Annotated in this window: 60 protein-coding genes, 3 pseudogenes and 2 riboswitches (1 of these 65 only partly in view); of the genes and pseudogenes, 40 read left to right on the plus strand and 23 right to left on the minus strand. The window is 36.5% G+C overall.

Translation table 11 applies throughout. From position 1 onward, the window contains the following. Positions 1–459 precede the first annotated feature (459 nt). From sigX to ACFCYJ_RS01565, 8 genes and pseudogenes are all read left to right on the plus strand, one after another. On the plus strand, positions 460–993 hold the full coding sequence (gene sigX / locus ACFCYJ_RS01530) for an RNA polymerase sigma factor SigX (protein WP_376069741.1): 534 nt from the start codon (positions 460–462) through the stop codon (positions 991–993). Continuing rightward, entirely contained in the window at positions 990–2,276 is a 1,287-nt protein-coding gene (locus ACFCYJ_RS01535) for an RNA polymerase subunit sigma (protein ID WP_376069744.1), read from the plus strand. Before sigX ends, ACFCYJ_RS01535 begins: the two co-directional genes overlap by 4 nt. A 313-nt stretch (positions 2,277–2,589) precedes the next feature. Beyond that, positions 2,590–2,780, plus strand: a riboswitch (FMN riboswitch). A 222-nt stretch (positions 2,781–3,002) separates the two neighbouring features. Further along, a complete protein-coding gene (locus ACFCYJ_RS01540; RefSeq protein ID WP_376069747.1) occupies positions 3,003–3,587 on the plus strand; it encodes an ECF transporter S component in 585 nt (194 codons plus the stop codon). 73 nt (positions 3,588–3,660) lie between these two features. Next, positions 3,661–4,584 carry a tyrosine-type recombinase/integrase gene (locus ACFCYJ_RS01545; RefSeq protein ID WP_376069750.1) on the plus strand — a complete coding sequence of 308 codons (924 nt, stop codon included), beginning with the start codon at positions 3,661–3,663 and terminating at the stop codon, positions 4,582–4,584. A 14-nt stretch (positions 4,585–4,598) separates the two neighbouring features. Further along, a complete protein-coding gene (locus ACFCYJ_RS01550) occupies positions 4,599–4,793 on the plus strand; it encodes a hypothetical protein (RefSeq protein ID WP_376069753.1) in 195 nt (64 codons plus the stop codon). A gap of 975 nt (positions 4,794–5,768) precedes the next feature. Then, a complete protein-coding gene (locus ACFCYJ_RS01555; RefSeq protein WP_376069756.1) occupies positions 5,769–6,680 on the plus strand; it encodes a glycine betaine ABC transporter substrate-binding protein in 912 nt (303 codons plus the stop codon). A gap of 262 nt (positions 6,681–6,942) precedes the next feature. Further along, a pseudogene (locus tag ACFCYJ_RS01560) lies at positions 6,943–7,200 on the plus strand (cytidine deaminase); the annotation flags it as partial. Between the two features lie 516 nt (positions 7,201–7,716). Then, entirely contained in the window at positions 7,717–9,063 is a 1,347-nt protein-coding gene (locus ACFCYJ_RS01565; protein WP_376069759.1) for a sodium-dependent transporter, read from the plus strand. 181 nt (positions 9,064–9,244) lie between these two features. On the opposite strand, the gene ACFCYJ_RS01570 is transcribed toward ACFCYJ_RS01565, so the two are convergent. From ACFCYJ_RS01570 to ACFCYJ_RS01585, 4 genes are read right to left on the minus strand one after another with little or no spacing between them, the layout of a single operon-like run. Then, positions 9,245–9,631, minus strand: coding sequence for an STAS domain-containing protein (locus tag ACFCYJ_RS01570; protein ID WP_376069762.1), 387 nt, complete (start codon positions 9,629–9,631; stop codon positions 9,245–9,247). Positions 9,632–9,685: 54 nt separating this feature from the next. Continuing rightward, positions 9,686–11,380, minus strand: a complete 1,695-nt coding sequence (locus ACFCYJ_RS01575; protein WP_376069764.1) for a methyl-accepting chemotaxis protein — start codon at positions 11,378–11,380, stop codon at positions 9,686–9,688. A gap of 27 nt (positions 11,381–11,407) precedes the next feature. After that, positions 11,408–11,830, minus strand: coding sequence for an ATP-binding protein (locus ACFCYJ_RS01580; RefSeq protein WP_376069766.1), 423 nt, complete (start codon positions 11,828–11,830; stop codon positions 11,408–11,410). 3 nt (positions 11,831–11,833) lie between these two features. Continuing rightward, entirely contained in the window at positions 11,834–12,964 is a 1,131-nt protein-coding gene (locus ACFCYJ_RS01585) for a SpoIIE family protein phosphatase (RefSeq protein ID WP_376069769.1), read from the minus strand. A gap of 456 nt (positions 12,965–13,420) precedes the next feature. On the opposite strand from ACFCYJ_RS01585, the gene glnA reads away from it, so the two are divergent. Further along, complete coding sequence (gene glnA / locus ACFCYJ_RS01590) at positions 13,421–14,755, plus strand: type I glutamate--ammonia ligase (RefSeq protein ID WP_376069772.1); 1,335 nt, start codon at positions 13,421–13,423, stop codon at positions 14,753–14,755. Between the two features lie 109 nt (positions 14,756–14,864). Here glnA and ACFCYJ_RS01595 read toward each other — a convergent pair whose 3' ends face one another. From ACFCYJ_RS01595 to ACFCYJ_RS01605, 3 genes and pseudogenes are all read right to left on the minus strand, one after another. Next, complete coding sequence (locus ACFCYJ_RS01595) at positions 14,865–15,968, minus strand: hypothetical protein (protein WP_376069775.1); 1,104 nt, start codon at positions 15,966–15,968, stop codon at positions 14,865–14,867. Positions 15,969–16,096: 128 nt separating this feature from the next. Then, on the minus strand, positions 16,097–16,576 hold the full coding sequence (locus ACFCYJ_RS01600) for a hypothetical protein (RefSeq protein ID WP_376069777.1): 480 nt from the start codon (positions 16,574–16,576) through the stop codon (positions 16,097–16,099). Positions 16,577–16,605: 29 nt separating this feature from the next. Beyond that, a pseudogene (locus ACFCYJ_RS01605) lies at positions 16,606–16,781 on the minus strand (IS1595 family transposase); the annotation flags it as partial. A gap of 218 nt (positions 16,782–16,999) precedes the next feature. On the opposite strand from ACFCYJ_RS01605, the gene ACFCYJ_RS01610 reads away from it, so the two are divergent. Both ACFCYJ_RS01610 and ACFCYJ_RS01615 read left to right on the plus strand, forming a co-directional pair. Then, positions 17,000–17,176 carry a sporulation protein Cse60 gene (locus ACFCYJ_RS01610; RefSeq protein ID WP_156304561.1) on the plus strand — a complete coding sequence of 59 codons (177 nt, stop codon included), beginning with the start codon at positions 17,000–17,002 and terminating at the stop codon, positions 17,174–17,176. Between the two features lie 22 nt (positions 17,177–17,198). Next, entirely contained in the window at positions 17,199–17,408 is a 210-nt protein-coding gene (locus ACFCYJ_RS01615) for a hypothetical protein (protein ID WP_376069781.1), read from the plus strand. A 31-nt stretch (positions 17,409–17,439) separates the two neighbouring features. On the opposite strand, the gene ACFCYJ_RS01620 is transcribed toward ACFCYJ_RS01615, so the two are convergent. Both ACFCYJ_RS01620 and ACFCYJ_RS01625 read right to left on the minus strand, forming a co-directional pair. Continuing rightward, positions 17,440–17,769, minus strand: a complete 330-nt coding sequence (locus tag ACFCYJ_RS01620) for an NUDIX hydrolase (RefSeq protein WP_376070018.1) — start codon at positions 17,767–17,769, stop codon at positions 17,440–17,442. 134 nt (positions 17,770–17,903) lie between these two features. Next, positions 17,904–18,065: a hypothetical protein gene (locus tag ACFCYJ_RS01625; protein ID WP_376069784.1), complete on the minus strand. Its 162-nt coding sequence runs from the start codon at positions 18,063–18,065 to the stop codon at positions 17,904–17,906. Positions 18,066–18,285: 220 nt separating this feature from the next. Here ACFCYJ_RS01625 and ACFCYJ_RS01630 point away from each other — a divergent pair, with 220 nt between their 5' ends. The 17 genes from ACFCYJ_RS01630 to ACFCYJ_RS01710 all read left to right on the plus strand — a co-directional run bounded on the left by ACFCYJ_RS01630 (position 18,286) and on the right by ACFCYJ_RS01710 (position 33,767). Continuing rightward, positions 18,286–19,146, plus strand: coding sequence for an AraC family transcriptional regulator (locus tag ACFCYJ_RS01630; protein ID WP_376069786.1), 861 nt, complete (start codon positions 18,286–18,288; stop codon positions 19,144–19,146). 660 nt (positions 19,147–19,806) lie between these two features. After that, positions 19,807–20,547 carry a GntR family transcriptional regulator gene (locus ACFCYJ_RS01635; RefSeq protein WP_376069789.1) on the plus strand — a complete coding sequence of 247 codons (741 nt, stop codon included), beginning with the start codon at positions 19,807–19,809 and terminating at the stop codon, positions 20,545–20,547. A gap of 18 nt (positions 20,548–20,565) precedes the next feature. Beyond that, a complete protein-coding gene (gene xylB, locus ACFCYJ_RS01640) occupies positions 20,566–22,092 on the plus strand; it encodes a xylulokinase (RefSeq protein ID WP_376069792.1) in 1,527 nt (508 codons plus the stop codon). Positions 22,093–22,158: 66 nt separating this feature from the next. After that, a complete protein-coding gene (locus tag ACFCYJ_RS01645) occupies positions 22,159–23,013 on the plus strand; it encodes a glucose 1-dehydrogenase (protein WP_376069795.1) in 855 nt (284 codons plus the stop codon). Positions 23,014–23,169: 156 nt separating this feature from the next. After that, a complete protein-coding gene (locus tag ACFCYJ_RS01650; protein WP_376069797.1) occupies positions 23,170–24,219 on the plus strand; it encodes a substrate-binding domain-containing protein in 1,050 nt (349 codons plus the stop codon). Positions 24,220–24,332: 113 nt separating this feature from the next. Then, a complete protein-coding gene (locus ACFCYJ_RS01655; RefSeq protein WP_376069800.1) occupies positions 24,333–25,814 on the plus strand; it encodes a sugar ABC transporter ATP-binding protein in 1,482 nt (493 codons plus the stop codon). 3 nt (positions 25,815–25,817) lie between these two features. Next, a complete protein-coding gene (locus ACFCYJ_RS01660) occupies positions 25,818–26,777 on the plus strand; it encodes an ABC transporter permease (RefSeq protein ID WP_376069803.1) in 960 nt (319 codons plus the stop codon). Positions 26,778–26,797: 20 nt separating this feature from the next. Then, entirely contained in the window at positions 26,798–26,944 is a 147-nt protein-coding gene (locus tag ACFCYJ_RS01665; protein WP_376069806.1) for a hypothetical protein, read from the plus strand. Further along, positions 26,898–27,836, plus strand: coding sequence for a zinc-binding dehydrogenase (locus ACFCYJ_RS01670; RefSeq protein WP_376069808.1), 939 nt, complete (start codon positions 26,898–26,900; stop codon positions 27,834–27,836). Before ACFCYJ_RS01665 ends, ACFCYJ_RS01670 begins: the two co-directional genes overlap by 47 nt. A 13-nt stretch (positions 27,837–27,849) precedes the next feature. Continuing rightward, a complete protein-coding gene (locus ACFCYJ_RS01675) occupies positions 27,850–28,035 on the plus strand; it encodes a hypothetical protein (RefSeq protein ID WP_376069810.1) in 186 nt (61 codons plus the stop codon). Continuing rightward, positions 27,989–28,876, plus strand: a complete 888-nt coding sequence (locus tag ACFCYJ_RS01680; protein WP_376069812.1) for a zinc-dependent alcohol dehydrogenase — start codon at positions 27,989–27,991, stop codon at positions 28,874–28,876. The genes ACFCYJ_RS01675 and ACFCYJ_RS01680 overlap by 47 nt, the downstream gene beginning before the upstream one ends. A 35-nt stretch (positions 28,877–28,911) precedes the next feature. Then, positions 28,912–29,856 carry a phosphoglycerate dehydrogenase gene (locus ACFCYJ_RS01685; protein ID WP_376069814.1) on the plus strand — a complete coding sequence of 315 codons (945 nt, stop codon included), beginning with the start codon at positions 28,912–28,914 and terminating at the stop codon, positions 29,854–29,856. After that, positions 29,853–30,821, plus strand: a complete 969-nt coding sequence (locus ACFCYJ_RS01690) for a phosphotriesterase family protein (RefSeq protein WP_376069816.1) — start codon at positions 29,853–29,855, stop codon at positions 30,819–30,821. The genes ACFCYJ_RS01685 and ACFCYJ_RS01690 overlap by 4 nt, the downstream gene beginning before the upstream one ends. 19 nt (positions 30,822–30,840) lie before the next feature. Beyond that, a complete protein-coding gene (locus tag ACFCYJ_RS01695) occupies positions 30,841–31,794 on the plus strand; it encodes a shikimate dehydrogenase family protein (protein WP_376069819.1) in 954 nt (317 codons plus the stop codon). Between the two features lies 1 nt (position 31,795). Then, positions 31,796–32,371 carry a glucose-6-phosphate isomerase gene (locus ACFCYJ_RS01700; protein WP_376069822.1) on the plus strand — a complete coding sequence of 192 codons (576 nt, stop codon included), beginning with the start codon at positions 31,796–31,798 and terminating at the stop codon, positions 32,369–32,371. 11 nt (positions 32,372–32,382) lie between these two features. Beyond that, a complete protein-coding gene (locus ACFCYJ_RS01705) occupies positions 32,383–33,027 on the plus strand; it encodes a bifunctional 2-keto-4-hydroxyglutarate aldolase/2-keto-3-deoxy-6-phosphogluconate aldolase (protein ID WP_376069825.1) in 645 nt (214 codons plus the stop codon). A 116-nt stretch (positions 33,028–33,143) separates the two neighbouring features. Then, positions 33,144–33,767, plus strand: coding sequence for an HAD family hydrolase (locus tag ACFCYJ_RS01710; protein WP_376069828.1), 624 nt, complete (start codon positions 33,144–33,146; stop codon positions 33,765–33,767). A gap of 252 nt (positions 33,768–34,019) precedes the next feature. Here ACFCYJ_RS01710 and ACFCYJ_RS01715 read toward each other — a convergent pair whose 3' ends face one another. Continuing rightward, on the minus strand, positions 34,020–34,544 hold the full coding sequence (locus tag ACFCYJ_RS01715) for a GNAT family N-acetyltransferase (RefSeq protein ID WP_376069830.1): 525 nt from the start codon (positions 34,542–34,544) through the stop codon (positions 34,020–34,022). A gap of 163 nt (positions 34,545–34,707) precedes the next feature. Here ACFCYJ_RS01715 and ACFCYJ_RS01720 point away from each other — a divergent pair, with 163 nt between their 5' ends. Further along, the gene (locus ACFCYJ_RS01720; protein ID WP_376069833.1) at positions 34,708–35,487 is read left to right on the plus strand and encodes a GNAT family N-acetyltransferase; all 780 of its coding nucleotides are present in this window, start codon (positions 34,708–34,710) and stop codon (positions 35,485–35,487) included. Positions 35,488–35,846: 359 nt separating this feature from the next. Further along, a complete protein-coding gene (locus ACFCYJ_RS01725; protein ID WP_376069836.1) occupies positions 35,847–38,204 on the plus strand; it encodes a M13-type metalloendopeptidase in 2,358 nt (785 codons plus the stop codon). Positions 38,205–38,458: 254 nt separating this feature from the next. On the opposite strand, the gene ACFCYJ_RS01730 is transcribed toward ACFCYJ_RS01725, so the two are convergent. Both ACFCYJ_RS01730 and ACFCYJ_RS01735 read right to left on the minus strand, forming a co-directional pair. Then, positions 38,459–38,752 carry a 3-isopropylmalate dehydrogenase gene (locus tag ACFCYJ_RS01730; protein ID WP_376069838.1) on the minus strand — a complete coding sequence of 98 codons (294 nt, stop codon included), beginning with the start codon at positions 38,750–38,752 and terminating at the stop codon, positions 38,459–38,461. 536 nt (positions 38,753–39,288) lie between these two features. After that, positions 39,289–39,552, minus strand: coding sequence for a Parvovirus coat protein VP1-like protein (locus tag ACFCYJ_RS01735; protein ID WP_376069841.1), 264 nt, complete (start codon positions 39,550–39,552; stop codon positions 39,289–39,291). A 221-nt stretch (positions 39,553–39,773) separates the two neighbouring features. Here ACFCYJ_RS01735 and ACFCYJ_RS01740 point away from each other — a divergent pair, with 221 nt between their 5' ends. The 3 genes from ACFCYJ_RS01740 (at position 39,774) to ACFCYJ_RS01750 (ending at position 42,934) form a co-directional block, all read left to right on the plus strand. Beyond that, the gene (locus tag ACFCYJ_RS01740) at positions 39,774–40,820 is read left to right on the plus strand and encodes a DUF418 domain-containing protein (RefSeq protein WP_376069844.1); all 1,047 of its coding nucleotides are present in this window, start codon (positions 39,774–39,776) and stop codon (positions 40,818–40,820) included. A gap of 150 nt (positions 40,821–40,970) precedes the next feature. Continuing rightward, positions 40,971–41,660 (plus strand): hypothetical protein, encoded by a 690-nt coding sequence (locus ACFCYJ_RS01745; RefSeq protein ID WP_376069846.1) that lies wholly within the window; start codon positions 40,971–40,973, stop codon positions 41,658–41,660. A 14-nt stretch (positions 41,661–41,674) separates the two neighbouring features. Beyond that, the gene (locus ACFCYJ_RS01750; RefSeq protein WP_376069849.1) at positions 41,675–42,934 is read left to right on the plus strand and encodes a glutathionylspermidine synthase family protein; all 1,260 of its coding nucleotides are present in this window, start codon (positions 41,675–41,677) and stop codon (positions 42,932–42,934) included. Positions 42,935–43,097: 163 nt separating this feature from the next. On the opposite strand, the gene ACFCYJ_RS01755 is transcribed toward ACFCYJ_RS01750, so the two are convergent. Both ACFCYJ_RS01755 and ACFCYJ_RS01760 read right to left on the minus strand, forming a co-directional pair. Then, a complete protein-coding gene (locus ACFCYJ_RS01755; protein ID WP_376069852.1) occupies positions 43,098–43,292 on the minus strand; it encodes a hypothetical protein in 195 nt (64 codons plus the stop codon). A 239-nt stretch (positions 43,293–43,531) separates the two neighbouring features. Next, positions 43,532–44,005 carry a YbaK/EbsC family protein gene (locus tag ACFCYJ_RS01760; protein ID WP_376069855.1) on the minus strand — a complete coding sequence of 158 codons (474 nt, stop codon included), beginning with the start codon at positions 44,003–44,005 and terminating at the stop codon, positions 43,532–43,534. 134 nt (positions 44,006–44,139) lie between these two features. Next, positions 44,140–44,235, plus strand: a riboswitch (guanidine-I (ykkC/yxkD leader). A gap of 401 nt (positions 44,236–44,636) precedes the next feature. On the opposite strand from ACFCYJ_RS01760, the gene ACFCYJ_RS01765 reads away from it, so the two are divergent. The 3 genes from ACFCYJ_RS01765 (at position 44,637) to ACFCYJ_RS01775 (ending at position 45,815) form a co-directional block, all read left to right on the plus strand. Further along, entirely contained in the window at positions 44,637–44,978 is a 342-nt protein-coding gene (locus ACFCYJ_RS01765) for a DMT family transporter (protein WP_376069857.1), read from the plus strand. After that, the gene (locus ACFCYJ_RS01770; protein ID WP_376069860.1) at positions 44,978–45,292 is read left to right on the plus strand and encodes a DMT family transporter; all 315 of its coding nucleotides are present in this window, start codon (positions 44,978–44,980) and stop codon (positions 45,290–45,292) included. Before ACFCYJ_RS01765 ends, ACFCYJ_RS01770 begins: the two co-directional genes overlap by 1 nt. Positions 45,293–45,542: 250 nt before the next feature. Beyond that, on the plus strand, positions 45,543–45,815 hold the full coding sequence (locus ACFCYJ_RS01775) for a hypothetical protein (protein WP_376069863.1): 273 nt from the start codon (positions 45,543–45,545) through the stop codon (positions 45,813–45,815). Between the two features lie 153 nt (positions 45,816–45,968). Here the strand turns inward: ACFCYJ_RS01775 and ACFCYJ_RS01780 are convergent, their stop codons facing one another. The 6 genes and pseudogenes from ACFCYJ_RS01780 to tnpA form a co-directional block, all read right to left on the minus strand. Further along, positions 45,969–46,844, minus strand: coding sequence for a glycine betaine ABC transporter substrate-binding protein (locus ACFCYJ_RS01780; protein WP_376069866.1), 876 nt, complete (start codon positions 46,842–46,844; stop codon positions 45,969–45,971). A gap of 89 nt (positions 46,845–46,933) precedes the next feature. Then, positions 46,934–47,788 (minus strand): ABC transporter permease, encoded by an 855-nt coding sequence (locus tag ACFCYJ_RS01785; protein ID WP_376069869.1) that lies wholly within the window; start codon positions 47,786–47,788, stop codon positions 46,934–46,936. After that, positions 47,781–48,980 carry a quaternary amine ABC transporter ATP-binding protein gene (locus ACFCYJ_RS01790; protein WP_376069872.1) on the minus strand — a complete coding sequence of 400 codons (1,200 nt, stop codon included), beginning with the start codon at positions 48,978–48,980 and terminating at the stop codon, positions 47,781–47,783. The genes ACFCYJ_RS01785 and ACFCYJ_RS01790 overlap by 8 nt, the downstream gene beginning before the upstream one ends. A gap of 283 nt (positions 48,981–49,263) precedes the next feature. Then, positions 49,264–49,899, minus strand: coding sequence for a GntR family transcriptional regulator (locus ACFCYJ_RS01795; RefSeq protein ID WP_376069875.1), 636 nt, complete (start codon positions 49,897–49,899; stop codon positions 49,264–49,266). Between the two features lie 257 nt (positions 49,900–50,156). After that, positions 50,157–51,233 (minus strand): RNA-guided endonuclease TnpB family protein, encoded by a 1,077-nt coding sequence (locus ACFCYJ_RS01800; RefSeq protein WP_376069878.1) that lies wholly within the window; start codon positions 51,231–51,233, stop codon positions 50,157–50,159. 5 nt (positions 51,234–51,238) lie between these two features. Next, a pseudogene (tnpA, locus tag ACFCYJ_RS01805) lies at positions 51,239–51,572 on the minus strand (IS200/IS605 family transposase). Positions 51,573–51,947: 375 nt separating this feature from the next. Between tnpA and ACFCYJ_RS01810 the strand changes: the two are divergent. Genes ACFCYJ_RS01810 through ACFCYJ_RS01825 form a run of 4 tightly spaced genes read left to right on the plus strand, consistent with a single transcriptional unit; the run spans position 51,948 to position 55,465 of the window. Further along, positions 51,948–52,679: a GTP cyclohydrolase II gene (locus ACFCYJ_RS01810; RefSeq protein WP_376069881.1), complete on the plus strand. Its 732-nt coding sequence runs from the start codon at positions 51,948–51,950 to the stop codon at positions 52,677–52,679. 15 nt (positions 52,680–52,694) lie between these two features. Next, positions 52,695–53,804: a bifunctional diaminohydroxyphosphoribosylaminopyrimidine deaminase/5-amino-6-(5-phosphoribosylamino)uracil reductase RibD gene (gene ribD / locus ACFCYJ_RS01815; protein WP_376069883.1), complete on the plus strand. Its 1,110-nt coding sequence runs from the start codon at positions 52,695–52,697 to the stop codon at positions 53,802–53,804. Then, positions 53,801–54,886: an FAD-dependent monooxygenase gene (locus ACFCYJ_RS01820; RefSeq protein WP_376069886.1), complete on the plus strand. Its 1,086-nt coding sequence runs from the start codon at positions 53,801–53,803 to the stop codon at positions 54,884–54,886. The genes ribD and ACFCYJ_RS01820 overlap by 4 nt, the downstream gene beginning before the upstream one ends. Before the next feature lie 15 nt (positions 54,887–54,901). Then, positions 54,902–55,465 (plus strand): 5' nucleotidase, NT5C type, encoded by a 564-nt coding sequence (locus ACFCYJ_RS01825; protein ID WP_376069888.1) that lies wholly within the window; start codon positions 54,902–54,904, stop codon positions 55,463–55,465. Between the two features lie 223 nt (positions 55,466–55,688). On the opposite strand, the gene ACFCYJ_RS01830 is transcribed toward ACFCYJ_RS01825, so the two are convergent. The 3 genes from ACFCYJ_RS01830 to ACFCYJ_RS01840 form a co-directional block, all read right to left on the minus strand. Beyond that, positions 55,689–56,456 (minus strand): IclR family transcriptional regulator, encoded by a 768-nt coding sequence (locus ACFCYJ_RS01830; protein ID WP_376069891.1) that lies wholly within the window; start codon positions 56,454–56,456, stop codon positions 55,689–55,691. 68 nt (positions 56,457–56,524) lie between these two features. After that, entirely contained in the window at positions 56,525–56,692 is a 168-nt protein-coding gene (locus ACFCYJ_RS01835; RefSeq protein WP_376069894.1) for a hypothetical protein, read from the minus strand. A gap of 270 nt (positions 56,693–56,962) precedes the next feature. Continuing rightward, positions 56,963–57,671 carry the 3' portion of a CaiB/BaiF CoA transferase family protein gene (locus ACFCYJ_RS01840; RefSeq protein WP_376069897.1) on the minus strand. Its footprint extends 434 nt past the window's final position, so 709 of the gene's 1,143 nt are visible here — the last part of the coding sequence; the start codon falls outside the window, past its right edge — the gene reads right to left on this strand; it ends in the stop codon at positions 56,963–56,965.

The raw sequence follows: 57,671 nt of genomic DNA on the forward strand, positions 1-57,671 counted from the left end.
ACAGAAAACATTTGTTGCTGTCGCTGCGCTTTCACGCAGATAAACAATGTGTCCGAAATCGGCTTTGTACTTGCACAAAGCCGATTTCGTGACACCCACTGAAAAGTAGCTTAAATACGGATTCTTCTCACCATCTATAGAGGTGGGAGACTTCTGTACTTGCCGTTTCACTTACGTTACATAAAACATCTGTACCTGCCGCTACGCTTTCGGTACAAAAAACATTTGTACCTGTCGCTACGCTTTCGGTACAAAAAACATTTGTACCTGTCGCTACGCTTTCGGTACAAAAAACATTTGTACCTGTCGCTACGCTTTCGGTACAAAAAACATTTGTACCTGTCGCTTTGCTTTCGCTGCCAACAACCTTGCTGAAAGAAGTTAAAAAATGGTGTTAATTGGATGTAACTTCTATGAACATTAAGACGACAAATATAAATAGAACGGGGGTGGAGTGCTTTGAATGACTCCGTGTTCCATCGATTATACGATGCATATCATCAAGACGTGTTCCAGTTTCTTATTTATTTAGTAAAAAACCGTACACTTGCTGAGGATTTAGCGCATGAGGTTTATGTTCGCGTATTGCGCTCATATGATAAGTTCGCAGGCAATAGCAGCGAAAAGACATGGCTTTTTGCTATTGCTAAAAATGTCGCTATTGATCATTTTAGAAAGCAGGCTGTACGCCAAAAACATTCACTTGATTTTTTTGATTGGGAAACGGAACAGCTACATTCAACCACACCATTACCCGAAGACGTGCTGCAGGCAAGTGATGAATTTATGCAGGTTCAATCAGCACTTGAACACTGTACAGGTGACCAAAAAATGGTCATTATTATGCGTTACTTTCAAGATTTATCGATTGCAGAAACAGCACAAATATTAGATTGGACAGAAGCGAAGGTAAAAACTACACAGCATCGTGCCATAAAATTTTTAAGGCAACAGCTACAACAGGTTAGAGAACAGGAGGCGAAACGGCAATGACACATAATCAATTCGATGATGACCAACTGGAACATATATTGAATAATGCCCCTAAGCTTTCTGACCGCCGTTCGAAAGAAGAAATATTAAATCGATTATTGGCAGATGCTCGCTTGCAGGATCATGTCCAACTTCAGGCTATACAACAACCAATTGATGATGAAATAACATCGCAAGAACAACATAGGCAACAAGAAAGTACCGAGGTAGCGACAATAAAGAAGGAAGGTCGTAAATGGCCAATCTTTATGAGTATTGCAGCTGTCTTCGCTTTAACAGTACTTACAGGCTCTATGTTCATGAATAATAATGATGCAAAAATGGATCAGGCTAATGCTCCTGAAACTTCTCAATATTCAACAATGCAGGATAATCGTGCAGCCAATAGCTCTATCCATGATCGTATTATGGAGTCTAACATAGTATCAGAACATTCACGGATTATGTCTCTACGATCATCTGTTTATGAAGATGATTTAACTGATGCTGTAGCATTCCATATTGGTTTGGCAAATCGTGATAAGGAAAGCGTACCGATGACGTATGTTATTCCAAATGAACGAGTGGCTACTGATTTTGGAAAGAAAAAGCCTACAACATTACAAATGTATGAACAGTATGCGCCACAAATTGATGAGGAAGCAAATGGTTTTACTAATTATCATCCATATAAAGGAGAATTGAAGGAGAAGGGCGATCAACTGGTTCATGTATTGCCGAAGAAAAATGAATATGATGTCGCTTCTAAAGATGCTGGAGAATATTTAGGGACATTACAAGATACTTTCTCAGACTCAGAGTATAAAGCTATTGAATTCAAAAATCCTGATGGTACAGCAAACGAGCTTTCCGAAGAAGAAGAGACAAGAAAGTCTATGGCACTAACAAGTTCAAATCATTTTAATTATTATTTATATAAAGATGAAAATGGAGTTGAATATTTATCACCCGATTCTCGTAAAACCTTTTCCACTGTAACAGAAGCTCTTACCGATATGAGAGCAAAAAATGATGATGCATACGTTCCAGTCATTCCGGAAAATATAACATACACAGTGAAAGAGGTAGCAGAAGGCGTTATTGTTACATTTAACGAGCCGCTTGATTTAACGACAATGGAAGTGGTTCGAGCAACCCAATTAATTGAAGCAATGATGCTTACTGCTGCAAGCTTTGATCAACAAGTACGTCTAGACAATGTTGTACAGGAGAGTTGGGAAGGATTTGATTTGAAAAATTTCTTGCCAAAGCCTGTAGGAGCCAATAAACGATATATGCCATAAATAGCATAACAACAAATAAATCATGTAATTTTATAAGTGAATTTTTCGGAGCATTCTCGCCGCTATATGTGCGTGAATGCTCTTGTTAGTTTAACATCTTTCAGCAAATGTTTTTTGTAGCGAAAGCGAAGCGTCAAGTACAGAAGTCTCCCACCTCAATGTTGGTCACTCAGTCGTTACCACTGGACGTGGCGTTCTGAGCTATTAGCGAGTATCTGCAAAACATACAAGTTTAATCGGAATTTTTTAAGCAAAGCTATTTACTTTTCCTTCATAATTCATTATAGTAAGGCTATGAAATAAAAAAATATTGATTCATCTTCGGGGCAGGGTGAAAATCCCGACCGGCGGTAATAGAGTTGTAAATCGCTAATGTTTTTCATTAGCTCGAATGATTTACTAAAAACTCTTCAGCCCGCGACCTGTGCAAATAATTTTTTTTGCATGGCTGACTTGGTGCAATTCCAAGGCCGACAGTTAAAGTCTGGATGGGAGAAGATGGAGGTACGATCGTCATTCATTGTTATGAATTTAGCTATGTACGAGCGTTTTTTCGTTGTGGATTTACACAGCGGTAGCTCGAAAGTAGTTAATTAGTGGCGTTCTTTAATTATGCCTATTCTCCCTTATGCTCTTTTTGCATAAGGGTTTTTTCATAATAATAATTGATGAGGTCGTAACCTTTCTTCTTGCGAGATTGAATCAGCAAAGAGGAGAGAGTTTTCTATGAAGAAAAATGTTAAACTTCAATCGTATATTACGATTGGTATGCTGAGCAGTATTTCGTTTTTATTAATGCTTTTTAATTTCCCAATTCCGCCATTTCCAGCGTTTTTGGAAGTGGACTTCAGTGATATGCCAGCATTACTAGCGGCAATCACTATGGGACCTGTAGCCGGTATTTTAGTAGAATTATTTAAAAATGTGTTGGACTGGGTTTTCTCAGGCACGCCAACGGGAGTACCGGTAGGACATATCGCGAACTTTGTAACAGGTATTTTATTTATTCTACCAGTGAGCTTTGTTTTTAATCGCTTTAAAACAGTTAAAGGCCTTATCGGAGGTTTAGCTGCTGGAACAATTGTAATGGCAGTAGGAATGAGTATTCTAAACTATGCAGTATTTTTACCTATGTACACTTACTTTTTAGGTATGGAGCCTGTTGTAGGTGATTCACTATATAAAATGATCGTAGCTGGTATTTTGCCATTTAACATTGTGAAAGGTATTTTAATTACTATCATCATGGCATTGCTATTTACAACAATGCGTAAATGGATTGATCATCAGCGTTCTATGTATATGAGTTAATTTCGTGAAAAAAAGTATGATTTAGGATAGTGTTCAAGTAATGACACCTTATTGGACTGTTAAAGTCTAGGAGGTGTTTTTTTTGTTGCTTAAATTTGCGATTGCAGATTTTTTAGAGGAAAAAGAGTTACAGAATTTAAGCAAAAGTACATTAGATGGATATAGAATATTTTTCCGTGAATTCAAACGCTGGTCGACTGAAAACGAGGTATTAGATGCTTCAGATGTCACACATGCCCATATTAAAAGTTACTTATTATATTGTAAAAATGAACGAGGGAATAATCCAACTACGATTAATGTTAAGCTGAAAAATCTCAATACTTTTTTCAACCACTTATTGGGTAACGAGTATATTAAATCTAATCCATGTAAAAAAGTAAAACGTCAAGAAACTGACTATCGTATTGAAGTATTCACGGATTCGCATATTCGACAAATGCTTTCCTATTACAGAAGGTTGAGAAGAAAGGATCATGAATACACGGCATACAGAAATCACACTATTATTATCTTATTGCTCGGTACTGGCATTAGAATTGGAGAATTAAGAGGGATTAAGTGGTCAGATATTGATGAACAACATTTTCAGTTATATATATTTGGGAAAAATAGAAAGCAGGAAACAATGCCATTAACAGACAAGGTTATTGATGAGTTAAACGAGTTAAAGGCTTTTTGTACTCGCTACTTTAAAGAATTGCCAGAATACGTCTTTGTTAACAGGGATGGCTCGCAAATGGCTTATGACTCAACTAAAAGCGTGTTTCAACGTCTGCAAATAGCTATGAACTTTAAAGATGTTAGATTGTCGGCTCATACGTTCCGTCATACGTTTGCTCATCGATTTTTAGTTAATGGAGGAGATGTATTCACGCTACAAAAGATTCTCAGACACTCATCATTAAATATGTCTCAAAAGTATCTTGCACTGTGGGGATCGGCTTTAAAAGAACAGAATGACAAATACAATCCATTAAATAATTTAGACATTTAGGAAGGATAAACCATATGAAAACAATTATCCATGAAACTTTAAATGGTATGCGTCAAATTACAACACAATACAATCCTGAATTTAATTCAGTATCCTTTGAGGAAAATACTTTGCTACACAATGGTAGGCAATTTAATATAAGCCGAATGACATTGAGAAAAGAAGATGTACAAGCCATGCTTCAATATTTTGAGGAATTAGAGAAATAAGCAATAAAATAGAGGGTTAGCACTCGCAATGCTACCCTCCAACGCATTTAGCGGTACACCAATACAACTAAATATGAGCGTTTAACATGCCTTCATTCTACTTCAAAAAAAGTGGAAATGCAAAGTTATAGTTTTCTATTGTCTTTTTTAGGTAGCATGAGGTCATGTTGGCTCGTTGGTGGAAACCTAGTAACACCAATTGAATCTAAACTTGACAGGTTACTACCTTCCCATCGCACACAAAGGTATAGGACACCACTACAAGCTTCCTTGTTTGCTTGGGTGTCTGAATGGTGTTAGCGACCATAAACGGCTAGGGGAGGAAGGTCTGAGTAGCTACGGCTACGCAGGATACATCACACATTGTAATTTAAAAATGTAAATCTTTTCGAATAATATTTAAAAACTAATTTTAGTTATAACTCCTACTGTTTAATCTAGTGCTCCTAAAAAATACATCTACTTATATAAGGGAACATATGTATCGTAGTTTACTCGAACCTCGTTTAAATACCCCATTACAAATGGTAATTTTAATATGAGCAAAATGCTTCCTGTAAAAAAGAATATATTTGCTATTGAATTTCTGTTCAATTTTTTATCCCCCAACCAATAATTACGTTTTATTAGGAATTAGTAAACAATATCATCTTTTACCTTCATTTTAATATATTCATTCTATTTATTAAACAAATTATGGAAATGTCTCACGGAAAAATAACCTTATGGATAGGCTATTTTTATTTTTTTAAAATAAAGAACTGAGAGCCGTTCAAAGGCTTTTTTTTTTGTGAAGAATTATGTTAGTAAACGTGCAAAAATGGGTATTTAAAAGATTGAGTGGTTTGACAAAAGTAACAACCTGTGGTTAAAATCAAGTTGTTACTTTTGGTAGCGGAGTAAAAAATTTTTAATAAAGAGTTTCTTAGGAAGTCTCTAAAACTCTAAGTTTTCAAACTAGGGGGATGAAAAAAGATGAAATTGAAATCTGTAGGACTCACTTTAGGGTTAGCTATTTCGTTACTTTTAACAGGCTGTGGAGATGGAGATAGCAAAAAAGACATTGGCAATTCAACAGGAACTACGCCAAGCATAGGGGAGCAAGTGGACTATAAGATTATAGGAATTGAACCAGGAGCTGGGTTGACTGGTCTGGCGGAAAATACTATAGAGAAATATGAAAACTTAAAAGGCTGGGAGCTTGAACAAAGTTCTACACCTGGGATGTTAGGTTCATTAGAGCAGGCTATTCGAAATGAAGATCCAATTATTATTACCGGATGGACACCACATTGGATGTTTTCATCTTATGATTTGAAATTTTTAGAAGATCCTCAAGGGACATTAGGTGGATCGGAAAATATCAATACACTTGCGCGTAAGGGCTTGGAAAAAGACTTACCGGATGCGTATACAATTTTGGATAGATTTTATTGGGAACCAGAAGATATGGAAGCTGTAATGTTTGAAGCACAAACGAGTTCATTTGAAGATGCAGCAGACAAATGGATAGAAGAAAACCAAGACAAAGTAAATGAGTGGACAAAAGATACGAAAAAAGTAAGCGGAAAAGAAATTGAATTAGCTTCAACACCTTGGGATTCAGAAAGAGCTTCGAGTAGTGTATTACAGGCTGTATTTGAAGAACTCGGATACACTGTCACAATCACACCTGTAGATCCTGCAATTATGTTTCAAGCTATCGCTACAGGCGTAGCTGATGCAACAGTAGCTGCTTGGTTACCAACAACACATAGCTCTTTTTATGAAAAATATAAGGATGACTTAGTTGATTTAGGTGAGAACTTAAAAGGTACAAAAAATGGATTTGTAGTTCCTGCATATATGGACATTGACTCAATTGAGGATTTACAGCCTAAGAAGTAATAAAAAGTTAACTACTGAATAATTTTGACCTTCAAACAGCCTTTCACATATTTAGCCCTAAAAATGCCTCGATGTTTATCTCATCGAGGCATCTTCACTTTTAAAGATACTTTAGCATATGTTTATTATTAATAGAATCTTTTGTTACATCTATTATACTGACAGATATCTATTTCACATATAGTATTAATAGTCCTGTCAACAAAATGTTGACGTTAAGGGAACTTTAAAAAGTTCATTCTTAGAAAAAAGGGTGGATATTATGAACAAAGAGTTATTAATGGAAAGTGCACGTAAGATGAAAGCGAAAGCATACGTACCCTATTCCAAATTCCCAGTTGGAGTAGCATTATTACTAAAAGATGGAGCTGTAATTAATGGAGTAAACGTAGAAAATGTTTCTCTAGGTGCAACTAACTGTGCAGAGAGAACCGCTATTTTTACGACAATATCAAATGGTTATCAAAAAGGTGATTTCCAGGCTATAGCTGTGGCAGGTGATACGGTGGATTTTCTTCCTACACCTATTCTTAACGCATTAAAAAATGTTAGAAATACAGAATTATTTGTTTATAACTTAGACAATGAAGGTATACTTCAGATTGAAGATTATAATACAGTTAAAGGTAGTTCGGTAAAAAAACCTGATCTTAAAAAAGTGTCTAAACGACTTAGGGGATATGTATATAAAGATCCTTCTTCAATACAAAGAGCATCTATCAAAGTTAGAGTCAGAAATAGATGCCCTCGCAATGCCATTTAACATTGTGAAAGGTATTTTAATTACTATCATCATGGCATTACTATTCACAACAATGCGTAAATGGATTCATCATCAGCGTTCTATGTATATAACAAAATAATTTAGATGAGATCTCGAGCTGTTAATCGCTCGAGGTTTTTTGTGTAGAATGAATAGAATGATTGAAGTGTTGGATAATATTGCGTAAAAGTAATATATAGAATTAATCTAGTCGAGTATAGTATTTTCATGTAGAATAAAGAAGAGTTTAGAGAGTTAGAGGAGTTTGAAGAGATGAGTGAAAAAAAGAGTCAGTGGTCTAGTAAACTAGGCTTTATTTTAGCATCGGCAGGAGCTGCAATCGGGCTAGGGGCAATATGGAAGCTGCCGTATGTTACTGGACAAAGTGGTGGAGGAGCGTTCTTCCTAATTTTTGTTCTATTTACATTGTTGATTGGTTTACCGATGTTATTATCAGAATATATTTTAGGTCGTGGTACTCAGTCTGAGGCTGTGACTGCATATAAAAAAATTGCACCGACGAAAACAGGCTGGGCTTGGGTTGGTCGTATGGGTGTGCTCGGTTGTTTTTTATTATTAACTTTTTACAGTGTTGTAGGAGGTTGGATTTTTATATATAGTGGCCTTGGTGTGACTGGGGCTGTTATTGATCCTGCCAATGACCCTAGTGAGCTATTTGGAAAAATTGTAGGGACACCGTGGATTACATTATTAGGTTTAGGATTGTTTACGCTAGTAAATGTACTAGTCATTTCACTTGGTGTGCAAAATGGTATAGAGAAGGCCAATAAGTGGATGATGCCTTTATTATTTATTATGTTTATTGTGCTTGTTGTGCGGGCTTTAACATTAGATGGAGCAATGGAGGGGGTTAAATTCTTCTTGTGGCCTGACTTTTCTAATATAACTGGTAAGGCTATATTAGAAGCGTTAGGGCAGTCCTTCTTTGGCTTAGCGGTAGGATTTTCTTGTCTTGTGACATACAGCTCATATTTAAAGAAGGATGTAAGCTTACCGAATTCTGCGGGCTCTGTTGTTCTTCTCACTGTGCTTGTATCGTTTTTAGCAGGATTAGCCATTTTCCCTGTTGTATTTGCTTTTGATTTAGAACCGGCATCTGGACCAGGCTTATTATTTACGGTTCTGCCAACAGCATTTAGTCAAATGCCATTTGGTGAAATATTCTTAGCGATGTTTTTATTATTATTTTTATTCGCAACGCTAACTTCTTCCTTCAGTTTATATGAAATTATCGTAGCGGCATTTATTGAGAAAGGGCGTATGTCTCGTTCTGCGTTGACAATGCTACTAGGTGTAGTAGTCTTTATTGCGGCGATTCCTGCAGCGCTTTCATCAAGTACATTAGCGGACGTGTCAATCTTTGGGAAAACAATTTTTGATGCAACCGACTTTTTAGTTTCTAATTTAATGCTTCCGTTGGGTAACTTATTGATTGCTATCTTTATTGCGTATGTAGTTGATAAAGAATTTGTGAAGAAAGAATTGTTAATAGGAAGTAAGTTGGGGCAGGGTTTCTATTCAACATATCGTCTTTTGATGTTAATAGTGGTACCCACTGTGATTATCGTTGTGTTTGTAAATATGCTATTACAATATTAAAGAGAGTAGGTTGCAATCTTTTTTACAGAATGCAACCTTCTTTTTTATCTTCAATCAGCAAATGTTTTGGTAGCGAAAGCGAAGCGTCAGCTACAGCAGATTCCGACCTCTGAAGGTAGTGATAAAGCCTGGACGTAATTACATCCAGGCGAAATTGATAATGATGGGGGCAGCAATAGGGTTAGTATTCGCTGAGCGAGAGCTCGCCTAACCAGCCTTCTTTCATGATTTGTCTTGCTTGCTCTTCGCTTTCAGTAAGAGGGAATACTTTATCGACTTGCGAAATAGCAAACAAGTTGCGAATGAAATTATCGACGACAATAATGGCGATTTTCTTTTCTTTTACAGCTACTTTCTTTGCGAAATTGACGATCATGCCAAAGCCGGTACTATCAATATTTGTAACCTTTTGCATATCGATAATGTATCCATGCTTTGTTTCCAAGCTTAACGATTGAAGCTCTTTTTTTAACTCTTCAATCATCCCGTATTCTAAATCGCCAGTAAACGCAATCAAAATATAATCAGCCCTTGTGTCAATATCCATCGCAATTTTCTTCTGATTCATACTATAGCGCCTCCATTTTCTTTTTCATGTTAGGGAATTCTAAATCTATAGAAATTAAAACTTGAATTTATTGACTTCATTTTGTAATTTATCAGCAATTGATGCTAATTCATCTGAACTTTGCGTAATTTCTGCAACGGTTGCATATTGTTCTTCTGATGTTGCGGCTATTTCTTCTGTTGCTGCTGCAGAGTCTTCAATGATACGGGAAATATCTTGAATAGCTTGTTGAACACTTAAGGAGTTGTTGTTTACATGCGTAAATGCAGCTTTCATTTGCTCAACGCCTTTTTCTGTTTCTTCGACTTTTTCAACAATTTCCTTTAAAGCTGTTCCTCCTTTATTGATAATTGTTACTTGCTCCTCTACTGCTAGCAGATTGCTTTCCATTGTGCGAACGGTCACAGAGGTTTCAGCCTGAATATCATTAATGAGATTTGTAATTTGTCCTGATGCTAAACTTGATTGTTCAGCTAGCTGGCGTACCTCTGATGCAACAACTGCAAACCCTTTTCCTTGCTCACCTGCTCGTGCTGCTTCGATGGCTGCATTGAGGGCAAGTAGATTTGTTTGCTCAGCAATACCGGTAATAACAGTAATAATGCCACCGATTTCCTCGGAGCGTTTACCGAGTTTTTGGATAGAATCTGTCGCGTAAGACACTGTTTGTGTGACGTCGCTTAAATGTTTGATAGCCTCATTAATAGCCTCTTCACCTTTACGTGCAATATGGGTCGATTCTGTAGCACTATTTAACGTGTTCTCGGCCTTTTGTAAACTACTTGATACTTCTTCAATCGTTTTTTGCATCATTGACACTATTTGTTCAGCCTGATCAGATTGAGTCGTAGTGCCAACGGCGATTTCGTTCATCGTAAGTGCAATTTGGTTAGAAGCCTCACTTGTTTGGTGTGATGACTCTGCTAATGAATGCGATGAGTTAGTTATTTGGTTGGCGCTACTAGCTACGATTGTCATCGTCTCCGTTAAGTGATTTTTCATATCACTGAAGGCGTTTGCTAAAATAGCAATCTCATCTTTACCTTTAGGGTTTAATAACTTTACATTTAAATTTAAATCTGCTAATTCTTTAGCATTTGTACTTAAAATATTGATAGGGGTGATGATTTGTCGCTGTAAAAACCAACTAATTCCAACAATCATTAATATGGCAATTCCTAAGGAAATCGCTACATTTTCCAGTGCCGACTTTGTAGCGATGCTTATATAAGGAGAGGTTGGAACAGCTGTCGCCCATACGCCAATAACATCTCCTTGGCTGTTTAAAATGGGGTCGTAGGCTCCTTGATGCATACTACCTAGGACGTTTGCTGATCCGATAAAACGTTTTTTTTCTCCTAACACAACTTTCGCAACTTCGTCAGAAACCTTTGTATTTAATGCGCGTTCGCCATTCTCGACTATATTTGTACTAATGCGAGTATTGTTTTGGAAGATCGAGACGACGTTTCCGTTTGTTAGCTCTCCAACTTTATCAGCGACGTCAAAATTGTCTACCATTTTGACGTCGCCTTTATACAATTGATTGTTTTTAATGGACCATTCTCCAGGGAATTTAGCATCTAAATATTCATAGCCCAGTTGAATATCTGATAAAAGCTTTGTATTTGCGCTTTCTAAAAGATTTTTTTTGGCAACATAAAAATTTATTCCTGCTAAAAGTGTAGTAAGTAGCAAAATACACCCGAATATTAACAGGCTCATTTTCTTTCGGATTGACAGCTTCATGAAAACTCCTCCAATTTTACGTTTACTTTATACATGAATCTTTTTTGAAATACCAACTAAAAATTTTGTTGCAGATATATTTTCAAACCAAATATGGTCGACCATATTTTTTACAAAAAATAAACCTCGCCCACGATCTGAATAATCGAGTTCGTTTAAATCAAATTGTAGAGCCTTATTCCAATCCTTTTCAGCGATCCCTTTTGCTTCATCGGTAACCGTTATTTTTATTTCTTCATGAGAGTGGGATACATGTACTTGCATTACCTTTTTGGAGTATGGTTCAAGCTTTTCCATAGCTTCTACAGCATTTATAACTAATTCGTGTACGACAAATCGTATTTCTCTTTTAAAAGGTAGATTATATATATTTGTATAATTCTCCATAACTTGATCTACATAAGCTATAGCTTGTGTATCAGGATTTACATTGAGTATGAATTCCATCATCAATCACCGACCCTGTAATGTAATTGTTATTGAAACTACTGTTATATCATCGCTGTAATCATTGTCGAATAAGTCGTATTTTTGAGAAAATTTTCGCAAGGCATAGCTATTATCTTGTGAAGCGTATAAATGGAAAAAGTCCATATCAACGACTTGTTGCTCATTTATTGTCAATAATCCATCCGTATAAAGTATTAGGCGATGCCATCCGGATAAAGGTATCGTTTTTTTATTGATATGAATAGTTGGGAATAACCCTAGAATAGGTGTATTTGCTGGAAGGAACACCGTTTCTCCGTATTTTCCAAATAAGAAACCAGATGGATGAGCCGCATTAACATAGTGTGCAGTTCCGTTTTTCGTATCAATGAGTATGTAGATAGCTGTCATTAAAAAACGGTCCATATCTTCATCAGAAAATAACTCGTAAATTTGGCGATTAAGTTCTCGAATTACTAAAACTGGATCAATTAATTTCGTAATTATTCCTTTTAACAAAGATCTAATGGACATTGTAACGAGTGATGCGGCAATTCCATGCCCCATTGCATCGTAAAGAAGAATGGCAGTTAGATGTTCGTTAATCTTAAACCAACAATACATGTCGCCTCCTAATGTATTGGATGTAACATAAAGTCCATCGATCTGAATATGCTCAAGATTCAATGGGGGGGATAGTGCATTTTTTTGGAACTTCTTCGCGACAATTAAATCTTTTTGAATAATACTTTCTTGCTGCTTTCGGAGCTTTGTTTCCTTTTGATATTTAAGGGCCACCTGAATCCGAGTTTTAAATTGAGTGAAATCAAATGGTTTTAAAATAAAATCGAAAATCCCGGCTTCAAAAACCCTATCAATTGTAATGCTTTTTTCGTAAGTAGTAGAAAGAAGGATAGGGGTATCAACCCAGTTTTTCAGTTCGCCAATTTGTTGACAAATATTTTCGCAATTTTTAAGCGTCATTTTTGCATCGAGAATAATTAATTCCAGCTCTTCTTTCAAAGGATCTGATAAATAATTCATTGCTGCGTCAGTTGTTGTAAAGCAATGAATATTATTGATGTCGATACGATGAAAATATTTTTGCAGACGCAACGCATCATTACTTACGTTGCCAATAATTAATACTGACATGCTTCCTACATTCACCGCCTTATGTATCTTTAACAGAAGATAAAGCCTCGGACGAAATTACGCCAAGGCAAAATTGATATAATAATTTCCGACTATTATATATACGCCATATTTACTTATCTGATGAATAATATAGAAATTCTAATTTGCTATAAATTTACCAATAAATATGATATTATACAAGACTAATGTGATATAAAATATGGAAAAAAAGTTCTTGCTTCAAGCAATAAAGTCAAAATTGTTTTTAACAAAAGCGCTTTATTATAAGTCTAAAGACACCTTTAAATGATATTCAGAGAGGGGACTCTATCCATCTGAAAAAAAGATAAATATATTCGATAAAATGCATGTAACAAAACCTTACATAGATATTGTATTTTACATCCTTTTAATGTATTTTAAAAACAGTTATAAAAATCTGTGTTAATTAAAATTACATTGGAGTGGTGAAAAATGAAATGTTATACAAAAGAGGATATTAAACTTCGTGTTAAGGAAGAAAATGTGAAATTTATTCGCCTACAATTTACTGATATATTAGGAACAATAAAAAACGTTGAAGTACCAGTTAGCCAATTAGAAAAAGCATTGGACAATAAAATTATGTTCGATGGTTCATCCATTGAAGGTTTTGTACGTATTGAAGAATCAGATATGTATTTGCGTCCTGACCGTGATACATTCGTCATTTTTCCGTGGACTGCGGAGAAAGGCAAAGTGGCCCGTGTTATTTGTGATATTGTTAGACCAGATGGTACACCGTTTGAAGGCGATCCCCGTTCCAATCTGAAGAGAGTTTTAAAGGAGATGGAGGAGTTAGGTTTTAGCTCATTTAATTTAGGACCAGAGCCAGAGTTTTTCTTATTTAAGCTAGATGAAAAAGGGCATCCAACACTTGAGTTAAATGATAGTGGTGGATACTTCGACTTAGCCCCAACTGACTTAGGGGAGAACTGTCGACGTGATATCGTATTAGAGTTAGAAGAAATGGGCTTTGAAATTGAGGCATCACACCATGAGGTTGCACCTGGTCAACATGAAATCGACTTTAAATATGCAAATGCTATCGAAGCATGTGATAATATTCAAACGTTTAAGCTTGTTGTAAAAACGATAGCTGCACAGCATGGACTGCATGCAACCTTTATGCCAAAGCCACTATTCGGTGTTAACGGTTCTGGTATGCATTTCAACTTATCATTATTTGAAGGGGATAACAATGCGTTTTATGATGAACGTGCAGAATTGCAATTGAGCCAAACAGCGCGTAGCTTTATGGCAGGGATACTAAAACATGTACACGGCTTTACAGCTATCACAAACCCACTTGTTAATTCCTATAAACGATTAGTGCCGGGCTATGAGGCTCCTTGCTATGTAGCATGGTCTGCACAAAACCGATCACCACTTATTCGAATTCCAGCTGCAAGAGGATTATCAACACGTATCGAGCTTCGTTCTGTCGATCCGGCAGCAAACCCTTATTTAGCAATGGCTGTTATTTTAGCATCTGGGCTCGATGGAATTCGCAAAAATCTCACACCACCGGATGCAGTAGATCGAAATATTTATAAAATGTCACGAGCTGAACGTGAATTGAATGGTATCGACAGTCTCCCATCGTCATTGGAATACGCACTCCTTGAACTTGAAATGGATCATATCATACGCGAAGCACTTGGGGACCATATCTTTGAAAAATTCACTGCTGCAAAAGAAATAGAATGGAATAAATACCGCACGCGTGTCCATAACTGGGAGCGGGAAGAATATTTAAGAATGTATTAGAGGGGAGTGTTGGGGCTTGGTGCTCCAACACTTTTTTGATCTAAAATGTCTTTCAAATTTTATAAAGAAGAAGGCTATCCCAATCTTTCCTTGATAGGGATAGCCCTTTTTAGTTAGTTAGCTTACTTTGGATAACTAAATTATATTTTCCATTTGGAAGTTCTTGATCATGGATATAAACACCATTTTCAGCTGAAAATCTATAAAAGTTAGGTATTTCTAACCAGCCATCCTCAACTAATAGATGATCCTTTATCATAAATTTTTTATAGTACTCATTTTCATTGAAATATAAAAATATTTGATTATTAAAATCAGTGTTAAGATCACTTACACTATCAATATCCGAAACAACTTCTTGCGTATGATTTGTCGAAGCGTCATAAAAAATTAGCTTACCATCACCAGTTGAAGGTTCAGAAGGGTCGTCAAATGTTAGGTAAACCCATTGTCGATCATTTAGTAGTCTTGCCCTATCAATAAATTCATATGAACTCTTAAATTCTTTTATTTCTTTACTTTTTACATCATATAAATAGAGGTATCCAAAATGATCTTTTTCATCAGTAAATAATATTTTTCCATCCTTTGCAGACAAAGACATATTTCTGAATGTAAAGCTATTTGAATTAATTATACTTATAGTTTCGTCTGTTTTGAGATTCTTAAGCATAACTTCCGCTTTTTCACTTTTTCTGTCCTTTTTAATCCAAGTAGCGTAGTCTCCGATCAGTATGGGGAAATAATTAATAACATTTTCTTCATTTTCTTTTGTTAATGGTTGAATTTCTTGCGTCTTCAAATTCATAAAATATGGATTCAGATACCCTCCGTTTTCATCGGTATCTACCCACAATAACCAATTATCATTTAATTCTATCCCTTGAACTGACGGTAATTTAAATTTACTGTTAAAAATGGTTGTGCATTTTTGAGTCTTGCGATTGTATTGAACAATTTTATTATCAAGAGAAGGACTCTCTTGATCTACGCTCATATAAATATAGTCAGCATTACCCTTATATGAGGTGATATCAGTAAAAGGTACGTCTACTGTTTTATTAAAATCTTTATCGATTATTTGATAATAATTTGAACTTTGCGGTTTAATTAAAGATCTATTTGACAGTACACCATTATATACGGCTTTAAAAACAATGAATAGGAATATAGCTGCACACGATAGTATTATTGTTCGCTCTATTATTTTCAAGTGAATCTCTCCATTTGAACTACGATATTTTTATAGGCTACGTTAATGTTTAATGTTGTTTTTTAAAATGAATTTTAGGGAAAGGGCTTCTCAATCATATTTCAACTTCATGTAGTTCATAAATGCCGCTATATGGATAAATATTTTGCATAATCTTCGAACTGAGATAAATAATTCTTTAAATTATTACCCACTTCATTCAAATCACCATATATATTTTGGTCTGCTAAATAAAAAGCATCCGACAAGTAATTCATTTCAACCTCTATCCACTCATTACTTTCTTCTAACTGTAAATGGTCACTTAATCGAAATAACATTGAAAAAACGTCTGATACGTTGTTGATTGAAAGAAAATATTCGTTCAGCAGTCCGAGTAATATCTTAGAAGGAAGGTCGTCATTATTTAAACCTCCATTGAACAATTTTAATTTCGAACAGACATCAATGGGTTTTTCCTGTGAAGACAATGATATTTCAATTACTTCATACGGTGGATTATCAAGGCGTTCAATAACATTATCAGCCCATTTAATCACATCCTGAACAGTATAAAGACCTATTAAAATCCCTAACCTATATACTTCCGCCATTACATTTATATCCATACTAAAACTCCTATCTTTAGCAGAACCAGCTAAAAATTAAATATGGACAGACGAAGACTTTCAATGGTATCTGTCATTTCGAACAAAAAAGATGTAAACAAGAACTCTTTAATATTGTGTTTTGTACTTTCGTTACTACGATATCGACAAATAAGAACCAAGTAAGATAATTATCAAGATACTTAGTTGCAACACCTTTAAAACGAACTTGAGGGATTCATCTTAATGCTGATCCTAAGAAGTTGCTCAGCTTCGCTCCAATCATCTCATGTTTAAAAAGGAATTTGAAGCATATATTACCGAATATTCCGTATAATATTCTCGTGGTCTATCTACTCCTATTGCGTTCCCAGCTACTACCGAAAATATTTTGTGACAAATACTTCCTTTTAATCTATGATTAGAAGAAAAGGGTGAAAATGTATGACGCAAGCGACTCAAGTAGTAACGATCCAAAATAATGATATTGTACAATTTGAACATGATATTAATAACGCTCTATTGGATTTAAGCGAGTATTTAATAGTTGATATTAAATACAATACGTTATATATAGGGGAACATACAGTTATACATTCAGCTTTAATTATTTATAAATGATTGATCCAGAGGGGGAAATAACTTGTCGAAAATATATTGGGTATCCATTGCTAAAAGAACAGATGAATTTGAAGTGGAGCAGAATGTCATTGAAAAAATATTTGCGAAGAAATCGGAGCTAAAGGATTTTCTAGAACAAGAAGGCTATTGTAAGGCAGCGAGAAATCAATATATTAAAATCGATGATAAATTGATATACGAAGCGGCCGTTGAAAAGGTAAAAATGAAGTAATATTTTAAGAGTTTACCCGCGGAAGAGAGGTTTATTGAAAAAATGATAAAAGAAATTGTCTATCTTCAGGGAAGGATAATGTTAAATCGAGTAATTCATCTTTTGATTTCCACGCAATTTCATAAATCAATTCATCGGGATCATGTATCATCATTTGTCCACCAGTAATGATCGTCTCAAAATAACGAACTTCCACTGCATCATTATTTTTTTGTAACACTTCTCTGATGATGTCTACTACATATCCTGTTTCTTCATACACTTCACGAATACAACATACCTCGAAATTTTCAGTATCTTCTTTTCCGCCAGATGGTACTGCCCATGTTTTTGCCTCTTCTTTAGTACCTTGTAAAACCATCAATAATTGATTATCTTCATTTAAACAAATTCCTGCAGCTCCTTGCCATTTAACCAATATCAATACCTCCAATCTAATTCTGTTATTTAATACTAATTTTAACCTATAGTATCTAAAAGTTGAGATGAAATTTATTAATAACTATGTAAATAGGTTGATTGTAGTGGAGGCTGGGCGACTCTTCGGGGATCAGCAATAGAGGAACGAAGGCTAAAAGCATCACATCCTGTGATAACGCCTTCGTGACCAACATCGGTGCTGTTGCTGTCGCTTCGTTGCACTACGCTTTCGCGCAAAAAACATCTGTTGGCCCGAGACCCTGCAGCGAAGCGGATGTTTTCTGTGCGAAAGCGAAGCGGCAGCAACAAAGCGCACAGTCGGAACGGAAATCAATCCCACGCTATAGTGATGTGCCAATAAAAATAAAGCTTTCATTTTAACCAGTCCAAAGTTAGCATAAAAAGACAGGAATAACTAATTCTGATGTTTTAAGCTATAAACAAGGAGTGAGAGCAATTGAGTTGGATTGAGTCGATTCAAAAAGCAATAAATTATATCGAAGAGCATTTATTAGATGACATCACAATGGAGCAAATTGCACGAGAGGTAAATTCTTCGGTCTTTCATTTTCAACGGACTTTTTCGATTTTAACGGATATGTCTATTGCAGATTATATAAGACGAAGAAGGTTAACATTAGCTGCACAGGAGTTAATAAATACAGAGCAAAAAGTAATCGATCTCGCCTACAAATATGGCTACGACTCTCCTGAAGCTTTCACCAAGGCATTTCGTAAGCAGCACCACGTAACGCCTAGTGAAGCAAGAAAGAAGCAAGGACAACTACAATCATACAATCGCCTAATTATCCAGGTGAGCCTGAAGGGAGCAGAACCAATGAAGTATAAAATCGTAGAAAAAGAAAAGTTTCAAGTGGTAGGAGTGAAAAGAACGTTTAATTATCAAAATGGTGAGAATTTGCTAGAAATCCCGAAGTTTTGGGATGAAATTAACAGCAAGGGGATGGATCATCAATTATTTGCATTAAATAATGGAGAGATTAAAGGGGTGCTTGGCGTCTGTGCACCAAATGCCAGCGAACAAAATGGTTTTATTGATTATTGGATTGCAACGGATCATATTGGGGATGTTCCAGAAGAACTGAAAGCAATGGAAGTACCAGCATCAAAATGGGTTGTGTTTGAAGTACACGGTCCAATGCCGGATGCTATGCAAAAAACTTGGAAACAAATTTACTCTGAATGGTTCCCATCCAACCCGTACGAGCCTACTGGGACAGCTGAGCTGGAAGTGTACTCGGACGAAGATCCATTTAGTCCCGACCTTTATTCTGAAATTTGGATTCCGATTCAATAAAGATAAAATGGAATTGGTAAACAATTCGTTTGCCAATTCCATTTTTGTAGTGAGGATGCTTTATATAGTGTAGTCCAACATAAACACTGCATCTCATAACTAAAATATATCATTATGTCATTACATAATAACATTGATATATTTTAACTTAGTGCTATAATGAACTGTAAGTGAGTTCTGAATTTTCTAAAGTATATAATTTTTCAACGATTTTTCATTATTAATTATATGTAGAGGAGAGCTATATACACATATCTTCCTATAAAAAAGCTAGATATTGTAAGAGAAAAAAGCTTGAAAAATTTTTAGTGAGATTAGTTAATGTTGAGCTTTCTCTTTATTGATGATGAAAATATATCATTTACATTTGGTTTATATAAATAAAGTCCGATTTGTATTGTAATCAATTATGTCTCAGTTAATGTGTTTGTACAGATTTTCCCTTCGCTCATGCAGGAAATCCTTTTTAAAATCTGTGACGTTTAATAGAGGATTTATCTTGATTATTAACTAAGCATATATGTAAATATTTCAAAATACTTTGCTTTTAACTAGAACATTTATAAAATAATCTTATGGAAAGTTCTATATAGTAAGGAACTTTACTGACTAAAAAACGGGCTTATTTATTTTAAATAGCTGCATGTTGGAGGTTTAACTATGGCTCATCAATTAGATAAATCAGTACCAATTCCTTTGTATTATCAATTAAAGGAATTGATTTTAAATGATATTAAAAATGGAACATTAAAAGTAGGTGATGCGATACCAATAGAAAAAGAATTAAGTGCTATTTATGGCATTAGTCGAACAACTGTACGTCAAGCAGTAGCTGAACTCGTTCAAGAAGGATGGTTATACAGAGTAAAAAGTAAAGGAACATTTGTAAAAGCGCCAAAAATTGAACAAAGCTTTATTCAAGCACTTGGTTCATTTAATGATCAAATAAGAGACCTTGGTATGTCACCAAGCACGGAAGTAGTGGAATTAGAAGTAATAGATGTACCTGGATTTGTATCAGATAAATTAAATATTCCATTAGGCTCAAAAGTTATTTATTTACATCGAAGAAGATTTGCAGATAATGAGCCAATTGTGATGGTTAAAACGTACCTTCCATATGATAAATGTAAATTTGTGCTCGAAAAGGATTTTGTAAAAGAATCTTTGTATCCTATCTTAGGTGAATCTATAGAAACACAAATAAGTAAAATTAGACGTTATATCGAAGCAGTTGAATCGGAAAAATACGATTTTGACTATTTAAATATGGAAAAAGGTAAGGCGATCCAAAAATTTATTTCCATTGGATTTAACTATCGAGATGAACCAATTGAATATTCCATTGCACGATATAGAGGAGATAAAAATAGTTTTGAAATAATAATTACAACTACTTAAATAGGGGTGAGCAGAAAAGTGGAAAGATATATTTTAGCGCATGATCTTGGTACTTCTGGAAATAAGGCAGCGTTATTTCATGAATCAGGAAGATTAATAGATAGTTATATTTCTTCGTATCCCACTCACTATTTTAATGAAAATTGGGTAGAACAAAACCCAAATGATTGGTGGGATGCGGTTTGTTCATCTACTTTGAATATCCTTAAAAACTCAAATATTGACCCAAAACAAATAGAAGTAGTGAGTTTTAGTGGTCAAATGATGGGGTGTTTAGTAGTAGACAAAAATGGAGAGCCATTACGCCCATCTATTATTTGGGCTGATCAACGAGCAGTTAAGCAATCAATTGAATTAGGGAAAACCATTTCTCAAAAAGAGTTTTATCAGATTGTTGGTCATCGTAATACACCTTCTTATGGTATACAAAAATTAATGTGGATACGGGATAATGAACCTGAAATTTATAAAAAAGCTCATAAGACTCTAAATGCTAAAGATTATATTGTATTTAAATTAACAGGAAAATTTGTCACTGACTACTCGGATGGAAATAGTATGGGATGCTTCGATTTGAAAACGTTTACATGGTCTAAACATATTATCGAGGCAAGTGGCATTGATCTATCGAAATTACCGGACTTAAAGCCATCTACTTATCAAGCGGGTGTAATTTTACCGGATGCAGCAAAAGAAACTGGTCTTACTGAAGGAACAAAAGTTGTCATTGGTGCTGGGGATGGTGTGACAGCTAGTATCGGTGCGGGATCTGTTAGGGAAGGAAAGACGTATTGTTCTCTTGGTACATCTGCATGGGTTACTACGACTTCTAAAATACCTATTTTTGATCCAGAAATGCGCATTGTAACATGGGCACATGCTATTCCAGGATATTATGCGCCTAACGGTACAATGCAATATGCAGGTGGTTCGTTCAACTGGATGAAGGATACACTTTGTCAAGTTGAAATACAAACTGCTGAGCAAACAAGTAGTTCACCATATGATTTAATAAATAAAAAGATTGAAAAGGCGTCGCCTGGTTCGAGAGGTGTTCTATTTTTACCGTATCTTTTGGGGGAGCGAGCTCCCCGCTGGGACACCGTTTCTAAGGGAAGTTACTTAGGGATTAAATCAGATACCACCTATGAAGAAATGCTAAGAAGTGTTGTAGAAGGTGTTACCTATAACTTGGGGATTATTTTTGACATTTTAAAGGAGCATATCGACATTGATGAACTGATTGTGATTGGTGGTGTTGCTAAAAGTAGGGTTTGGTGCCAAATTATTGCGGATGTATTTCAGTTACCTGTCCATATCCCTAATTATTTAGATGAGGCTGGATCTATGGGTGCGGCAATTATAGGCGGTGTGGGCGCAGGTATTTATGATAGCTTTGATGTAATTGAAAATTTCTTGCATATTCAAGATTCACAACAGCCTAATCCACAGTTGGTCGAAATGTATCAACTTGCTAAAAGACAATTCGATGACTTTTACTTTGCTCTACAAAAGGTATATGAAAAATATAAAACTGTATATTAGTTTAATAATGAAGGATAAGTAGCTAAGTAATCATAAACTGAAATTTATGTATCTTCAATATTCTGAATGTTACGACTTTATGTCTGTGATATAGGCGATATTGATTTGAATAAGGTAGACGAAAAATGGGAGGGATGGATGGATGTGCAAATATTGAATGAGTTATTTTCATTAAAAGGAAAGACCGTTTTAATCACAGGAGGAGCTCGTGGCATTGGCAAGACTGTTGGAGAAAGCTTAGCTGAAGCGGGGGCTAATGTAGTTATTTTTGATATCAATGGTGAACAGGCAGAAGTGACAGCAAAAGAAATTGCAGAGAAAACAGGGAGAAGGACATTTTCTCAGGAAGTAGACGTTACAGATTATCAAGAAATTAAAAAGGCATTAGAACGTTCGATTCATGAAATGGGTAGAATTGAGTTACTTTTTAATAACGCAGGAATTGTTATTCAAAAGCCAGTAATTGAGTCAACACCAGAAGAATGGAACCGCGTCATAGATGTAAATCTAAATGGGGTTTATTATGTCGCTCAATTATTTGGTAAGTATTTAGTAGAAAATCAAATCAAAGGTGCTATTGTAAATACAGCATCAATGTCAGGTATTATTGTTAATTATCCACAATTACAGGCATCATACAATACATCGAAGGCGGGTGTTACACATTTAACAAAATCATTAGCTTATGAATGGGCTAAGTACGGAATTCGAGTAAATTGTATGAGTCCAGGATATATGTTTACGGAGCTTACAGCGTTTGTTCGAGAGGATTGGCGAGAACAATGGGCTACATTGACACCAATGAAACGTCTGGGTGACCCAGCAGAATTAGTCGGGGCAGTTATTTATTTATTATCAGATGCAGCATCTTTTACTACTGGAAGCGAGCTTGTAATAGATGGAGGATTTACGATTATTTAAGGTTTGAAAACTAAATATACTGAATAATTAAAAAATATAGTTGTAAACGCTTCCTTTAGATAGTATAGTATGTCTTATTAAGTTGTAATGTCATAACATAGTGATATTACGATAAATTCAAATATAAGGAGGAAAAACAATGAGAGTAAAAAGTTTATGTTGTTTCTAGCATTATTTGCAGTGATGCTTATCACGGCGGCATGTAGTAGGGATTCAAATTCAGCAGAAGATGGAAAAAGTGATGACACATTTAAAGTAGGTTTTGCTATAAAAACGCAAGATTCACCATATTTTGTATCTCTTGTAGAAGCTGTTAAAGAATATGCAAAAGCTGAAGGATGGAAAGTAACTGTACTTGATGCGAATGGTGATTCAACAAAAGAAGCCGAAAACATGGAAACATTTATTTCACAAGGTATGGATTTAATTTTCCTAGACGCAACTGAACCAGATGCAGTAGTACCAAGTATTAATAAAGCAGCTGAAGCTGGTATCCCTGTTATTAACTTAGATAGTGGTGTGGCAGAGGAAGCGAATAATGTAACGACTGTTTACTCTGACAATAAGCAAAATGGTAGATTAGTAGGTTTAGCCTATGCTGAGAAAATGGGCGATGCAGAAATTATTTCAATCATTTTAAGTGGAGCAAAAGGAAATGTAGCAGGTATGGAGCGTCGAACAGGTTTATTTGCTGGTATTTTAGAAGGTAAATTAGGTGTGTCAGAAGACGAGGCTTGGAAATTAGCAAACGAAATGGATGCACAACTTGCTTCAAGTGGTAAAGCTTCAAATGCAGATGCAAAATTTTCTGTAGTTGGTCAAGGATGGGGTGCTTGGACTCGTGAAGCAGGTTTAACTGCTGCGGAGGACCTTATTACAGCAAATCCAAATATTACGACTATATTAGGTGAAAACGATCATATGCTATTTGGTGCTATGACAGCCCTTGAAAATGCTAATAAATCAAATGTAGACATTGTAGCAGCAGCAGACGGTGCTATCGAAGCCTACGATTTAATTAAGGAAGGTAAATATTTCGCAACTGGTGAAAACAGTCCATTCAAGGTAGCTAAATTAGGTGTAGAAATTGCTAAAGAAATTTTAGTGGATGGCAAAGATCAAAAAAGCTATGAAGAAATTACGTTGACTCAACCAGCAGCAGTTACAAAAGATAATGTAGATGAATATTACGAGTTTGGTTTCTAAAAAGTTTCATATAAAGAATCCCTACTTTCTAAAGGTAAGAGTGGGGATTCTATATACATATAATTTATTTAGCTTATTAGTAAGTTGAAGAATAAGGAAGGAGTGTAAGCAAATTGGATTCTAAATACATCATCGAAATGAATCATATATCAAAATACTTTGGTGGTATTCAAGCACTGAATGATGTGCAATTAAAGGTGCAAAAAGGAGAAATACATGCTCTTATTGGTGAAAATGGAGCAGGGAAATCCACACTGATGAAAATATTGGCTGGAGCTTATGCAAAAGATACAGGTACGATTGTTATTGATGGTCTAGAAGCAAAAACAGCAACACCGAAAGCAATGATTGATATGGGAGTTTCGGTTATTTATCAAGAATTTATGCTTGCTCCCGATTTAACAGTTGCCGAGAATATTTATATTGATAAATTAAGCAACAGCGGTATTTTTATAAATTGGAAAAAAATGAGGGAAGATGCACAAAAAGAGTTAGATAAAATTGGGTTTGGTCATATTGATCCGAATACAAAGGTTGGAGAATTAAGTGTAGCCTATCAACAAATTATTGAAATTTGTAAATGTCTTGCGAAAAATTCTAAGATACTTGTATTTGATGAACCTACAGCAGTACTTACTCATTCTGAAACCCAAAAATTATTGGAATTAATCAAAAAATTGCAGGCACAAGGCGTAACAATTGTATATATTTCACATCGTCTTGAGGAACTATTTGCTATTAGCGATAAAATTACTGTATTAAAGGATGGAAAATATATTGATACGGTAGAAACGAAATCAATTTCAAAAGAGCAACTTGTCACAATGATGGTTGGACGAGAAATTCAAACATTATTCCCTGAAAGACAAGCTACAATTGGTCAAGAAGTTCTAAGAGTTGAAAATCTAACTACAGAAGAACTTATTCATAATGTAAGTTTTTCTGTTCAAGCTGGTGAAGTAGTTGGATTTAGTGGTTTAGTTGGCTCAGGTAGAACAGAGACGATGAGAGTTATTTTTGGTGCTTCTCCAAAAAAGGATGGAAAAATTATTTATTTTGGGAATGAAATTAATGTAAAAAGTCCTAAACAAGCCATTAAATTAGGAATTGGTCTATTACCTGAAGATCGAAAAAAACAAGGATTGTTGTTAAAACAATCTATTCGTTTAAATACAACAATGGTTTCCAGTCAATCTAATGGATGGATAGCACACTCTAAAGAAAAACAGAAAGTCGCAATGCTATTAGCTCGTATTAATACAAAGTATGGTTCAACAGAGGATCTCGCTGATAGTTTAAGTGGTGGTAATCAGCAAAAGATTGCACTTGCTAAATGGTTAGCAATTGATACGAAATTAATCATTTTGGATGAGCCAACACGTGGGGTAGACGTAGGTGCTAAAACGGAAATTTATAGGCTTATCAATGATTTGGCGGAAAAAGGCGTTGCTATTATTGTTATTTCCTCAGAAATGCCTGAAATTATAGGGCTTTGCGATCGCGCAATAGTAATGCGTGAAGGACAAATTACAGGAAGCTTAGAGAAAGAATCTTTAACAGAAAATAATTTAATTAAATTAGCGATGGGGGTTTAAGTGATGACATCTACAGCTAAGAAATTTAACTGGAAAGGATTCCTGATTAATAATAATACTTTTATTATTTTACTGTTGCTTATTATTATTAGTGCAATACTTTCTGATACATTTTTAACGACAATGAATATTCGTAATATTTTACTGCAGCAAGCAGGCCCAATACTTGTAGCAATCGGTTTGCTTTATGTTATTTTAGCTGGTGGTATTGACTTATCAGTAGGTTCTATTATGGCATTAGGGGCTACTATATCAGCACTTTTAATTACTGATATAGGATTACATTTTTCTGTATCAATTACGATAGCAATTATAGTGGGACTCTTATTTGGGATTTTTTCTGGTGCACTTGTAGCTTATACAGGTATTCAAGGTTTTGTAGCTACCTTAGCAACAATGACAATTGCTAGAGGGGTGGCCTTTGTTATAACAGAAGGTAGACCAATAAAGGTTGAATCTGGAACAATTAATGTGTTGACGAGTAAAGATTTTCTGTATCCACTTATTTGGATAGCATTGATATTGATTGTGATATTTACACTTATTCAACGTTATACAGGTTTTGGACGCAAGATTGTAGCAATTGGCAGTAATGAAACAGCTGTTCAGTTAGCGGGTGTCCGTACAAAGGTTTATGTGATGTCAACCTATGCAATTTCTGGTGCACTTGCTGCATTAGCAGGAGTGTTTGTAGCTTCACGTACGTCTACTGGTAGTGCCACTATTGGAATGGGACAAGAACTAGATGCCATTGCAGCAGTTGTTATTGGTGGTGCAAGTTTAATGGGTGGGAAAGGCTTTGTATTAAATACAGTAGCGGGTGCTTTGATTCTGGGTCTTATTGGAAACATAATGAATTTAATGGCTGTACCGTCGTACCCTCAGGATATTATTAAAGGAATTATTATTATTGCTGCTGTACTTCTTCAAATTATGACTAGTAAAAAGGAAAGAACTATTTAGATAAAGAAGGGGGAGGTATAGTGAAAACGCTAATTGTTAATGCCGAAAGTGAGCTGTTTTTTAAAGAAGTGCCAATGCCAACGATTACTACAAAACAAGCGCTTGTTAAAATGTTAGCATGTGGTATTTTGTGGTACGGACGCCACAATTATAAAGGGCGGATTTAAAGGCTTTAAGACATCATCATATCCAATTATGCTTGGGCATGAGGCAGTAGGTCGTGTGGAAAAAGTAGGAGCGGAGGTTGTTTCCTACAAAGAAGGAGACATCGTTATATTGCCTTTTGCACCAACAGTTCAACTAGATGATGGAACAATAGCTACTTCAGGCTGGGGTGCTTTTAGTGAATTTGGTGTAATCGATGACCAACAAGCATATGAAGACGATGAATGCCCAGAGGTTGCTTATGCTCAGCAAGTACTGCCTGCTAATCTTTTAATAGAAGAAGCCCCTATTTTTGTAACTTTGCGAGAAGTATATAGTACGATTCAATATTTCGACATTAATGAAGGTGCAACAGTATTAGTTTATGGTAGTGGTCCTGTGGCATTAGCATTCATTAAGTTGATGCAATTAAGTGGTATCGAATCAATTGCAGTAGTTGTTAGAAATGGGGCGAAGGAAGAACTAATGCGTAAGTCTGGTGTAGCAACCATTATTAATACTGAAAACGGATTAGTAAAAGAACAAATCCAAAAAATTTATCCGAACGGTGTTGAATATGTATTAGATGCTGTTGGGAATGAGCGAATTTTGAATGAAGGTCTTACTTTATTAAAAGACCGTGGAGAATTGCTTTGTTACGGTGTTCCTAAAGGAAGCCAACTGCATTTAGATTATGAAGAAGCTCCTGATAATTGGAAAATTAATTTCCAGCAGATACCTTATAAAAATGAAGAAGGTGCTTGTCATGAAAGAGTTCTTCAGTGGGTTGAGGAAGGAAAGTTAGTGTTACGTGATTTTTTATCGGACGTTTATTCATTTGAAAATATTATACAAGCATTTGAAGATTACTTATCTGGTAAAACAGAGCGCAAAGTAGTCATTGTGTATGGATAGAGGAGGAAATGGCATGAAAATGAAGCAAGCCATTATGACAAAGCCCGCCACAATTATATTTCAAGAAGTGGATGTCCCAGCAGTAGGAGACAATCAAGTGAAATTAGCAATCAAAAAAATTGGTGTTTGTGGATCGGATATTCATGTTTATCATGGGCAACACCCTTACCACGCATTTTCCTGTTGTACAAGGTCATGAAATAGCTGCTGAAGTTGTTGAAGTAGGTACTAATGTATTCTCTGTACAAATTGGAACAAAAGTGACAGTCCAACCTCAAGTAGTTTGTGGAGAATGCTTCCCTTGTCAAAATGGCATGTACCATGTCTGTGAGGATTTAAAGGTGATGGGCTTCCAAACAACAGGACTTGCTTCTGAATATTTTGTTGTCGATGCAGATAAATTAACAGTACTTCCTGATAGCCTATCATTTGATAAAGGAGCTATGGTTGAGCCATTAGCTGTTGCTGTACACGCTGTGAAAAGGGTTCTGAATATTGGGGATAAAGATGTGTTAGTAATTGGCGGAGGACCAATTGGAAATCTTGTTGCGCAAACGGCTAAAGCATTTGGGGCAAATAAGGTCGTTGTGTCAGAGCTAAGCGAAGCAAGACTAGAAATGGCTAGAAAAGTTGGATTAGAGATAATTGATAATAAAAGTGAAGATTTACAAGAGGGCATTATTAGGCACTTTGGTATGCGAAAGGCAGATGTGATTTTTGAGTGTGTAGGTTCTTCATTGACTGTAGCAAATTCTATTAATATTGCTAGAAAAGGTAGCACAGTAGTTATTGTAGGTGTTGTGTCGAATCTTACGGAAGTAAATATGGGTTTTGTTCAGGATCGAGAGCTACAAATTTTAGGTACGGCAATGTATCAATCACAAGATTTTGATAAAGCTGTCGAGTTATTAATAAATAAAGAAGTTGAGGTTGAATCATTATTTACAAATCATGTGAAATTTGAAGATTATCTAGAGGCGTATCATATTATTGAGGACAACAAAGATAAAGTAATGAAGGTCGTTATTGATGTTGATTAATATGATTTAAGCTTCATGTAAAAGGAGAGAAGCAAATGCCGAAAATCTTAATTATGCCAAAATCATTTCAAAAATATAAAGAAAAGCCAATAGAAATGCTAACAACTATGGGTTATGAAGTAATCGAAAATACGACAGGTAAAACATTGACAGAGGAGCAATTATTGAGCTTCACAGATCAAGATGTTGTAGGGATTATTGTTGGTGTAGACCCTTTTACAGAAGAAGTATTACACAAGTTTACTAGTTTGAAGGCAATCTCAAAATATGGTGTAGGAATGGATAATATTGATTTACAGGCAGCTACAGCACAAGGGATTAAGGTGGAAAATGCAAAAGATACAAATAATATTTCGGTATGTGAATTAGCACTTGCTTTAATGTTTGAATGCGCAAGAAAGCTGTCCTCCACAATCAAAGGTGTCAAAGATTTCGGATGGGATCGTTCTATCGGAATTGAACTAACAGGCAAACATTTATTGATTGTCGGTGGCGGGAAAATAGGAAAAGAAGTTGCGAAACGTGCTAAAGGCTTAGCGATGGAAGTTACGATTTACGATCCATATATGCGAGATGAAGAATTCCTTCAAGCACATCAAATTGGTTATGCGACTGATTTTACAGAAATTATTCAGCAAGCAGATATCATTTCTTTGCATTTACCTGCGACATCTGAAACAAAGCATATTATGGATGCTGCAGTTTTTGAAAATATGAAACCGTCTGCGATGCTCATTAATACAGCACGTGGGGAATTAGTAGATGAACAAGCGCTACTAAGTGCATTAGTTCAAGGACAAATTGCTATTGCTGCTCAAGATGTTTATTCGGTGGAGCCACCAGAAGTAGGCGATGCTCTTGTTCAACTCGATAATTTTATTTTAACGCCACATATTGGTGCTTATACAGAGGAAGCAGTAGAGCGTATGGCGATTGTTTCAACACAAAATATACTGAACCTGTTGAATGAGCAGGGGTGAATAGTAGAATGCAAATGACTATTACAACGATAACTGGTGAAAAGGGAAGAAATGAACTTGGCATTACGCAACCACATGAGCATCTTTTTTTAAAAAAAGGCATTCCGATGCAGGTAGATACGTCACTTGTTATTGATGACTATGAAAAAACGAAAAATGAAGTGCTATTGGCAATGTCGCATGGTGTTCAAACAATTGTAGATGCGCAGCCAATCGGTGCTGGAAGGAATGCAGCATTGTTAAAAAAAGTATCTGAAGAAAGTGGGCTAAATATCATTGCATGTACAGGTTTTCATAAGCTTGTATTTTATAAAAGCGATCATTGGATACATGGCGCCTCTTCAGGGGAATTGACGGAATTATTTGTTAATGAATTAACAAATCATCTTTATCAGGATGGTGAGGACAACTGGCCGTCTACAAGCATTGATGGAAAAGCAGGACTTATTAAAACTGCGGCAGATATGCAAGGGGTAGCAGGTCGATATTTCTCATTATTTAAGGCGGCAGCTACAGCTTCAAAATTAACGAATACAACCATTATGTCTCATACAGAACTAGGCTATCATGCTTTAGAGCAGATTGCTTTTTATGAAAAACATGATATAGCACCTGAAAAACTGATTATTTGTCATTTAGACCGAAAGACGGAAAACTTGGAGTATATGCTCCAAGTAGCTGAAAGTGGCGTTTATATCGAGTTAGATACAATTGGTCGTTTCCGTTATCATTCGGATGAAGATGAGGTAAATATGATTTTAAGACTTTTAGACAAGGGACATGAGGACCGTATTTTACTTAGTCTTGATACAACAAATAAAAGGATGCGTCATTACGATGGCGGCCATATAGGCTTAGATTATTTACAGACAACATTTTTACCAATGCTAAAAAAAGCAGGAGTTAGTGACAGCATGATCAGAAAAATGACGATAGACAATGCTGCTCGCGCATTAGCAAAGTAAGTGGGAAGGATGACTAAACATGGCTAGCATACCGCAAGTAGCAACCGCACCAACGATGTATTTTATAGGTGTGACAACAACTAAATCTTCTATTATGAGGATTTTTCCAGAATGGATGAAAGTTTTAGGTTTTCCAGAGGCAAAGTTATTCGGCATTGATTTACCTATTCATGCAACGAAAGAGGAATATAGAGCAGTTGTTGATTTTATTAAAAACGACCCACTATCATTAGGTGCGCTTGTGACAACGCATAAAATTGATATTTATGCCGCAGCTAAAGATTTATTTGACGAACTAGATGAATATGCTCAAATGTTTGGTGAATTATCATGTATATCTAAACGCAATGGCAAACTAGTAGGTCATGCTAAAGACCCGATTTCTAGTGGACTAGCATTACAGCGTTTTATTCCTAGCGGATATTGGCAAAAGCATAATGGAGGGGTCATGCTATTAGGTTCTGGGGGTAGCGCTATAGCTATTTCATCTTATTTATTGAGTAAAGATAAAGGGCAAGAGACTCCTCAACGTATGATTATTACCGATTTAGATATGAAACGCTTGGAAGAAATCGAGCATATTTTACAAGATGTAAATAGAAAAGCAAATGTCGAATATCATTTAGTTACCTCACATGAACAAACAGATGAATTATTATCTTCATTACCGTCAAATTCATTGGTCATTAATGCAACTGGATTAGGAAAAGACCGTAAAGGATCGCCGATTAGTGATAAAGCTGAATTTCCACGCGATAGTCTTGTATGGGAATTAAACTATAGAGGAGAATTAGATTTCCTTCATCAAGCAGAGAAGCAAAAACAAGTCAAAAATTTACGTGTAGAAGATGGCTGGATTTATTTTATACATGGCTGGACACAAGTGATTTCTGAGGTTTTTGATATTCAGCTGACAGATAAAATAATGGAAGAAATCGAGCTTACTTCAACGATTAAAAGGTGGAGGGATTAATATGACGCAGTCAGTAAAAGCATTTACTACAGATTTTGATTTAACTACAGGTTTATCTAAAAAAACACCTTCAGTTAAACGTCAACTATCAAGTATGAAGAATATGTATGCCAATCAACAAGCATATAATGGGAAGCTACAAAACGAAAATAATCCGTTAATTTATGAATTTTATGAACTGGATATCCCACAAACAAGTGGTGACATCTTATTTGGTACGAGCGTTCTATATCCTGGCAAAGTGGGCGAGGAGTACCATATGACAAAAGGACATTTCCATACAATTTTAGAAACAGGTGAAGTATATTATTGCCTAAGCGGAGAAGGGTTTATGTTAATGGAGAACCCAGAAGGTGATTGGCAAATTGAAAAATTCAGCCAAGGTCAAGCAGTTTACGTCCCACCGCGTTACGCACATAGAAGCATTAATACAGGTAATAAGCCACTTATTACTTTTTATGCATTTCGTGCAGATGCTGGCCATGATTATGGCACAATCGAAACAAAAGGCTATCGCAAGCTAGTCGTTGAAAAAGATGGTCAGCCTGAGGTTATTGATAATCCTAAGTGGAATTAAGGGGTGTCACAATGATTACAAAACACAATACATTAAAGCAGATTACAGATGCTGGACTTGTCGCAGTTGTACGTGCAGATAATATTGAACAAGCCAAAAAAATTACCGAAGCAGCCTTAAATGGCGGTGTTTCTGCAATTGAGATTACTTATACCATTTCAGGTGCAACAAAGGTGATTGAAGAACTGGCTAATACTTTCCAATCGGATATTATTTTAGGAGCTGGCACAGCATTGGATGCTGAAACAGCTCGAATCGCAATACTTGCAGGGGCAAAATATATCGTTAGTCCAAGCTTTAACATAGAAACAGCCAAGCTATGTAATAGATATCAAATTCCTTATATGCCAGGTGTTATGACAATTGAAGCAGCGATACAAGCAATGGAATATGGTGCAGATTTGCTAAAGGTGTTCCCTGGCGAGTTAATGGGACCGAAAGTAATTAAAGCATTTAAAGGACCTTTACCACATGCTAATTTAATGCCTACAGGCGGTGTCAATATTAGTAATGTAGGTGAATGGATTCGTGCAGGCGCTGTAGCTGTAGGAGCGGGTGGTAGTCTTATCGGCAATCCAGAGGTTGATGGATACGATAAAATTACACAAACAGCAAAAGTATTTATACAAGAAATACAGCAAGCAAGAAATAACTAAACTCGAAGCAGGTCCTGACGAACACTGTAAAAGCATGTTTATGTTGCAGGATGTTGAGAAATTTTCACATTTCTCAACATCCATATTTTGTATAATGTTGATGAAGGAGGTTGCATATGGACATAGAAAGCATTATTTTCGATTTGGATGGGACACTTTGGGATTCAAGAAAAACAGTAGCGCAATCATGGACGCAGGTAGTTCAGGCGTCTCCTTACGGTAAAGGGAAGATAACCGAAGAGGATTTATCTAAAACGATGGGCTTACAAATTAAAGAAATAGCTGCTGTATTATTTGATTATCTTGATGAAGAAAAGCAGATGGAGCTTATTTTAGCATGCTGCCAGCAAGAGCAAGATGATTTATTACGTAATGGCGGTAATTTATATCCGCAGTTAGAAGAAACTTTACTAGCTCTTTCAAAAAAATTCCGCTTGTTCATTGTGAGCAATTGTCAGGAGGGCTACATAGAAACATTTTATGCATTTCATAAACTAGAGAAATATTTTCTTGATTTTGAAAATCCGGGGCGTACAGGCCTGTCAAAAGGAGAAAATATTCAATTAATTATGGAAAGGAATCACATAAAAAACGCTGTATATGTGGGAGATACACAGGGAGATATGCTTTCTGCAAAGTTTGCAGGGATTCCCTTCGTTTTTGCTTTATATGGTTTTGGTAAACCAGAGGAGTATGACTATATCATCGAAAAGCCATTTGATTTATTAAATATATTTTAAACAGAGTATAGAGTCTGTCTTTTCTGACGGTCTCTCTACTCTGTTTTGGTTAAGGAGAGTAGGGAATTTTAACATCATATTTATTTGTACAAACAAACCTGCTGGGAAAGCTGAGTAGGAAGTGTACTCGGACAAAAATCCATTTAGCTTGGATTTTTATTTTGAAATTTGGATTCCGATTAAGTAACAGAAATGAAAGTAGCCAAGAATGTTCATAGATATCATTCTTGGCTTTTATTTTTTTACATTAATCTATTTTCTTAAAGAATAAACATTAATGTCATAAAAAGATTCTTTGGATTCTTCATATTCCTGAAATGTTCCTTCAAAAGTAAAATTCAATTTCTCTACTACTTTTATAGAATTCCTATTACCAGGCTCTATTTTTGCTTCAATTTTAGTTATGCTTAAAGTGGTGAAAGCATAATCAATCAAAGCGGAAATACATTCTGGCGCATAGCCCTTTCCCCAATAAGCTTTAGCAAGATCATAGCCAATTTCCGCTGTAGCGCTCTCTACGTCAAAAGAATTGAATCCACAAGAACCGATAATCTCATTGGATTCCTTCTCAATAATTGATAAGCGAATAGCCTTGTGCTCCTTAGCTAGTTGATCAAAAAGCTCAATCATTTCCTTCGCTTGTTCTTCATGAGTAAAATTGGTGATATTCATAAATTTCGTCACATCGGGATCTGACCAAATTTTAAATAAACTATGTGTATCAGCCATCTTCATTTTTCTTAAATATAATCTTTTTGTGTAAATTTGTTCTATCAATACTTTTACCTCCAAGTTTTAATTAATAAGTTTGGATGAAAAATATTGCTATCTGCGCATAATTCAGTCCCTTCAAATTTCATGTATCTATTATACAATAATTCTAGTAATTTCTAAAATGTTAATCTGTATGAAGAGATACAAAAGAATAGGGGAAATGATCATGTTCAAGGTAACGACCGAGAATTACTCGATTATCAAAGAAATAATAGAAAGCGCGCCAACATTTGTCTACAGTATTCTAGATCAGGTAATAGAAGGTGCTGTCTATGCCGACAATGAAAGCCTTCATTCACTACTGTTTCAAACCAAATCAGGAATATACTATGTTTATGGTGATTCATCCAGCGAGCAAGTCATAAGTAAACTCGCGGCTTTACTACAAGAATCTATTGAGGAAAGTAAACGTTTCACATTATTTTCTTACTCAGATGATTGGAACACAAAAATTGGACAACGATTAGATGGTCTTGTGAAAAAATTCGAAAGATACACTTTTACTTTTGCTATAGATGCTTATAACGATAGAGAAAGACGAGAACCGCTAGACTACGAATTCATTAAAATCAAGCAGCGTCAAATTGAGCATTGTTTAGAATTTGACAATCAATATTATGAGGAATACTGGGGTTCTACCGATAATTTCCTTGAAAATGGTTTTGGTTTTTGTCTTCAGCATGAAAATAAGATTATTAGCGAAGCGGTTTCTATTTTTAAATCACATCAATTAGCAGAGGTTGATATAGTTACTGATCCGAATTATAGAGGTAAAGGATTAGCAAGCTTCATTGCAGAGAAATTTATTGATTTTTGTATTTTAAATGATATACAGCCTTGTTGGGATTGTGATATTCACAACCAAGCATCTTATCATTTAGGCACTAAGCTAGGATTTACTAACCCGCAAAAATATGCAATTTATATAAAATCTAAATGTTCATAAAAAATGCTCACGGTGAAAAAATATTTTATTAAAAGTCAAGGCTGAAACTATTTTAAATAGTGAATTCTTATTTAATGTTACATATTATATGTATAGAAATTAAAGGATAGAAGAGCCTAAATAAATGCGCTCTATCTATCCTCTTTTTTACCAGAATGACCCTATTTACTACAACAACTAATTTGTTCGCTAATCAATCTAATGTTGCGGTAATTCAAAAGGAGCTCTCAAAGATTGTTGCTTCCAGTTTGGCTACCTTCTTCCAATGAAATAAATGAACTACAAAGGTTTTGAATGGTGGAAATTCTAAATTCTACCCATTTAACTTTATTTATACAAATCTACTATAGAGGAGCACGATGATGAAAAAGAAGTTTTTATCCTTACTCATGGCCATTATAATGGTCCTATCTGTTAGCGTATCGGTGTATGCCGATGAAACGTCGCCACCAGCGACAAGAGGAGAGATCGTTAAAACCTTGTTGATGGCAGCAGACGCTTATCAACCAGAAATTAATAAAGAAGCCGTTATGCAAGGCTCTAAAAACGGAGATTTAAGAGAGAATGAGCCAGCTAAGAAGGTTGAAGCTTTAGTCATGTTGAGCAGGGCATTCGGCAAATTGCCAAAGCCTGTCGGAAATGATCAGCGCAGTGGAACATTTGGCGTCGAGTTCACAGATGTACCCGCTTGGGCTAAGAAAGATATCAATAAACTGTCAAAAGCAGGCGTACTGACGGGCAACCCTGACGGCACATTAGGCGTAAATGACACGATTACGATCGATGAGTTCCAAAACATTATTGCCAGAATTTGGACGCTTAAAGGCTCCCATTTAAATGACGATTTTTATGAAGCGATCAATAAGGAATGGTTAAATAAATCGACAATTCCGGCAGGAGAAATCATGGGCGGCGTATTTTCAGAGCTGTACAAGCAAAATAACGATAAAATAGAAAAAATAATAGATGAGCTCGTTGGCAAACAGTTCGCAGAAGGAACAAAAGAACAAAAAATTGCCGACTTCTATTCGACAGCGTTAGATTCAAAAAATAGAAATAAACAAGGGATTGAGCCCATCCAAAAATATGTAAAGGCAATTGACGGGGCTAAAACGCTTGATGAACTCGTTCAAGCAGATCTTATCCTGGAGAAAGAATTGGGTCTAACCTCATTATTCAGCTTTTCAATCATGAACGATGCAAAGAACAGCAGTGAAAATGCTTTGTATTACTCTGGATTAACTACTGGTCTGGATAAGAACAGCTTTGTAACGGAAGACTCGAAAGCGAAAAAAGCCTATATTCAATATATGACCAGACTTCTTGTGGCATCGGGCGAGGAAAAGTCTGCTGCGAAAGCAATTGCCGAGAAAGTTTACGAAATGGAGAAAAGCTTAGCTTCTGTATCGCTTGAACCTCATGAACAAGGCGACGTCAATAAATACTATAATCCGTATACAATCGAACAATTCGATGACATGTTCAAAACAATAGATATGAAACAAGTCTTGAAATCGATGAAAGTCGACAGTGCTGATAAAGTGATCGTAACCGATGTGAAGCTGGCGAAAAAAGGCGCGGATCTCTTGACTGAGACTAATCTTAACGTACTTAAAGCTTACTCCAAAGTGCAATTGCTTATGGCAACAAGCGGTTCGTTGTCAGATGAATTCAGAGATGCTGCAATTGAGTTTGACGCAACGTTATACGGCGTTACAGGTGAAAAAACAGCTCAAGAAATCGCAGTAGCCAAGACAACTGGCACAATGGGCGGATATTTGGAGCAAATGTTTGCCGAGAAACATTTTTCACCAGAAGCTAAAAAAGATGTTGAGCAAATGGTAGAGAAGTTAATTGCTACGTATGAGGAAAGAATCAAAGCTCTTGATTGGATGTCAGAAACAACAAAAGCGAAAGCAATTAAAAAGCTGGATACGATGGTTGTTAAGATCGGTTATCCAGATAAATGGGATACGACATTAGATAAAGTAGCTATCAAGACATATGACGAAGGCGGTTCGCTGTTCTCTAATACCGTCACAGTAAACAAAGCATACATTGATGACATGAAAGCCAAGCTAGGAAAACCCGTGGACAGAACGAAATGGGCAACGAGTGTATATACCGTAAATGCTTTCTACAATCCTTTTAATAACGAAATTACGTTCCCTGCCGGTATTCTTCAAGCGCCTTTCTATGATGTTAAAGGTAAACCTGAAGCAAACTATGGTGCCATTGGCATGGTCATTGGCCATGAAATCAGCCATGCATTTGATAACAACGGATCTGCATACGACGAAAATGGAAATGCAAATAACTGGTGGACAGAAGAGGACTTTAAGAAATTCAAAGAGAAAAACCAGAAACTGATTGAGTTCTATAATGGAATTGAGATTATTCCGGGTGTGTTGAACGACGGTCAGCTTACACTAAGCGAGAATGTCGCTGATTTAGGTGGAATGGCTGCTTCACTGCAAGTTATATCCAAAATGAGTAATCCGGACTATAAAGCATATTTCGAAAGCAATGCAGAAGTGTGGAAATCCACAACCACAAAAGAATTTGCAGCGATGCTGAGCAAAAACGATGTACATTCAGCCGCTAAAATTCGGGTAAACCGCACGATTGTAAACTTCCAGCAATTCTATGATACCTATGGAATTAAGCTTGGAGATGGCATGTATGTAGCTCCGGAGGATCGAGTTTCCATCTGGTGAAAATTAGAGCAGATAGAGCAATTCCGATAGCACTTACATTAATAAAGGTAAAGAGGCTGTCTAGGAAGTCCTTTTTAGAGTAAGGCTGTTTTCCTCAAAGATTGTTGCTGTTAAAACAAAAAGGCAGATTTAATCTACAAAACGTGTAGAATAAATTCTGTCTTTTTGTTTCGATATTTCGTGAATCGAAAATGTAACTAAAGCACCCGATAATTTAAGTGTATTCATTCACAAACTAAGTTGATTTTGCATAATCACATTTTTCTACTATTATATTTTTTAATTATAGTAACTGAAATCGCAAGAAGAAATATGATAAGACTATTTATTAGTAAATAGTAGGCAAGATTCAGCCCGTAGAATACCGCAAAGGCATCACGAATAATAAATAGTGCTAATAAGCTTCCTAGGCCACCAAATACACCTGCTAGTAGTAATATTATGAAAGCAGTAGAATATAGATTTTTCTTTTTTTTGAAGAATATAAACCCAATAACATTTGCCATAACGATAAAAAAGCCCATAAGAATTAAGAAAAAAACTTCCATTTAACTCCCTCTTTTCAAAAAACGATTTTTCTTAATGGGATAACTATCCCTTGGATTACTTTTCCTTCTAGACTCATTATATACAATAAATGTAATTAAGGTGGAGTATTGTACAAATTTCCCTAATAATACTATCACCAGTTTAAGATAGTTTAAGATGATATATCCAATCTTTAATTACTGAACAATATGTGAAAATTAATAAATAAGGTGTAACCCACTTTTATTTGCGAATATCCAAGAATTTGTGAAGAATCATATTGAAGAAGATAGCTAAACTGGAAGCAACAATCTTTGAGAGCTCCTTTTGAATTACCGCAACATTAGATTGATTAACGAACAAATTAGTTGTTGTAGTAAATAGGATCATTTCTGGTAAAAAAGAGGATAGATAGAGCGAATTTATTTAAGCTCTTCTATCCTGTTAATATATACATATAATGTGTGACATTAAATAAGAATTCACTATTTAAAACAATTTCAGCTTATAACTTGACTGTTCATAAAAAAATAACATCGTGAGCTTTCTTTATTATTTAAAAGAACCCATTGCGCATTTCAAAGATATTGTAAAACAATCTAGCATCTCTAGCCATTTTACTATTAGCGTTCATTTGTGGTCGTAAGCAGTTTTGGAACATTTCATCGCAATATCTTGATCTACCATATCGAGCATAACATTCGTCGTGTAATTTGCAGCATGAATCTACGGCATTGATAGGTCTACCTGGTCCTGAACATCCTGGTCCACAGTATTTATAACCGGGGTAGCAAAAACCAAATCTGCGGTGTCTGTACATTATCTATTCTCCTTTTTAAAAGAAATAATTGTTACTATAAAATATGAAATTTTTGCTTTTAGAAAGGGATTAAAAACTAATGTAAGCGAAAAAAGGCATTAACTTATGAGAAAAATCTATAAATGTAAGGTTCCTGTAAGCTTATAAAAAAACTGCTGTAAGGATGGAAAGCTAAAATAGCTATAGTGCAGTAAAGTTTGAAAGATAAGGAGTTTTAAAGAATGAATCCATCCGTACCTCAAAAAGAAAGAATCGTTTCCTTAGACATTATTCGTGGGTTAGCGTTATTTGGCATTTTGTTTATTAATGTAGCGGCCTACCAGATAATAGTAGAGGGAGGTCCGATGCCTGACTATAGTGGAATTAATGGTATTATTAGTACGCTTATTGGTATTTTTATTGAGAAGAAATTCTTTTCGATTTTTTCATTCCTCTTTGGTGTAGGTTTTTATATTTTTGCTTCGCGTGCAGAAGCTCGTGGCGATAAGCCAAGATGGCGTTTTGCAAGACGTTTACTAGCTTTATTGTTAATTGGCATTGTTCATATTTTTGTTTTCTGGGGATCAATCCTTGCTATTTATGCAGTAATAGGTTTCTTACTGATACCTTTTTATCATGCAAAGATTTCAACAATTAGTAAATGGTTATTTGCGATTATTACTGTTCATATCCTGTGTATTCTTGGACAAATATTAATGCCAAATCAAGAAGCCTTTTCAACTGTTTTTGGTTTATTAGGAAATGATGCAATTACTATTTTTATCATGTTTTTAACTGGTTTTTTAGTAGCAAAAGCTGATTGGATTAGTCATGTAAGTGAATACTCAAAACAAATAAAGTGGCTACAATTTGTGACGTTCCCACTTTTTGTTGGCATTTCAATATGGATTTGGTTTGCAGCTCAAGGTGGATACGAAAATCTAAATTCCGTTATTAGTTTAGGGGTAATTCCGACAACGTATTTTTACTTAGCTTGTCTATTTGTTATGTTAGAAAATAAGAAAATTGCGAAGCTGCTTAAGCCAATTGGACGAGTTGGGCAAATGGCATTTACAAACTATTTAGCTCAAAGCTTTATTGGCCTAGCTCTTATGTCGTTAATGGGGCTTGAAGTTGTTTCACCTTCTGATGCGGTGATTATTGCAATCTTAATTTTTATCATTCAAATTATCTTTAGTGTCATCTGGTTCAAATTCTTTAAAATGGGGCCATTTGAAAAGCTATGGCGCTTTATGACATATGGAAAAAAAGCAGTACCGACTAAATAAATATCTTTGCGCGAAACTCCCTGGAGATGAATGATTCCAATCCACCAGGGGGTTTTTAGTGCTATGATAATATGTATGAATTTGTAAAAAATGAAACCTAAAGAAGGGGATATCCGTAAATTAGGTATCGACATAAAGGAGAAATACGAAATGGCAAAACAAATGAAAAAATATATAGCAGTCACAACAGCATCATTTATGGCTATGCAATTAGCCGCGTGTGGGAATACAGAAAGTCAAAATGTCGGGGAGTCCTCTGCCTCTTCAGCTGATACAAATAATGTAACGGAAGAAAACAATGCGGCAACAGCTAGTGATGATTTACAAAGTGTCTATAACAGCGACATGGCAAATGCATGTGATGAATGGAAAGAAAGTGATGATGGTTCGTTCGAGTGTTTAGATGAAAATTCGCCTCATTATGCACATCATTTCTTTAATGGACTTATGTATGCAACTGCCGGAGCAATGCTAGGAAGTGCCATTTATAAAAGCCGCAATCTAAAGGATGGTACAGATAGAGAGGATAGAGGTGGCGGTTCAGCAGTGCCACGTACGAATCATAGTAATGCTAGCGAAAGTAAAAATACAAATGGAATTACTACGAACGGCTCTCAAAATTCGTCTGGTACAACATCTAATAGTTCAAATAACTCAACAACAAATAGCTCTAATTCAAATACAAGCGGTTCCAACTCTTATTCGAGTGGTAAGCGTTCATTCTCAAATAGTTCAGATTCATCTTCGAATAGTTCTTATTCAAATCACTCATCGTCCAGCACTGGAAAATCAGGCTTTGGCTCAGGTGGTGCCTCTCGAGGTGGCTCTTCATCTTCTTAAAAGGAGAAATCAATATGGACAATTATTTTCAACAACGCCAAGCATTTTATTCTAAATTCCCTAATTTCTTTCCAGACTTTGAGAATCTAGAGTACGCCTTATACGATGTACTAGATTTACCCAAAGAGAAAATCGATGAAATTAACTATGCATCTACTATACTTTGGAAAATATTTTTAAAGGTTGGCAAACAATTTAAGTATTTATTGGATGAACAACTTTTAGCACTAGGCATTCGTTCTGAAATGCTGCCATACATCCAATTAGATTATTTACAGCAACAATCGATACTAGCTCGCTTCGATTTTATATGTACAGAGGACGGACAAATAAAATGTCTTGAATTAAATGGTGAAACGCCATTTCTTGTCCAAGAAACCTTTGAGATCAATGAAGCGCTTTGTCAGCATTTAGGATTTGATAGTCCGAATGATGTTTCGGCATTACATAAAACCTTGTCTGGTGCACTTTTTGCGGCTATGCATTATTTAAATGATGTGAAAAAACCTAAAATCATCATTACAGGGAAAACGGCTGCGGAAGATTATGAGGAATATTGTCAGGTACAGTTTTTAAAGAAATGTATACCTTTTGATGTGGAATATGTTCCTATACAAGAGCTTATCATTTTTTCTAGTAACACTGCTAATATAGCTCGTGGCCTATATACGCCAGCCATGGAGAAAATTGATATTTTATATCGTCCTGCACACCCAGTAGAGTTTTTAATAGATGATATGTCTTCCGATGGTGAGCGTATAGGTCTACAATTATTGGAACTTGTAAAAGACGGGCAGCTTGCTATTATTAACGCACCCGCTGCATATGTATTGCAATCGAAAATTTTATTATGGCTGATTTGGGAGCGAAAAGATGATCCGCTTCTTTTTAATGCAGAAGAGCGAGCTGCTATTCAGAAATATATGTTGCCAACATACCTTTCGGCAGAACCATTTGTTCAGGAAAGCTTGCCGTTTGTCAAGAAACCTGTCTATTCGCGGGAAGGGAATACTGTAGAAATTTATGCAGGGGATGGTACGAAAACAAATGCCTCTGTGTATACCCATTATGATGATAATTTGTTTATTTATCAGCAATATGTAGAAATGCCCTCTATAACGATAAAGCTTAAGGAAGGATTACAAACAAAGAAATGGTTAATCGGCTCATTTATCGCTGATAACCGTGCATGTGGCTTATCTTGTAGAGTAGGCAATCAAATTACAGAATGGGATTCCCACTGGTTAGCTGTTGGATATAGGGAAGAAGCTTAAATAAAAATCGGCGAGACTTTCTATAAAGTTTCGCCGATAATGATGCAATGTTACTCGTTCTAGCTTTTACGGACGTCAATCCATTCTTTATATGGTGTATAGGTTTCTAATACAGAAATAGTAAGCCCAATGGCGGTGTTGCTACTGCCACATGCATGGAATATTAGCCTCGTAAATCTTTATTTTTTTCTCGTTTATAGTCTTGTCTAAAGAAAATAAGGGAAAGTATCAGTAAAATTATTGGAAGAAAAAAGAATCCAGAGTCATATTTAACTGAGTGCTCCATTTTAAGTCCAAACAAATAAATGAATAAAATAAAAGAAACAGATAAAGAGATTGTTCCCGCTATAGTTTTCATTGCAAGCCCCCCGTTATATTTTCTTACACCTCGATACTCCTAAATATTTTATACTTTCAATTTAAATGTAGTAAGGCTTTTTTCTGGTATTAGAATGAAACAACTATATAAACCTTAAACATTACTAAAAAATATGTTTCGCTTTAAAAAACATCTTGCATGCTGCCGCTTCGCTTTCGCGCAAAAAACATTTGTTGGCCTAAAGCCTCTGGCGGATTAAAGTATCGCCGATAATTATTTTACTCGCTCCAGCCTTTGCAGACATCAATCCAGTCTTGATATGGAGTATAGGTTTCTAATTCAGAAATAGTAAGCTCAATGGCGGAGTTGCTACTGCCACATGCAGGGAATACTGTTGTGAAGCGTTTAAGTGATTCATCTAAATAAATAGCAACGCCCTCATTCACGCCAAAAGGACAAACACCTCCTACATCGTGTCCAATCTTTTCAAGTACTTCATCTTTTCCAAGCATCTTTGCTTTTGTACCAAAGGCAGCTTTAAATTTTGCATTGTCGACTTTGGCATCGCCTGCAGCAACAATTAATATCGCTCCATCGTTCACGAGAAACGATAAGGATTTCGCAATGCGTTCAGGCTCGCACCCGAGTGCCTGTGCAGCTAGTTCAACGGTCGCCGAGCTTTCGTTTAGTTCCTGTATTTTGTGTTGCACATTCCATTGTGCTAAATGTTCACGTGCTTTTTCAATTGCCATATGTAATACCTCCTTACAATACTATGTTTTATTTTAACATAATTTTCTGAATACAACGCTGTTTATCTTTCTGAATGGTTAGGTATAAGTAGAAAAGACCTGAATAGTTTGCTATACTAGTAGCACAATCAAATAGGATAGTTTTCTAGGGTTCCGTAGCAATGCTAGTCTGGTCCGAGAGAAAACCACAAATTGATTTTGTGACACGGAAGGATAAAAGCCTGGGAGATACTGTTTACAACAGTGTTTCTTAGGCTTTTTTTATTTTGGTTACTGGGGAAGGGAGTTAAAGAAAAATCTTAGTTCAGGAATAGACAGAGTGAAGTGCTCGGGTAGGTCAGAGAACTGATCGGGTATGTCGGAGAAGTGATCAGGTAGGCCAGAGAACTGATCGGGTATGTCAGAGAAATGCTCAGGTAGGCCAGAGAACTGATCGGGTATGTCGGAGAAGTGATCAGGTAGGTCAGAGAACTGATCGGGTATGCCGAAGAAGTGATCAGGTATGCAAGAGAAATGCTTAGCTAGGTCAGTAATTTGATCAGGTATGCCGGAGATCACTCACTTTGCTCAAAGGGAACTGTCCAATAATAGTCATTCATCCGTGTTTAACAATAAAATGGAGGAATTCGCAATGAACAAACAATGGTTAAGTGTCGTAATTGCTGCTTTTTTTGAAGTCGGCTGGGTTATTGGATTGAAGCATGCAGGGAATGCCCTCGAATGGATTGGTACCGCTATTGCAATTGTTGTTAGCTTTTATTTATTAATTAAGGCTGGAGAAAGCTTACCAGTCGGTACTGTTTATGCAGTATTCGTAGGATTAGGGACAGCGGGTACTGTATGTGCGGATAGCTTACTGTTCGGAGAGCCATGGAAATTAGCTAAGATTTTATGTATTGTCGTTTTACTTGCAGGGGTCGTCGGTTTAAAGCTAGTGACAGGTGAGCCTAAAGAAAAAGAGGTGAACGAATAATGGCATGGGTTGCATTAGTAGTCGCGGGACTATGTGAGATGATGGGTGTTTATATGATTAGTAAATATAATGATGCTAAAAGTATAAAAAATTTGGTGTTATTGATTTTCGTATTTACTTTGAGCTTTGCTGGCCTTGCATATGCTATGGAAACATTACCAATGGGGACAGCCTATGCAATTTGGACAGGAATTGGAGCGGCAGGTGGCGCTTTACTAGGAATGTTGTTTTTCAATGAATCCAAGGATTGGAGACGTATTGTTTGCATTACTCTTGTTTTAGGGTCAGCTATATCTTTGAAATTATTATCTTAGCTAATAGTTTAAATAGTCGCCTGGCATCGGTCAAATCGTTGTAGGGTGACTTTTTTATTTATCATACCCGACAAAAGTTCGCTGTTGCTTTAAAAAGAAATAAATAACATATTTAAATATTATTCAAAATTTGTTAAAATAAGGATATGCATTGTTGGTGTTTAGGAGTTCTTGAAATTTTTCTAAGTAGATGTTAATTATTCCTATGAGGCTATGTTATTTTATATAGCATGTGGAGCTATTTAATGATATGGAAGCAGTCTTAAATGATGTTCTTCAATCAAGTTATGAAAAGCCTTTAAAAAAAGACAGACAACCACTCATTAGTTGTCCGTCAATTTTTAACTTCTTTCAGCAAGTGTCTTTTGTAGCGAAAGCGAAGCGTCAGCTACAGAAGTCTCCCACCTCTATAGGTGGTGAGATGAATGCAGGTTTAAGTTGCTTTTCAATGGGTTTCCAAACATCCGCTGAAATAGAGGAACTCAGTCTAAGAACGCCACGTCCTGTGGCAACGACTGAGTGACCAACTTCGGTGCTGCTGACGCTGCGTTAGCACTACGCTTTCGCGCAAAAAACATCTGTTGGCCTAAAGCCTCCGGCGGATGTCACAGAATCGGCTTTGTGCATGCACAAAGCCGATTCAGGACGCAATTATGCCGAGGCATAATTGATAGAATTATTTTTTTACATCCTTCGTCCATTCAGCAACTTTGTCTGCATTGTCTGCAATCCAATCTTTAGCGGCTTGTTTTGGGTCTTTGCCATCCATAACTTCTAGCATAACGCTCTCTAAGTCTTCTGATGTCCAATGGAAGTTATCTAGTACAGAATATACATCTGGTTGATCTTCTTTTAACCCTTTACGAGCGAATGTGTTAATCGTTTCTTCGCCACCATAAATACCTTTTGGATCTTCTAAATATTTAAGGTCATATTTAGCGAATTTCCAGTGAGGGGACCAGCCAGTCACAACGATGTCTTCTTTGTTTTTAATCGCTTTAGCAAGAGAAGTTGTCATAGCACCAGATGAAGATGTTAATAGGTTCCAATCTGCTAAGTTATCATATTCATCTAAAGCTTTTTCAGTAGCAGCTGTAATCCCAGCACCAGGCTCAATACCTGTAATTGTGCGATCTGCTTGCTTTTTTAAATCTTCAATCGAATTAACGTCCATATAGCTTGGTACTACTAAACCTATTTTGGCACCAGCAAGGTTTTCACCTAGCTCATCAAGATCAGCCTTATATTTTTCGTACTGTGGGGCATGTGTATTTGGCAACCATGCGGCAACCATACCATCTGCTTCACCTTTTGAAACAGCCTCCCACATAATTGCATTATCGAGTGGTGTTAATGTTACATTGTAACCTAAATCCTCAAGCACCTGCCCAACTACATTTGTGGAAGCAATTTCTGTATCCCATTCAACGTAGGCTAGATTGACGTCCTTTGAGTTACCATCGCTCTTACTTGAATCATCACCACTACATGCAGCTAGCAAAAAGCCAAGCCCTAAAGCCATCCCTAATTTAGTTAATGTTTTCAGTTTCATCGAATCTTCCTTTCTTATATATATATTCAACTACAACACGTAAATCTAAAGCTAGAACTAAGACTTTCACTAAAAAATTGTCTCTTTATCTAAACAGCTTTCTTCTTATTAAAGCTTTGCGTTAAACGGTCTATAACAATGGCGAAAATAACAAGACCTAGACCTGCAACAAAGCCATTTCCAACCTGTGTACGTTGTAATGCCGTTAATACTTCGCGTCCTAGACCAGGTGCACCAATCATTGAAGCAGTTACAACCATTGAAAGTGATAGCATGACAGTTTGGTTAATCCCAGCCATTATAGTTGATTTGGCAAGAGGAATTTCTACTTTAAATAGTTTTTGACGTGAGGTACTACCATATGAATCCGCAGCTTCCACTAATTCTTTTGGTACTTGGCGAATTCCTAGGTTCGTCATACGTACAGTAGGTGGTAAGGCAAAAATAACGGATGCAAATACGCCAGGTACTATCCCAATACCAAAGAAGGCAACGGCAGGAATCAAGTATACGAAGCCAGGCATTGTTTGCATGAAATCGAGTATCGGCTTAATCACATTTTCAGCTACAGTTGACTTGGACATTAGAATGCCAAGTGGAACACCTAAAATGATGGAGATGATACTTGAAAAGAGTACGAGCGTAGTTGTTTCCATAAGATGTGTCCATAAGCCTTGATTATAGATAAATAACAAACCAATTAATGAAAACGTTGCGAGCCCGAATTTCTTACCTGTAACGAAAAAGGCAAAAATGACAATAAGTAAAATAAGAATAATCGGAGGAATGCTCACTAATAAATCAGTGACCTGATTCATGAGTAGTTTTCCATTTTTTTGAATCAAGTTAAAAAACACTGAAAAATTACTCGTCAACCAGTCCATAACTGATTCTACCCATGGTCCCACTGGTATTGCTGGAATATTGTCTAAAAAATTATTCATGTGCAGCTGCCTCCTCATCGCTAGTTGAAAGTGCTTCGATGACAACACCCCGGATAAGAACACCAAGCAAGCGCTCATCTTTTACAACTGCAATAGGAGTAGGAGAATTATGAATCAAACCTAATATATCCTGTAAAAGCATATCTGGTGGAACGGTCAACATATCTGATTGAACAATTGAATGTACCGTTTGTTCTTGTCTTTTAGCTGCAGCCCGTGCATCGTCAGCGGTAATATAGCCTTTTAAATGTCGATTTTTGTCAACGGCCATTAGTAAACTAACCGTTTCTTCGCGCATTCTTTTAAGTGCTACGGTCGGTCCATCTACATCTACATTGACAGATACAGGTCGAACCATAGCATTTTCAGCAGTTAATACTTTAGAGCGATCGACGTCTTCTACGAAGGTTTTAACATAATCATTTGCAGGATTTGTTAAAATTTCTTCGCCAGTTCCAATTTGAATGATTGAGCCATCTTTCATAATGGCGATACGATCACCAATACGTAATGCTTCATTCAAATCGTGGGTGATAAATAAAATTGTTTTTTTCATTGTGCTTTGTAAATCGAGTAGCTCATCTTGCATTTCTTTACGAATTAATGGATCGAGTGCAGAAAAAGCCTCATCCATTAGTAATATTTCAGGGTCATTTGCAAGTGCACGTGCTAATCCAACACGTTGTTGCATACCGCCTGATAATTGACTAGGATATTGGTCCTTATAAGCAAGTAAGCCTGCATTTTCGAGAGCCTGCTCTGCTTTAGCTTGTCGTTCTTCCTTTGATATGCCTCTGATCTCAAGGCCATATTCAGTGTTTTGAAGAAGTGTACGATGGGGGAATAAACCGAAGTTTTGAAAGACCATACTCATTTTATTTCTTCTTACATTACGTAAACTCTCTTTGCCCATTTTAGAAATATTTTCTCCATCGATATAAATATTTCCGCTTGTAGGCTCGATAAGCCGGTTTAAAAGTCTGATAAGCGTTGACTTTCCACTTCCTGACAATCCCATGATGACGAAGATTTCACCTTCATTTACAGTAAAGCTTGCATCGTATACACCAACTGTTGCACCTGTTTCCTTTAAGATATCAGTCTTGCTTTTTTGTTGCTTGACAAGTTCTAATGCTTGGGGAATATGTTTTCCGAAAACTTTAGAAACATGCTCCACTTTTATTTTTTCCAATAGAACCATTCCTTTCGTAGATCAATTTCGCCTTGGCGTAATGGGTGTTGCTTCACTTACGCACAGATAAAATGCCACTGTATGTGACATTTTTAGGCTTAGTTTTTCTATTTCAGTAGGTGCTTGGACATCCACTGAATGAAGAAAAATACTATTTGAGGATAATGATACCCAAATATAAACAAGTAACAACTTAACACTAACAAAGAGTTGTTACTTCTGTCAAATCGACAAATGACAAAAAATCCGCTTAAACGCTGTTATATCAGCGTTTAAGCGGATTTTAAATTGGATATAAAAAGCTCAGAACTCGAGCGAAACTTTCATCATTACCGATAAAGTAAATGATATCTCCTTCTTCCAATGACACATATGGACCAGGTGATAGTAATAATTCATTTTTACGACGAATTCCGACAATCGTGCTAGACGTATTTTGCCAAAAATTCAATTCCTGTACTGTTTGGTGGATACAAGGACTATCAGCTGTCAACTCTAATTGATATGGGATAAATGGATTGACGGATCGGAAATGTTCAGTTCGACTAATAAGTTGTTTGGTCTTTTCCTGTAAATTTATTAATTCTTGGTGTTGCTTTTGAATGCTTGTCATAAGCTCATGTTGTAGTTCGTGGACAGATTGAACATCCTGGAATTGTCGGACAAAAGATGCAGCCTTTTCATAGGAGATAATAATAACCCCACTACCTTTAGTGGCCTCCACAATTTCCAAGTCTTGCAAAACAGCAATCGCTCTTCTTGCAGTTTCTGAAGAGACATTATATTGGCTAGCTAGAGACGATCTTGCGTAAATTTTATCGCCAATTCGATATTTTCTTTCCACGATTTTTGAGGCTAGATCGACAGCTATTTGCTGGTATTTTGGCTGCTTCACCTGCACATTTTTTTCTAATTGCATTCTTAACTTCCTTTCGTTCATTACAGTTACCACAGCTTATTATAGACTAGCCTGCACAGAAAAAATAGCACCTCCATAAGCTATTAGTATATGATTACAACTTGAGACTCCCACGACTTAAGTCGCAAGTCCTACAACTTACGGTATGACGGGTGGGATTCCTGAGTAACTAAGCGTTCGCAGTCCATTTCTGTTTTGAACAGCTCTCAAGATGGGGGGGATCTCATTACCCTTCCTAAGACAGTGCATATAGCATCTTAGGCTGATTGACTGTTACCATCAATCACAGGTGCATATCGAATATTCATTGCACCGACTAAATCACGATGTTTTTCGAATCCACATTTACACTTATATTTTCTATCATATGCCTTATTCTTCTCGGAACATTTCGGGCATGTTTGACTTGTGAATGCAGGATTCACAAATTCAACTTTAATACCCACTAGGTTCGCTTTGTACGCAATGAATTGAGCAAGACGATAGAATGACCAGTTATGCAGATTCTTTTCGTTTTTACGGCTTGTTCTTGCCGTCTGTCTGATGTTCGTTAGTTGTTCTAAACGAATGACAGAAATCTTATTTTCTTTAGCAAAATTAACAATCGCACGACTAACCTTGTGGTCTTGTCCTTTCATGTATCGCTGTTCTTTATCATTAAGATTACGAATAGCATTTAATTTCTTTAATTTACTTAACTTCTTACGTTTGTATTTAAATGTACGTCTGACATATTTGTTTTGTCTACCATTTCCAATGAAACAAGCGCTTCCATCATCTGTCACTGCAACAGCAGGGACTTTCAAACCCAAATCTACACCCATTACCCCTGTTCCTGTTTTTTCACTTGTAGGAATGGTGACAGCTATTTGTGCCATCCATTTATTCGCTTTTTTCGTGATACGAAGAGTACCTAATTTGTGTTTCAACAAATCCAAATTGCGGTTAACCTTATCGACCAGCAAAGTACGAATAGGCGTTTTAGTTGCCTTGCCATCCATCATGATAGGCATTGAAATGTGCGTTAAATCAAAAGAATAGTTTTGGTTATTCCAAATACACACTGGCTTCTTTAACACAGGAACAACCTTGTATTTATTTTTCTTCACTTTCTTAAACACACTTTTAGCGTCTTTAATCGCTTGGTTTTTAACAGCACTTGGCAGGTCGGCAGAAATATCCTTGCTTGATTTTTTTGTACTTTTCTTATCTGCAACCATTTCAGAAACAAGAGCATTGATTGTATAAACATACGATTGACTCATATTCTTCAAAATAGAAGCCTGTTCTTTTGTTGGAAGCAATTTGATTTTCACTGTTATCGTTTGCGTCACATAATTCACCCCCTTGTTTTTTGTTGTTCCACATAACGTTTGATGGTTTCACTCGATACGTTTCCTGCGGTAGATACAAAATAGGAACGTGTCCATAGGCTTGGCAAATGTTGTAGATGAGGAAATTCCTCTCTTAACTTTTTAGACGTTACTCCTTTGATTTTTGCCATAATATCAGCAGGACTAAGCGTTGGTATGGTCTTTGTCACACTCCAAAGCAACAATGTCAATTTCTAATTCCTCACATATTTCCTGCACCAAAAGTTTAAAGCGTTCCTCTACATCTGAACGAAAAAAATTTCCCTCTGTACCGGGGACAAAAACGAAAGGATAGTTAATTAATGATACGGGTTCGTTCGTCTATATTCGTTCATATACACAATGTAGCAGTTTTTTTAAAAACTGCAACATACATACAAAAAAAGTGTGGGATTTTTCGGATACTTGAAGCACCATAAGCCTTTCGGTTTTTAGTGGCACTCCGTATCCGCCCTCACTCTCAGCCCATACCTGAAGGAGTGGGCTTTCCCGTTCAGAAAATCTGTAATGTAGCAGGTTTTGTTTTAATTAATTATTTTTAATAGAATAAGAGCTGTAGTTTGACAGTTGTTAGTTATTATTATAAACTAAGTTACGTTATGTAAGTGATATGAAAATATAAGTGCTCAGTTAGTAGGTTTAGCTAGCTGTTAACAATAGAAGGTTGGAGAAAATATGACAATTACTACTAAAGTTTTGGATATAGTGAAAGACAAAATGACGATCGTGAAGCAATCTGAAACTGAAAATATTTGCCTAGTTGGTCCAGTGAAATTACCGGTAAAACAGGGCGAATTTTCAGCGACATTTCAGTGGTATAACTGGTTGAAAGTGGGTGCTGATTTATCAAAAGAAGAAATTATTGATGAATTAGCATCTGCAAATTTAGCTTCTTTACAACAGTCATCAGTACTTGTTTATGGAGATTTTGCACATGCAGAGGATGCTTTAATTCGTATGCATAGCATTTGTCATACAGGTGATATTTTTGGAAGCCAACGCTGTGATTGTGGTTATCAATTACATGAATCGATGAAAATGATTGTGGAGCATGGCTGCGGTGCCATTTTCTATTTAGCAGATCATGAAGGTCGTGGTATCGGGTTATTCTCAAAATCGCTCGCTTATTTATTACAAGAAGAGGGGTTAGATACGGTTGAAGCAAACCATGCTCTTGGCTTCCCGGACGATACTCGTTCTTATGAAGATGCCATTACTGTGTTAGCTGCACTGCGTTCAAAGCCAGTTACACTGATTACTAATAATCCAAAGAAACTTGCTGCATTACAGGCGCATGGTTTAGCAGCAGAAGGACATGTCCCATTATGGGGAGGATTAACGGAGACAAATCGTTTTTATTTAAACACGAAAGTAGAGAAATCTGGACATTTGCGCGAAGAGAAGTGAGTGGAGGAAACGACGATGACAACAGATGAAAAATATATGCAGTTAGCACTTGATTTAGCCGCTAGTGCAAAAGGTAATACGAATCCCAATCCACTTGTAGGGGCTGTAATCGTGAAAGACGGTGTAATTGTTGGAACAGGTTTACACAGAAAAGCAGGTGAACCACATGCAGAGGTGCATGCATTCCGTATGGCTGGAGAACATGCTAAAGGTGCAACACTTTATGTAACTCTTGAGCCATGTTCGCATTATGGAAAAACACCTCCTTGTGCAAATTTAGTGAAGGACTCAGCAGTTAGTCGTGTTGTTGTAGCCATGCAAGATCCAAATCCTGCTGTTGCTGGACGTGGTATTCAACTGTTGCGAGATGCAGGCATAGAGGTAGAGGTGGGTGTCTTAGAAGCTCAAGCTCGCCGTTTAAATGAACGTTTTATTCACAATATGCTAACAAAACGACCATTTATTATTTCAAAATATGCGATGACTTTAGATGGGAAAATAGCTGCCCATACGGGACATTCCAAGTGGGTAACGGGTGAGGCAGCGCGTGAGGATGTTCACCATATTCGTCATGAGGTGGATGGTATTTTAGTTGGAGTTGGGACTGTTTTAGCTGACAATCCATCCTTAACGACAAGATTAAAAGAAGCTTACGGAAAAAACCCAGTGCGCATTATTATGGATAGCTCCCTTCGTACACCAGCTCATGCCAATGTTCTGAATGTAGAAGAAGCGAAAACAATTATTGTATGTAGTGAGAATGCCAGTCAAGAAAAAATCACAGCATTTGAGGGAAAAGGCGTGACTGTATTGCCAGTTCGACATGATTCTGAGGGGCTTGTTGTTGATGATATGCTTGAAAAACTATATCAATATGGCATTACGGATGTTTTAGTAGAGGGTGGAAGTACGATCAACTCTTCATTTTTACAGCAAGGTGCTATTAACAAATATGTGATTTACATAGCGCCAAAAATTCTCGGTGGTCGCTTATCATTAACACCGATTGCTGGTCAAAATCCATCTTCTATGGATGAAGCATGGGATGTAGAATTTGCATCGTTTGAGCAGGTTGGGCAAGATTTACGTATTATTGCTTACCCAAAGATAGGTGAAGAAAAGTGAATTATCAAGCAGATGTTTGTATCGTGGGGGCTGGGCCAGGTGGAGCACTTCTTTCGCACTTACTAGCGAAAAAAGGTCTTTCTGTGATACTACTGGAACAAAACGCGGCATTGGGGCAGGCATTTCGCGGTGAGCATTTAAATGAAGAGGGTGAGGCTGTTTTAAAAAGTCATCAGCTTTTTGAAGCAGTCGAGGCGCTCGGCTTATTACGTATGGGCAAACTTGAATATTACGCAGATGGTGGAGCATTTAAAACTATTTTTCCTAATGAAGCTGTAGGGCATTTAGGAATTCATGTACCGCAGGCCAATCTATTAAAGGGAATATTACAAGAAACACAGCATTTTCCTCACTTTTCTTGTTTCCTCAATACGAAGGTGACGAAACTCATAGTTGACTCTTCGGGTAGATATACGGGTGTCATTGCATCAAGAGATGGGGAAACGATTGAAATTAGTAGTCAGTTAATTATCGGAGCTGACGGTCGTTACTCTACTATACGTAAGAAAGCACACATTGAGATTCAAAAGCATAAACATGGCTTTGATTTATTGTGGGCAAAAATTCCTGCTCCTCAAGGATGGGAGCCATCGATTAAAATGGCATTAATAGGTGATAAGCAGCTATCATTGTTTACGCAGGTAGGTGGGTTCATTCAAATCGGCTGGAATATTGAACAAGGAAGTTTTCCTCAGCTTAGAAAAAAAGCATTTACTCCATTTATCCAACAGCTTTCAGATCAATTTCCGGAACTATCTGATACGGTTAAGGAGCATATTAGATCTTGGCAAGATTTTGTCTTGCTTGATGTATTCAGTAGTCATTGTGACTGCTGGGGGACAAAGGGGCTTGTGCTATTAGGGGATGCAGTTCACACGATGACACCAACTGGGGCATTTGGGCTCAATAGTGCCCTAAAGGATGCAGATTGTCTTGCGTCACTAATAAATAAAGATACGCTTATTCATTTTAACGTACAAGATTTTCAACAAATGCGCGAGCAAGCCATTGAGGAAGTATTAGCGACGCAAATTGAAAAAGAGCAAACATTTGCGGCTAACTTCATCAACAAGGCTTCTTGAAGGGAAGAAAACAACATGAAATTTGGCTTTGATATAGATGACACACTCATCGATTTACGAGCACACGCCTTTGCGCTTTATAATAAAAAACTTAGTAAAAATGTTGCACTAGAGGCATTTCAAGCTTTGCAAAGAGTTGAAATTCACGAACCTTTTGGTTTAACAGATGCTGAAGGATCGGCGATGTGGAATAGTTCATTAGAGGAAATCTATTTTACGGATTGTCCTTCTTTTGAGGGAGCACTCGAGACGCTTCAGGCTTTGGCACAGCAGGGACATGACATTTATTATATTACTTCACGTCCTAAACAATATTGTGAGCAAACACAAGCTTGGATGAAAGCACAAGGTTTTCCAATCACAGAAGGTCATTTTTTCTGCGGAATGCAGGATACAGAGAAAGTGGCGATTATCAAAGAGCTAGCTTTAGATGTTTATGTGGATGATAAACCAGCTGTATTAGAAACACTACGAGATGTGAAGACAAAAGTGATATTAAAAAATCAATCCTATAACAAGCATGTTGAACTGCCACGCTTAAATCATTGGGAAGATTTCTCGAGATTAGTAAATAATTAACTTATCACCATAACGTGTAGTTGATTTCCGTTCCGACTGGGCGCTTTGTTGTTATTGTTGCCGTCGCTGCGCTTTCGCACAGAGCAAAGCTTCATGGGGGCGTCCGATGAGCCGCTAATCCCAAAGGAGTCGCTTTTTGTTGATGAGCTAAATGATTAAAGCACTAAACCCGAATAGCAAGCACTTAAAAAGTGAATCTATTCGGGTTTATTCTTTGTTTCTATCAATACAATTGCTTTTCGATTTCTAATGCAACGCTTTGAATCGTTTCGATTAATAAATTTTCATCATAGTCATTATATCGTACTTCTGGTATAACAAGTGACACGGATGCAATTATTTGGTTGGAAGCGTTTAAAATCGGTGCAGATAAAGAACATGCTCCACGTACACGCTCACTATTGCTTCTCGCAAAGCGCTGACTACGAATCTGCTGTAAATCCCCCCGCAGTTGCTCTTTGGAAAGTATTGTCTGATCAGTGATAGGTTCAAAGCTTATATTCTCTACATATTCTTCAACATCTGGCATAAATGCGAGTAATATTTTAGATGATGCACCTGCATAAAGGGGAGAGGTGTCACCTACAAACATTTTCGTTGAAAGCGGGTATGTTGAATCATAGTTTAAAATACATCGTCTTTCCAATCCATCAATAATATTCATGGAAACACTTTCGCCGATGTCTTCGTTTAGCTTTTTTAAAATAGGCTCTGCGACAATAATAAGACTTGATTCTTCTTTTACTAAATTTCCTAAATATAGAAGCGAATGACCTAATTGATAGCGCTTAGTACGCTCATCTTTGTGAAGAAAGCCTTCGTACACAAAGGTAGAAACGAAGCGTTGTAAACTGGAAATGCTGATCCCTGTTTTTTTACTTAACTCAGTTAGGGAAAGGCTTGGCTCATCTTTTGAAAAAGCTTTTAACACTTTAATAGCTTTGTGCAGCGATGACATTGTATAGTTTTTTTCGAAAATCTCTTGATTCATCCCGTCACCTACGTAATAAAATTCTCTTCGACATCCGCCGGAGGATTTATCTTCATTTTTAAATGTCGTTATGCGATTTGTGCATAAAAACATTTGTTTAATGAAGATGAAATTTGCTCATCATCATAGCGTGTGGTTGATTTCCGTTCCGGCTGGGCGCTTTCCTGGGGGCGTCCGATGAGCCGCTTCACTCGCGCTGCTCGCTCCAGGGTCTCATCTGTGACGCTGATCCCCAAGGAGTCGCCAAGCCTCCACTCCAATCAACTATTCACATGACATACGTTTTAACAAAATGTCATCCTTAAACTTCCGATGATGTACCAAAATTTATTAGAAATCATTTGTAGGGCTCATCATCATAGCGTGTGGTTGATTTCCGTTCCGGCTAAACGCTTTCCTAGGGGCGTCCTTATCCACTCCACATATACAGAGCATACGTTTTAACAAAATGTCATCCCAAGCCTTCGATGATGAACCATAAAATTTACTTCTATTATAGCGTAATTTTATTTTTGTAGAGAGGACTTTTGGAATTCGTTTGTATGTTCTCCAAGTATCGGTGGTGCTAATGAATATTGAACTGTTAAATCAGAGAACTTTATCGGACTTTTGATGAATCTAATCGTACCATATTGTTCGTGCTCTATTTCACCAATCATATCGCGTGCAATGAACTGAGGTTGTTCCAGTGCCTCAGCAATGGTGTTCACACGTCCACCTGGAATTTTATATTGCTGTAATAAGGTAATCCATTCATCCCGTGTTTTTGTCATGGTCATGTCAGTAATCATCTGAACTAGCTCCGCTTCATGTTGCTTGCGCAGCGTATTTGTTACAAAGCGCGGGTCATCTGCCCATTCTTCACGTTTCAACAGCGTGCAAAACTTTTTAAATTGACCATCTGTACCAACGCAAATCATTAGGGGGCCATCCTCACAGTTAAATACTTGATACGGCGCAACATTATTATGACGATTACCCAGACGTTCTGAGATAAAACCTGTATTTATATAAGCGCTCGCTACATTCGCTAAGCTGCTCATCTGAACGTCTAATAAAGCTAAGTCAATAAATTGTCCTGTATTGGTTTGGTCGCGCATTCGTAAAGCGGCTAAAATACTAATGACCACATAATTAGAGGTTAAAATATCGGCAATAGGGACACCGACTTTTGTCGCTTCTCCTTCAGCTGAACCAGTGACATGCATTAAACCA

Origin of the sequence: Lysinibacillus sp. NPDC056232, from assembly GCF_042267565.1 — a bacterium.
Lineage (GTDB): Bacteria > Bacillota > Bacilli > Bacillales_A > Planococcaceae > Lysinibacillus.

Bases quoted from the DNA above. Each gene is read 5' to 3' on its own strand.
- ACFCYJ_RS01535 (WP_376069744.1), top strand. From the start codon at position 990: ATGACACATAATCAATTCGATGATGACCAACTGGAACATATATTGAAT.
- ACFCYJ_RS01540 (WP_376069747.1), top strand. From the start codon at position 3,003: ATGAAGAAAAATGTTAAACTTCAATCGTATATTACGATTGGTATGCTG.
- ACFCYJ_RS01550 (WP_376069753.1), top strand. From the start codon at position 4,599: ATGAAAACAATTATCCATGAAACTTTAAATGGTATGCGTCAAATTACA.
- ACFCYJ_RS01555 (WP_376069756.1), top strand. From the start codon at position 5,769: ATGAAATTGAAATCTGTAGGACTCACTTTAGGGTTAGCTATTTCGTTA.
- ACFCYJ_RS01565 (WP_376069759.1), top strand. From the start codon at position 7,717: ATGAGTGAAAAAAAGAGTCAGTGGTCTAGTAAACTAGGCTTTATTTTA.
- ACFCYJ_RS01570 (WP_376069762.1), bottom strand. From the start codon at position 9,631: ATGAATCAGAAGAAAATTGCGATGGATATTGACACAAGGGCTGATTAT.
- ACFCYJ_RS01575 (WP_376069764.1), bottom strand. From the start codon at position 11,380: ATGAAGCTGTCAATCCGAAAGAAAATGAGCCTGTTAATATTCGGGTGT.
- ACFCYJ_RS01580 (WP_376069766.1), bottom strand. From the start codon at position 11,830: ATGATGGAATTCATACTCAATGTAAATCCTGATACACAAGCTATAGCT.
- ACFCYJ_RS01585 (WP_376069769.1), bottom strand. From the start codon at position 12,964: ATGTCAGTATTAATTATTGGCAACGTAAGTAATGATGCGTTGCGTCTG.
- glnA (WP_376069772.1), top strand. From the start codon at position 13,421: ATGAAATGTTATACAAAAGAGGATATTAAACTTCGTGTTAAGGAAGAA.
- ACFCYJ_RS01600 (WP_376069777.1), bottom strand. From the start codon at position 16,576: ATGGATATAAATGTAATGGCGGAAGTATATAGGTTAGGGATTTTAATA.
- ACFCYJ_RS01610 (WP_156304561.1), top strand. From the start codon at position 17,000: ATGACGCAAGCGACTCAAGTAGTAACGATCCAAAATAATGATATTGTA.
- ACFCYJ_RS01620 (WP_376070018.1), bottom strand. From the start codon at position 17,769: ATGGTTTTACAAGGTACTAAAGAAGAGGCAAAAACATGGGCAGTACCA.
- ACFCYJ_RS01635 (WP_376069789.1), top strand. From the start codon at position 19,807: ATGGCTCATCAATTAGATAAATCAGTACCAATTCCTTTGTATTATCAA.
- ACFCYJ_RS01645 (WP_376069795.1), top strand. From the start codon at position 22,159: ATGTTACGACTTTATGTCTGTGATATAGGCGATATTGATTTGAATAAG.
- ACFCYJ_RS01650 (WP_376069797.1), top strand. From the start codon at position 23,170: ATGTTGTTTCTAGCATTATTTGCAGTGATGCTTATCACGGCGGCATGT.
- ACFCYJ_RS01660 (WP_376069803.1), top strand. From the start codon at position 25,818: ATGACATCTACAGCTAAGAAATTTAACTGGAAAGGATTCCTGATTAAT.
- ACFCYJ_RS01675 (WP_376069810.1), top strand. From the start codon at position 27,850: ATGAAAATGAAGCAAGCCATTATGACAAAGCCCGCCACAATTATATTT.
- ACFCYJ_RS01680 (WP_376069812.1), top strand. From the start codon at position 27,989: ATGGGCAACACCCTTACCACGCATTTTCCTGTTGTACAAGGTCATGAA.
- ACFCYJ_RS01685 (WP_376069814.1), top strand. From the start codon at position 28,912: ATGCCGAAAATCTTAATTATGCCAAAATCATTTCAAAAATATAAAGAA.
- ACFCYJ_RS01695 (WP_376069819.1), top strand. From the start codon at position 30,841: ATGGCTAGCATACCGCAAGTAGCAACCGCACCAACGATGTATTTTATA.
- ACFCYJ_RS01700 (WP_376069822.1), top strand. From the start codon at position 31,796: ATGACGCAGTCAGTAAAAGCATTTACTACAGATTTTGATTTAACTACA.
- ACFCYJ_RS01705 (WP_376069825.1), top strand. From the start codon at position 32,383: ATGATTACAAAACACAATACATTAAAGCAGATTACAGATGCTGGACTT.
- ACFCYJ_RS01710 (WP_376069828.1), top strand. From the start codon at position 33,144: ATGGACATAGAAAGCATTATTTTCGATTTGGATGGGACACTTTGGGAT.
- ACFCYJ_RS01720 (WP_376069833.1), top strand. From the start codon at position 34,708: ATGTTCAAGGTAACGACCGAGAATTACTCGATTATCAAAGAAATAATA.
- ACFCYJ_RS01725 (WP_376069836.1), top strand. From the start codon at position 35,847: ATGATGAAAAAGAAGTTTTTATCCTTACTCATGGCCATTATAATGGTC.
- ACFCYJ_RS01730 (WP_376069838.1), bottom strand. From the start codon at position 38,752: ATGGAAGTTTTTTTCTTAATTCTTATGGGCTTTTTTATCGTTATGGCA.
- ACFCYJ_RS01735 (WP_376069841.1), bottom strand. From the start codon at position 39,552: ATGTACAGACACCGCAGATTTGGTTTTTGCTACCCCGGTTATAAATAC.
- ACFCYJ_RS01740 (WP_376069844.1), top strand. From the start codon at position 39,774: ATGAATCCATCCGTACCTCAAAAAGAAAGAATCGTTTCCTTAGACATT.
- ACFCYJ_RS01745 (WP_376069846.1), top strand. From the start codon at position 40,971: ATGGCAAAACAAATGAAAAAATATATAGCAGTCACAACAGCATCATTT.
- ACFCYJ_RS01750 (WP_376069849.1), top strand. From the start codon at position 41,675: ATGGACAATTATTTTCAACAACGCCAAGCATTTTATTCTAAATTCCCT.
- ACFCYJ_RS01755 (WP_376069852.1), bottom strand. From the start codon at position 43,292: ATGAAAACTATAGCGGGAACAATCTCTTTATCTGTTTCTTTTATTTTA.
- ACFCYJ_RS01760 (WP_376069855.1), bottom strand. From the start codon at position 44,005: ATGGCAATTGAAAAAGCACGTGAACATTTAGCACAATGGAATGTGCAA.
- ACFCYJ_RS01765 (WP_376069857.1), top strand. From the start codon at position 44,637: ATGAACAAACAATGGTTAAGTGTCGTAATTGCTGCTTTTTTTGAAGTC.
- ACFCYJ_RS01770 (WP_376069860.1), top strand. From the start codon at position 44,978: ATGGCATGGGTTGCATTAGTAGTCGCGGGACTATGTGAGATGATGGGT.
- ACFCYJ_RS01775 (WP_376069863.1), top strand. From the start codon at position 45,543: ATGGAAGCAGTCTTAAATGATGTTCTTCAATCAAGTTATGAAAAGCCT.
- ACFCYJ_RS01780 (WP_376069866.1), bottom strand. From the start codon at position 46,844: ATGAAACTGAAAACATTAACTAAATTAGGGATGGCTTTAGGGCTTGGC.
- ACFCYJ_RS01785 (WP_376069869.1), bottom strand. From the start codon at position 47,788: ATGAATAATTTTTTAGACAATATTCCAGCAATACCAGTGGGACCATGG.
- ACFCYJ_RS01795 (WP_376069875.1), bottom strand. From the start codon at position 49,899: ATGCAATTAGAAAAAAATGTGCAGGTGAAGCAGCCAAAATACCAGCAA.
- ACFCYJ_RS01810 (WP_376069881.1), top strand. From the start codon at position 51,948: ATGACAATTACTACTAAAGTTTTGGATATAGTGAAAGACAAAATGACG.
- ribD (WP_376069883.1), top strand. From the start codon at position 52,695: ATGACAACAGATGAAAAATATATGCAGTTAGCACTTGATTTAGCCGCT.
- ACFCYJ_RS01825 (WP_376069888.1), top strand. From the start codon at position 54,902: ATGAAATTTGGCTTTGATATAGATGACACACTCATCGATTTACGAGCA.
- ACFCYJ_RS01830 (WP_376069891.1), bottom strand. From the start codon at position 56,456: ATGAATCAAGAGATTTTCGAAAAAAACTATACAATGTCATCGCTGCAC.